51 protein-coding genes (1 of these 51 only partly in view) are annotated in these 57,671 nt (G+C 56.4%); 15 read left to right on the top strand and 36 right to left on the bottom strand.

All coding sequences use genetic code 11. The features are described from left to right. The first annotated feature begins 6 nt into the window (after nt 1-6). The 3 genes from ACU6HM_RS04205 (at nt 7) to ACU6HM_RS04195 (ending at nt 2,516) form a co-directional block, all read left to right on the top strand. Nucleotides 7-705, top strand: coding sequence for a glutathione binding-like protein (locus ACU6HM_RS04205; protein WP_009454096.1), 699 nt, complete (start codon nt 7-9; stop codon nt 703-705). Between the two features lie 12 nt (nt 706-717). Next, the gene (locus ACU6HM_RS04200) at nt 718-1,509 is read left to right on the top strand and encodes an RsiV family protein (protein ID WP_009454108.1); all 792 of its coding nucleotides are present in this window, start codon (nt 718-720) and stop codon (nt 1,507-1,509) included. A 167-nt stretch (nt 1,510-1,676) separates the two neighbouring features. Then, nucleotides 1,677-2,516 carry a DUF2789 family protein gene (locus ACU6HM_RS04195; protein WP_446763368.1) on the top strand — a complete coding sequence of 280 codons (840 nt, stop codon included), beginning with the start codon at nt 1,677-1,679 and terminating at the stop codon, nt 2,514-2,516. 163 nt (nt 2,517-2,679) lie between these two features. Here the strand turns inward: ACU6HM_RS04195 and ACU6HM_RS04190 are convergent, their stop codons facing one another. The 3 genes from ACU6HM_RS04190 to holB form a co-directional block, all read right to left on the bottom strand. Further along, nucleotides 2,680-3,576, bottom strand: coding sequence for an ankyrin repeat domain-containing protein (locus tag ACU6HM_RS04190; protein WP_446763367.1), 897 nt, complete (start codon nt 3,574-3,576; stop codon nt 2,680-2,682). A gap of 349 nt (nt 3,577-3,925) precedes the next feature. After that, nucleotides 3,926-4,696, bottom strand: coding sequence for a TatD family hydrolase (locus tag ACU6HM_RS04185; protein ID WP_446763366.1), 771 nt, complete (start codon nt 4,694-4,696; stop codon nt 3,926-3,928). 17 nt (nt 4,697-4,713) lie between these two features. Further along, nucleotides 4,714-5,763 carry a DNA polymerase III subunit delta' gene (gene holB, locus ACU6HM_RS04180; RefSeq protein WP_446763365.1) on the bottom strand — a complete coding sequence of 350 codons (1,050 nt, stop codon included), beginning with the start codon at nt 5,761-5,763 and terminating at the stop codon, nt 4,714-4,716. A gap of 136 nt (nt 5,764-5,899) precedes the next feature. On the opposite strand from holB, the gene ACU6HM_RS04175 reads away from it, so the two are divergent. Then, nucleotides 5,900-6,709 (top strand): deoxynucleotide monophosphate kinase family protein, encoded by an 810-nt coding sequence (locus tag ACU6HM_RS04175; protein WP_446763364.1) that lies wholly within the window; start codon nt 5,900-5,902, stop codon nt 6,707-6,709. Between the two features lie 88 nt (nt 6,710-6,797). On the opposite strand, the gene mltG is transcribed toward ACU6HM_RS04175, so the two are convergent. After that, the gene (gene mltG, locus ACU6HM_RS04170) at nt 6,798-7,805 is read right to left on the bottom strand and encodes an endolytic transglycosylase MltG (protein ID WP_446763363.1); all 1,008 of its coding nucleotides are present in this window, start codon (nt 7,803-7,805) and stop codon (nt 6,798-6,800) included. 269 nt (nt 7,806-8,074) lie between these two features. Here mltG and ygfZ point away from each other — a divergent pair, with 269 nt between their 5' ends. After that, nucleotides 8,075-8,926 (top strand): CAF17-like 4Fe-4S cluster assembly/insertion protein YgfZ, encoded by an 852-nt coding sequence (ygfZ, locus tag ACU6HM_RS04165; protein WP_446763362.1) that lies wholly within the window; start codon nt 8,075-8,077, stop codon nt 8,924-8,926. On the opposite strand, the gene mmsB is transcribed toward ygfZ, so the two are convergent. From mmsB to ACU6HM_RS04140, 5 genes are all read right to left on the bottom strand, one after another. After that, nucleotides 8,901-9,797, bottom strand: a complete 897-nt coding sequence (gene mmsB, locus ACU6HM_RS04160) for a 3-hydroxyisobutyrate dehydrogenase (protein ID WP_035271705.1) — start codon at nt 9,795-9,797, stop codon at nt 8,901-8,903. The genes ygfZ and mmsB overlap by 26 nt on opposite strands. Before the next feature lie 58 nt (nt 9,798-9,855). Beyond that, the gene (locus ACU6HM_RS04155) at nt 9,856-10,983 is read right to left on the bottom strand and encodes an enoyl-CoA hydratase/isomerase family protein (protein WP_035271706.1); all 1,128 of its coding nucleotides are present in this window, start codon (nt 10,981-10,983) and stop codon (nt 9,856-9,858) included. Beyond that, a complete protein-coding gene (locus ACU6HM_RS04150; RefSeq protein WP_021446562.1) occupies nt 10,980-12,128 on the bottom strand; it encodes an acyl-CoA dehydrogenase family protein in 1,149 nt (382 codons plus the stop codon). The genes ACU6HM_RS04155 and ACU6HM_RS04150 overlap by 4 nt, the downstream gene beginning before the upstream one ends. A gap of 149 nt (nt 12,129-12,277) precedes the next feature. Further along, nucleotides 12,278-12,631 carry an RnfH family protein gene (locus ACU6HM_RS04145; protein ID WP_088450071.1) on the bottom strand — a complete coding sequence of 118 codons (354 nt, stop codon included), beginning with the start codon at nt 12,629-12,631 and terminating at the stop codon, nt 12,278-12,280. After that, nucleotides 12,624-13,058: a type II toxin-antitoxin system RatA family toxin gene (locus ACU6HM_RS04140; protein WP_009454121.1), complete on the bottom strand. Its 435-nt coding sequence runs from the start codon at nt 13,056-13,058 to the stop codon at nt 12,624-12,626. Before ACU6HM_RS04140 ends, ACU6HM_RS04145 begins: the two co-directional genes overlap by 8 nt. Nucleotides 13,059-13,117: 59 nt before the next feature. Between ACU6HM_RS04140 and smpB the strand changes: the two genes are divergently transcribed. After that, nucleotides 13,118-13,582 (top strand): SsrA-binding protein SmpB, encoded by a 465-nt coding sequence (gene smpB / locus ACU6HM_RS04135; RefSeq protein ID WP_003799781.1) that lies wholly within the window; start codon nt 13,118-13,120, stop codon nt 13,580-13,582. 32 nt (nt 13,583-13,614) lie between these two features. On the opposite strand, the gene ACU6HM_RS04130 is transcribed toward smpB, so the two are convergent. Continuing rightward, nucleotides 13,615-14,925, bottom strand: a complete 1,311-nt coding sequence (locus tag ACU6HM_RS04130) for an NAD(P)/FAD-dependent oxidoreductase (RefSeq protein ID WP_009454122.1) — start codon at nt 14,923-14,925, stop codon at nt 13,615-13,617. 341 nt (nt 14,926-15,266) lie between these two features. Here ACU6HM_RS04130 and ACU6HM_RS04125 point away from each other — a divergent pair, with 341 nt between their 5' ends. Continuing rightward, the gene (locus ACU6HM_RS04125) at nt 15,267-15,908 is read left to right on the top strand and encodes a TetR/AcrR family transcriptional regulator (protein WP_235484220.1); all 642 of its coding nucleotides are present in this window, start codon (nt 15,267-15,269) and stop codon (nt 15,906-15,908) included. 490 nt (nt 15,909-16,398) lie between these two features. Here the strand turns inward: ACU6HM_RS04125 and ppsA are convergent, their stop codons facing one another. Continuing rightward, the gene (gene ppsA / locus ACU6HM_RS04120; RefSeq protein ID WP_021446560.1) at nt 16,399-18,765 is read right to left on the bottom strand and encodes a phosphoenolpyruvate synthase; all 2,367 of its coding nucleotides are present in this window, start codon (nt 18,763-18,765) and stop codon (nt 16,399-16,401) included. Nucleotides 18,766-18,934: 169 nt separating this feature from the next. On the opposite strand from ppsA, the gene ppsR reads away from it, so the two are divergent. Continuing rightward, the gene (gene ppsR, locus ACU6HM_RS04115) at nt 18,935-19,768 is read left to right on the top strand and encodes a posphoenolpyruvate synthetase regulatory kinase/phosphorylase PpsR (RefSeq protein ID WP_009454124.1); all 834 of its coding nucleotides are present in this window, start codon (nt 18,935-18,937) and stop codon (nt 19,766-19,768) included. Nucleotides 19,769-19,968: 200 nt separating this feature from the next. Here ppsR and ACU6HM_RS04110 read toward each other — a convergent pair whose 3' ends face one another. The 17 genes from ACU6HM_RS04110 to rpsB all read right to left on the bottom strand — a co-directional run bounded on the left by ACU6HM_RS04110 (nt 19,969) and on the right by rpsB (nt 37,105). Further along, the gene (locus tag ACU6HM_RS04110; RefSeq protein ID WP_021446559.1) at nt 19,969-21,417 is read right to left on the bottom strand and encodes an amidase; all 1,449 of its coding nucleotides are present in this window, start codon (nt 21,415-21,417) and stop codon (nt 19,969-19,971) included. A 258-nt stretch (nt 21,418-21,675) separates the two neighbouring features. Beyond that, nucleotides 21,676-22,458 (bottom strand): TrmH family RNA methyltransferase, encoded by a 783-nt coding sequence (locus ACU6HM_RS04105; protein WP_009454126.1) that lies wholly within the window; start codon nt 22,456-22,458, stop codon nt 21,676-21,678. A gap of 10 nt (nt 22,459-22,468) precedes the next feature. Beyond that, entirely contained in the window at nt 22,469-23,074 is a 606-nt protein-coding gene (gene rnhB, locus ACU6HM_RS04100; protein ID WP_009454127.1) for a ribonuclease HII, read from the bottom strand. After that, nucleotides 23,071-24,252, bottom strand: coding sequence for a lipid-A-disaccharide synthase (gene lpxB / locus ACU6HM_RS04095; protein ID WP_250757231.1), 1,182 nt, complete (start codon nt 24,250-24,252; stop codon nt 23,071-23,073). Before lpxB ends, rnhB begins: the two co-directional genes overlap by 4 nt. A 77-nt stretch (nt 24,253-24,329) precedes the next feature. Next, on the bottom strand, nt 24,330-25,118 hold the full coding sequence (gene lpxA / locus ACU6HM_RS04090; protein ID WP_250755730.1) for an acyl-ACP--UDP-N-acetylglucosamine O-acyltransferase: 789 nt from the start codon (nt 25,116-25,118) through the stop codon (nt 24,330-24,332). Between the two features lie 3 nt (nt 25,119-25,121). Further along, on the bottom strand, nt 25,122-25,577 hold the full coding sequence (fabZ, locus tag ACU6HM_RS04085; RefSeq protein WP_003799758.1) for a 3-hydroxyacyl-ACP dehydratase FabZ: 456 nt from the start codon (nt 25,575-25,577) through the stop codon (nt 25,122-25,124). Between the two features lie 12 nt (nt 25,578-25,589). Next, the gene (gene lpxD, locus ACU6HM_RS04080; protein ID WP_250755732.1) at nt 25,590-26,723 is read right to left on the bottom strand and encodes a UDP-3-O-(3-hydroxymyristoyl)glucosamine N-acyltransferase; all 1,134 of its coding nucleotides are present in this window, start codon (nt 26,721-26,723) and stop codon (nt 25,590-25,592) included. Nucleotides 26,724-26,729: 6 nt separating this feature from the next. Next, on the bottom strand, nt 26,730-27,284 hold the full coding sequence (locus ACU6HM_RS04075) for an OmpH family outer membrane protein (RefSeq protein ID WP_003799754.1): 555 nt from the start codon (nt 27,282-27,284) through the stop codon (nt 26,730-26,732). A 61-nt stretch (nt 27,285-27,345) separates the two neighbouring features. Continuing rightward, the gene (bamA, locus tag ACU6HM_RS04070; protein WP_009457011.1) at nt 27,346-29,688 is read right to left on the bottom strand and encodes an outer membrane protein assembly factor BamA; all 2,343 of its coding nucleotides are present in this window, start codon (nt 29,686-29,688) and stop codon (nt 27,346-27,348) included. Between the two features lie 52 nt (nt 29,689-29,740). Further along, nucleotides 29,741-31,063, bottom strand: a complete 1,323-nt coding sequence (rseP, locus tag ACU6HM_RS04065; protein ID WP_446763361.1) for an RIP metalloprotease RseP — start codon at nt 31,061-31,063, stop codon at nt 29,741-29,743. A gap of 11 nt (nt 31,064-31,074) precedes the next feature. Then, nucleotides 31,075-32,277, bottom strand: a complete 1,203-nt coding sequence (locus tag ACU6HM_RS04060) for a 1-deoxy-D-xylulose-5-phosphate reductoisomerase (protein ID WP_250755736.1) — start codon at nt 32,275-32,277, stop codon at nt 31,075-31,077. Nucleotides 32,278-32,317: 40 nt separating this feature from the next. After that, nucleotides 32,318-33,172, bottom strand: a complete 855-nt coding sequence (locus tag ACU6HM_RS04055) for a phosphatidate cytidylyltransferase (protein ID WP_009457013.1) — start codon at nt 33,170-33,172, stop codon at nt 32,318-32,320. Nucleotides 33,173-33,185: 13 nt separating this feature from the next. Beyond that, nucleotides 33,186-33,950: a polyprenyl diphosphate synthase gene (gene uppS, locus ACU6HM_RS04050; protein WP_035271876.1), complete on the bottom strand. Its 765-nt coding sequence runs from the start codon at nt 33,948-33,950 to the stop codon at nt 33,186-33,188. Nucleotides 33,951-33,975: 25 nt separating this feature from the next. After that, entirely contained in the window at nt 33,976-34,536 is a 561-nt protein-coding gene (frr, locus tag ACU6HM_RS04045; RefSeq protein WP_009457015.1) for a ribosome recycling factor, read from the bottom strand. 19 nt (nt 34,537-34,555) lie between these two features. Then, entirely contained in the window at nt 34,556-35,272 is a 717-nt protein-coding gene (gene pyrH, locus ACU6HM_RS04040) for a UMP kinase (protein WP_003799741.1), read from the bottom strand. A gap of 93 nt (nt 35,273-35,365) precedes the next feature. Next, nucleotides 35,366-36,244 carry a translation elongation factor Ts gene (gene tsf / locus ACU6HM_RS04035; RefSeq protein ID WP_009457016.1) on the bottom strand — a complete coding sequence of 293 codons (879 nt, stop codon included), beginning with the start codon at nt 36,242-36,244 and terminating at the stop codon, nt 35,366-35,368. Between the two features lie 111 nt (nt 36,245-36,355). After that, nucleotides 36,356-37,105, bottom strand: coding sequence for a 30S ribosomal protein S2 (rpsB, locus tag ACU6HM_RS04030; RefSeq protein ID WP_021446553.1), 750 nt, complete (start codon nt 37,103-37,105; stop codon nt 36,356-36,358). A 609-nt stretch (nt 37,106-37,714) separates the two neighbouring features. Between rpsB and map the strand changes: the two genes are divergently transcribed. The 4 genes from map to ACU6HM_RS04010 are packed head-to-tail and all read left to right on the top strand — an operon-like array spanning nt 37,715 to nt 42,319. After that, entirely contained in the window at nt 37,715-38,518 is an 804-nt protein-coding gene (map, locus tag ACU6HM_RS04025) for a type I methionyl aminopeptidase (protein ID WP_009457018.1), read from the top strand. 3 nt (nt 38,519-38,521) lie between these two features. Continuing rightward, complete coding sequence (locus tag ACU6HM_RS04020) at nt 38,522-41,101, top strand: [protein-PII] uridylyltransferase (RefSeq protein WP_021446551.1); 2,580 nt, start codon at nt 38,522-38,524, stop codon at nt 41,099-41,101. Beyond that, the gene (locus tag ACU6HM_RS04015) at nt 41,101-41,814 is read left to right on the top strand and encodes a MarC family protein (protein WP_009457020.1); all 714 of its coding nucleotides are present in this window, start codon (nt 41,101-41,103) and stop codon (nt 41,812-41,814) included. The genes ACU6HM_RS04020 and ACU6HM_RS04015 overlap by 1 nt, the downstream gene beginning before the upstream one ends. Nucleotides 41,815-41,818: 4 nt before the next feature. Then, complete coding sequence (locus ACU6HM_RS04010) at nt 41,819-42,319, top strand: disulfide bond formation protein B (RefSeq protein WP_250755738.1); 501 nt, start codon at nt 41,819-41,821, stop codon at nt 42,317-42,319. Nucleotides 42,320-42,385: 66 nt separating this feature from the next. On the opposite strand, the gene ACU6HM_RS04005 is transcribed toward ACU6HM_RS04010, so the two are convergent. The 8 genes from ACU6HM_RS04005 to aceE all read right to left on the bottom strand — a co-directional run bounded on the left by ACU6HM_RS04005 (nt 42,386) and on the right by aceE (nt 54,430). Continuing rightward, nucleotides 42,386-43,603: a serine hydrolase domain-containing protein gene (locus tag ACU6HM_RS04005; protein WP_254499180.1), complete on the bottom strand. Its 1,218-nt coding sequence runs from the start codon at nt 43,601-43,603 to the stop codon at nt 42,386-42,388. 260 nt (nt 43,604-43,863) lie between these two features. Next, nucleotides 43,864-45,348 carry an amidophosphoribosyltransferase gene (gene purF, locus ACU6HM_RS04000; RefSeq protein WP_009457026.1) on the bottom strand — a complete coding sequence of 495 codons (1,485 nt, stop codon included), beginning with the start codon at nt 45,346-45,348 and terminating at the stop codon, nt 43,864-43,866. Nucleotides 45,349-45,371: 23 nt separating this feature from the next. Next, entirely contained in the window at nt 45,372-45,860 is a 489-nt protein-coding gene (locus ACU6HM_RS03995) for a CvpA family protein (RefSeq protein ID WP_009457028.1), read from the bottom strand. Beyond that, complete coding sequence (locus tag ACU6HM_RS03990) at nt 45,857-46,699, bottom strand: SPOR domain-containing protein (RefSeq protein ID WP_250755741.1); 843 nt, start codon at nt 46,697-46,699, stop codon at nt 45,857-45,859. The genes ACU6HM_RS03995 and ACU6HM_RS03990 overlap by 4 nt, the downstream gene beginning before the upstream one ends. Before the next feature lie 38 nt (nt 46,700-46,737). Further along, nucleotides 46,738-48,129 carry a bifunctional tetrahydrofolate synthase/dihydrofolate synthase gene (folC, locus tag ACU6HM_RS03985; RefSeq protein WP_446763360.1) on the bottom strand — a complete coding sequence of 464 codons (1,392 nt, stop codon included), beginning with the start codon at nt 48,127-48,129 and terminating at the stop codon, nt 46,738-46,740. A gap of 92 nt (nt 48,130-48,221) precedes the next feature. Beyond that, nucleotides 48,222-50,000 (bottom strand): dihydrolipoyl dehydrogenase, encoded by a 1,779-nt coding sequence (gene lpdA / locus ACU6HM_RS03980; protein WP_009457034.1) that lies wholly within the window; start codon nt 49,998-50,000, stop codon nt 48,222-48,224. A 9-nt stretch (nt 50,001-50,009) separates the two neighbouring features. After that, nucleotides 50,010-51,710 (bottom strand): dihydrolipoyllysine-residue acetyltransferase, encoded by a 1,701-nt coding sequence (aceF, locus tag ACU6HM_RS03975; protein ID WP_021446548.1) that lies wholly within the window; start codon nt 51,708-51,710, stop codon nt 50,010-50,012. 11 nt (nt 51,711-51,721) lie between these two features. Continuing rightward, nucleotides 51,722-54,430: a pyruvate dehydrogenase (acetyl-transferring), homodimeric type gene (gene aceE / locus ACU6HM_RS03970; protein ID WP_060185117.1), complete on the bottom strand. Its 2,709-nt coding sequence runs from the start codon at nt 54,428-54,430 to the stop codon at nt 51,722-51,724. 267 nt (nt 54,431-54,697) lie between these two features. On the opposite strand from aceE, the gene ACU6HM_RS03965 reads away from it, so the two are divergent. The 3 genes in view from ACU6HM_RS03965 to folD are tightly spaced (each overlapping or abutting the next) and all read left to right on the top strand, a layout consistent with a single transcriptional unit that may run on beyond the window. Continuing rightward, nucleotides 54,698-56,455, top strand: a complete 1,758-nt coding sequence (locus ACU6HM_RS03965) for a PAS domain-containing sensor histidine kinase (protein ID WP_009457049.1) — start codon at nt 54,698-54,700, stop codon at nt 56,453-56,455. Next, the gene (locus ACU6HM_RS03960) at nt 56,452-57,075 is read left to right on the top strand and encodes a response regulator transcription factor (RefSeq protein WP_009457051.1); all 624 of its coding nucleotides are present in this window, start codon (nt 56,452-56,454) and stop codon (nt 57,073-57,075) included. The genes ACU6HM_RS03965 and ACU6HM_RS03960 overlap by 4 nt, the downstream gene beginning before the upstream one ends. Then, nucleotides 57,076-57,671 carry the 5' portion of a bifunctional methylenetetrahydrofolate dehydrogenase/methenyltetrahydrofolate cyclohydrolase FolD gene (gene folD, locus ACU6HM_RS03955; RefSeq protein WP_026483301.1) on the top strand. 268 nt of this gene lie beyond the right edge of the window, so 596 of the gene's 864 nt are visible here — the first part of the coding sequence; its start codon is at nt 57,076-57,078; the stop codon falls past the right edge of the window.

The following is a 57,671-nucleotide window of genomic DNA, read 5'->3' as shown; positions in this document are numbered from 1 at the left end:
GAACACATGATCGACCTGTATTACTGGACCACTCCCAACGGACATAAAATCACGATGTTTCTGGAAGAGTCCGGTCTGCCATACACCATCCATCCCATCAATATTGGCCAAGGCGATCAATTCAAACCTGAATTCCTGCGTATCGCCCCCAATAACCGCATTCCCGCCATTGTTGACCAGGCTCCGCAAGACGGTGGCGAACCTATCTCCCTGTTCGAGTCCGGCGCCATCCTGCAATATCTGGCAGAAAAAACCGGCCAGTTCCTGTCGACCGATTTGCGAGTGCGTACCGAAACCTTGCAGTGGCTGTACTGGCAAATGGGTGGCCTGGGCCCCATGGCAGGCCAGAACCACCATTTCAATGTCTATGCACCCGTCAAAATCGAGTACGCGATCGACCGCTATGTGCGTGAGACTGGCCGTCTCTATGGCGTGCTGAACAAACATCTGGAGCAGCGCGACTTTATTGCTGGGGACTACTCCATTGCCGATATGGCCAGCTACCCCTGGATTGTCTCCCACCAGCGTCAAAACCAGAATCTGGACGACTTCCCACATCTGAAGCGTTGGTTTGAGCGTATTGGCGCGCGTCCCGCAACTGAGCGTGCCTATGCCTTGGTCGAACAGATCAACCCCGGCTCGCCCGTCCATGACGACAAGGCCCGTCAAATCCTCTTTGGCCAAGATTCTAAAACCATCCGATAGGACTACGATCCCATGACCTTACAGCGCCCCTATCAGCTGCTGCTTATTGGCCTGACAGCCATGGCTCTGTCTGCGTGTTCCAGCACGCCCAGCAATATCTCCCTGATTCCAACGCAAACCCAGGATCAGACTGAAAAAGATGGCGTTTTTACCCAGCCCTTGGACTACAAGCACGTCAAACCAGGCTGTACCGGTGAATGCCCGCGCCTGGAAGTGAAATCTCTGATTTTCCCCGGCAATGCCGAGCTGACCAAACTGGTCGATGAAAGCCTGGCTCATATGACGGTTATCTCTGACCGCCATCCTGGCTATCGCGGTTTGAAGGAATTCGAGAACTACTACTGGGCTACCGCCAATAATCGTGACGAAGTACATTTATCCGCCCGTACGCGCTACCGTAACCGGGATCTGACGGTCGTCGAGCTAAGTTCGGGCATCTACATGACGGGTGCGGCCCACGGCATTACAGCAACCCAGTTCATCAACTGGGACAATCGCCTGAAGACCGCTTTACCTCTGGACCGCATTATTGCCCCCGGCAAGATCAAGCCTTTCCAGGAACTGGTACGCCATGCGCACAACAACTGGGTTTCCAGCCTGAGTGAAGCGCGTGAAGACCGAGCCGGTTGGGACAGAATGTGGCCCTTCCAGCCCGCCCAGAACATTGCTCTGACCGATCAGGGCTTGCTGGTGAAGTACAACCCGTACGAGGTCGCCCCGTATTCCTTCGGTCAGCCAGAGCTACTGCTGCCCTACTCGGAACTGCGTGGCATTCTGCGTCCTGACTACCTGCCCGCCAATTAAGCGTTTGGGTCACCGTAAATAGACAGGCAGCGTATATCAGGCTGCCTGTTAATAAAAACAGTGTTTTTTTGTGCGCTACTCAAAGCCCGGAGCCTTTAGCCATACATGCTGGAGCCACGCCCGTCCTTAGCGTCCGATCATCCCCTCTTCCAAGCTCCCCTACCACCATGTCTGATAACTTGTTCCGCTTTCACGACCTGTTTGCTCAACTGGGTCTGCCCAACACCCCCGAGGCGATTGCCAGCTTTCTGGAAAAACACCGCCCTTTGCCTAATGACGTGCTGCTGGCTGACGCTCCCTTCTGGAACGAGTCTCAAGCCGAATTCATTCGGGAAAAACGACTCCAAGATTCCCCGGAATGGATCCAGATCATTGACCAGTTAAGCGAGGCCCTGCGTCAAACGACTGGCGTGGTGAACCTGTCCGGCCCTTGCCGCGTTCTGGCTTTATCAGGCAGCCTGCGCCAAAGCTCCTTCAACACCGCTTTGGCACACGCCGCTCAAGCCCTGGCTCCCCAAGGCATGGCGATTGAAGTCGCCACCCTACACGGCATCCCCCTGTATGACGGCGATGTTGAGAGCAAGGAAGGCATTCCAGAAGCCGTACTGGCCTTGAAAGAAAAGATCCTGAACGCCGATGCTCTCTTGCTGGTTACCCCGGAATACAACAATGGCGTACCCGGCGTATTCAAGAACGGGATCGACTGGCTGTCCCGCACGGACATGAAGGCCATCTTCTCGGGCCGTATTACCGGGCTGATTGGCGCTTCCATGGGGGGATTTGGCACGGTCTCCTCCCAGGCAGCCTGGTTACCTACGCTGAAAATGCTGGGCGTGTCCCTGTACAGCGGCGGCTCGTTGCTGGTGTCTCGTGCGCAGAATTCCTTTGATGCGGAAGGCAAACTGCAAGATGAGAATATCCAGAAAATGCTCAGCAACTACCTGCAAGGTTTCCAGACCTTTGTGCATGCCTCCCATATGGCCAAGGCGCAAGAAAAGGGCAATTAAGGGGCAATAGATAAAAAGGGTTTTGGTTTCCTGCCTGTAGAAATACTGAGTCACCACAGCTGCGAACGCAGTGCAGGACGTCAGTATCACTACAACCATTCCCGATTATTGCCGTAACAAAAAAGGAGCCCTCAAGGCTCCTTTTTACATCCTGCCCCCAGACTTAAGGCTGTACAGGCTTGTCGAAACGATCCAGGTCAAAATAGCGACTGGTACTGCTGGACGAAGCAGGTTTCGAACTGGAGCTGTCTTCTGCAGGAGCTGGCTCGGGCTCTACCGTCACCGTTTGCACCCGATTCAGATCAGGCTGCTCTACCCGCTCTGGCACACCATAAGTCTGTACCGCTCCACCGGAGTAAGTCCCCGCTGCGGCTGGTGCAGCGGCCGCTTTACGAGCGACAGCTTGATCCAGATAACTGGCCAATTGTTCATGATTGGCTGAACGCGCCCAGTCTGCCGGACTCAAACCTTGGGCATTTTGCATACTCGGATCCGCTCCGGCAGCCAATAGCACATCCACCACCGCCCGTTTGCCCGACAAAGCCGCCATCATCAAGGGGCTGGTTCCGTCTGGTGCAGGTGCATTCACAATCGCTTTCTGAGACAGCAGATAGCGCACCGTCTCTTCATGTCCTTTGGAAGCGGCATAGTGCAAAGGTGACCAGCCCACCCGATTCACCTGCCCCCCTCGTGCTTGCAGATCACGCAAACGAGCGGTCTCCCCCATCAGAGCCAGATACATCATGGGAGTTTCGCGGGCCTCGTTCTCGATGTTCACATTGGTTTGACGGTTAGCCAGTAAAGTGTCCACCACTTTCCACGACTTGTTGCGTATCGCCAGCATCAAGGAAGGATTGCCCTTGGAGTCCACGGCGTTGGGGTTCGCCCCCTTGATGAACTCCTGCTCGATGATGTTGGGTCGGTCATTTTCCAGCGCCAAATACCAATTTCGGCTTTCAAGCTCTGGTTCCTGCGCCGACACAGGGGCTGACAGCAGAAAGGCCAAAGGAAGCACCATGGAAAGGATGGTTTTATTGGGTATTTTTCTTTTAAAAATCATGCTATTAAATCCTTTTCATAAAGTGCTTTATCAGGTTATGAAAGTACAGATAGATGCCGCTGCAAGCGTTGCTCCTCTCTATCCAAGCGGGAAGCTTTTAACTACAAGCAGGTTTGAGAATGTTCAATAACCCACTGATTATTAACAAAAAATGAAAATTCTAACTGAATCTAAACCAAGCCTAAAAGGCAGGAAAAATCCAGTAAATTTCTATTTTTACTCTTGAAATCAAATAGTTAAATAATATTCTTAAAGTTTTAAATCACCTTTAAGCCGCCCTTGTGCAAGATCCTGAGTCTTGGCCCAAACAGTCACAAAAGCCTCATCAAAACCTCTAAACCAGATTAACTTAAATCTGTACCTTACTGAATAATTTGAAAAAATTCTCTGTACTAGCCTCTTCCACTTCCTTCACCGAGATCCCACGAAGCTCCGCAATCTTCTCGGCCACATGAATGACCAGGGAAGGATCATTGGTTTTGCCTCGATATGGCACAGGAGCCAAAAATGGCGAGTCCGTTTCGATCAACAAACGATCCAGCGGCACGCGTTGCGCCACATCCTGCAGTTGGGTAGCGTTCTTGAAGGTCACAATCCCGGAGAAGGAAATGTAGAAATTCAGATCCAAGGCCGCTTGTGCCACTTCCCAGGTTTCAGTGAAACAGTGCATCACGCCCCCGGCAATCTGCGCCTGCTCTTCGCGCATGATGGCAATGGTGTCTTCACTGGCCGAGCGAGTATGGATGATCAAGGGCAGGCCCGACTCGCGACTGGCACGGATGTGGGTGCGGAAACGCTCACGCTGCCAATCCAGGGGCTCTTGCAAGCGGTAATAGTCCAGACCCGTTTCGCCAATAGCCACCACTTTGGGATCTTGAGCATGTTTGATCAGCTCCTGGACGGTAGGCTCGGTGACTTTCTCATAATCCGGATGTACGCCAACCGAGGCAAACAAATGGCCGTGGGGACGCACCAGCTCCATCAAACCGGGCCAGTCGTCCATATCCACGCTGACCACCAGCGCACAGCCCACCTGGTTCTGGCGCATCTTGTCCAGGATGTCGTCCAGATTTTCAGCAAGTTCAGGGAAATTAAGATGGCAATGCGAATCAACAAACATGATTAGACGGTACTTTTTTAGACACGACGACATGCCTGGTGCAAACGGTCCAGGGCATGATGAATAAACAATTTAGCATTGAGAGGATGATTCCCCAGCCTCTTTTGCTGCACCAGCCACTTCAGGGCTTCCGTCACCGCTGTGGTGTTGGATTGGGCTGCCAAGGCATCAATACGCTTTTGCAGGGAAGGATAGTAACGCGCCGGTTGAGCAAAGCCACCCAGCTGAATATCGACAAACAAGCGTTGCCAATGATCAATCCACTCTTGGGCGGGCAGTTTTTCCAGCGTATCGGCCAAGGACAAATCCGCCTCACGACCTGCTTTCAATACCCCATCCATCCAAACGCTTAACCAATCTGGGCACGGTGCATTCATATCCTGGCTGGCGCTTAACGCTTTTAGTGGAGCACCACCCCAGGCAGCCAACCAGTCCGAGGCTTGATCCACCCCTTGTTGCTCCAGCCATTGCACCGATTGCAGAGCATCAGGTGCGGGCAAAGGCAAACGGCGGCAACGCGATACCAGTGTAGGCAACAGCCGATCTGGCGCATCGGCTACCAGCAGAAAAACTGTGCGGTCCGCAGGTTCTTCCAGCACCTTCAGCAAGGCATTGGCCGATACCAGATTCAGAGCCTGAGCCGGATAAAGCACCGCCACTCGCCACCCGCCTCTATGAGTGGCCGTATTGAACCAGTGCTGCAACTGGCGTAATTGCTCCACCCGGATTTCCCGGGAAGGATTTTTACGGGCAGCCGAGTCTTTGGCCAAGTCCCCTTCCTGGGTGTCTGGCCCCTGCTCTTCCAGCGCAACCGCATCCGGGCGCAGCAGGCGCAAGTCCGGGTGATTTCCCCCCCGCACCCACTGACAGGCCTGACAGTGGCCACAAGCCAGACCCTGCACCGGCTGGTCGCACAATAAACTGGCGGCGGCCGCACGGGCGAATCGCGTCTTGCCGATGCCCGGCAGACCGTGGATCAGCCAGGCATGGGCAAAACGCTCCTGATTGCCCAGCCAATTTTGGGCGGTCGCGATTTGCCAAGGTAGAAAAGTCAAACTATCAGACACCGTATTGCCTCAAGGTTGCACATCAAAAGGCCTGATTCACGCAGGAAAGACCAGGCAATCGCCCCCGCTTGAACAGCTCAGCGCACATTGTAATATGAACCGGTAAAATGCCTGCTCCACTACCAAGGATGATGAAGTGAGCTTATTGATCGGGCTGGCCGCCAAAGCGCGTTCAGGCAAAGATACCGTCGCCAATCTACTACTGGCACAAAACCCTTTATTGGCCGCTTATGCCCTGGCCGACCCCGTGAAAATGGGCTGTGAAGTGCTGTTTGGCCTAAGTCCAGCCCAAGCCTGGACAGACGACAGCCTGAAAGAAGTGCCTATTGCCCTTTGGCAGCGCTCCCCCAGACAGTGTTTCCAGCTACTGGGAACGGACTGGATGCGCCAGCGCGATCCCGATCATTGGCTACGCCGCGCCCAACATGTGCTGGAGTTTGGACCGGGCTCCCCCCTTGCCAGAAGCATTCAGAACTACTCGGTCTGGGCGCTGGCTCTGGCCGCGATTTACGGCATGGTGCCTGAGCACCTGGATGATGAGCGGGCGGATAATGTGGATGCCTTTTGGGGTTTGAGTCCGCGTCAGGCGGCCGAACATCTACGCAATCAGGTTCTGGCCAAATACCCGGATTACGAGCACCGTCGCCAAACCTTGCCCCTGTTCCTGCCCAGCCACCAGCTTCCTGATATGAGTCAGGCCCGTTGTCTGCTGATTAAAGACATTCGTTACGAAAACGAGGCCAATTTCATCCGTGAACATGGTGGGGAAATCTGGCATATCGAACGCCCTGGCAATCCAGTGATCAGCCAGCACTCTTCCGAATGGGGTGTAGAACGCGCCCCCCAGGACTATCTGATTCGCAATGACGCAGGCCTGGAAGAACTGGCCAGCAAGGTCCATGATTTGTGGACGGGCTTCACGCAACGGCACGGCTTGAAGCTTTGACTCCCTGGCCTTGGATAGCGCTCAGCCGTCCAAGTGTCACCAAACCGCCCCCAAAAACCATTCAGGCCCCTGATAGGGCCTGAATGGTTTAGCGTTTCAGAATATATTTGGCGACGGCCCGGTTATGTGCAGACAGATTCGTCGAGAACTCGCTGGTTCCATCGCCACGCGATACAAAATAATAGAAATCATGCTTTTCGGGATGCAAAGTCGCCATCAAGGAAGCCTTGCCAGGACTGGCTATCGGCGTGGGAGGCAATCCATTGCGCGTGTACGTGTTCCAGGGGGTATCCGTCGTCAAATCGCGCTTGCGAATACGGCCGTCATAGGCTGAACCCATGCCGTAAATAACAGTCGGGTCTGTCTGCAATGGCATGCCTACGCGCAAACGGTTCATGAACACCCCGGCTACACGCGCTCGATCCTGACTGTGGCCTGTCTCACGCTCCACGATGGAAGCCATGATCAAGGCCTCGTATGGCGTCTTCAAGGGCAAATCCGCATCCCGGTCCGCCCATAGCTGTTCCAGCAGTTCCTGCTGAGCCTGAAACCCGCGCCGCAGGATATCCACATCTGCCGTACCCGGTACAAAAACATAGGTATCGGGATAGAACAGACCTTCAGGATGTACAGCGTCCAAGCCAAAACGCTGCAGCAAGTCTGTATCACTGACATCACTCAAGGTTTGGCGAACCTGGGGATTGCTCGCCAACGTCTCGCGAATGCGTTGATAGGTCCAGCCTTCAGGAATGGTCAGGCGGGTTTGCAGCATATTGCCGCTGGACATGCGCTCCATCACCATCCATGGCGTATCACCACGCACGGCCTCGTAGGCCCCCGCTTGCAAGGAGGTATCCAGGCCAGAGAGACGCGCCATCCAGACAAAAGCATCTTCCTGGATATCGATCCCGGCCTGCTGCATGCTGCGTGCAATCGCACGGGGGCCAGAGCCTGCAGGCACCACATAGTCGATGCGTTCAGCACTCATCGTCACGGGCTGCTTCTTGGCCCAATACCAGGCGCCACCCGCTATCACACAGGCGACGACCACCAGAAGGCCCAACAGGGCAGAGAAGATCTTGACAGTTTTTTTCATGCGAGCGCTATTGTAATCAGAATAAGGCGGCATATTCCTGAATATGTGTCACAGTCAAACACAGAAACCGGGGCAGGCCCGCGCTACCGGATTGCGCTATCCAGCTCATGCCCTGATCCCAGCGGGGATATGCCCCTGAAACCGGCCTCACACACGGTATCATTGATGTTTAAATTTATTTTTTTCGCTCAGCCATGACCGGAATGCCAGCCCCCTCCTCTTTCGCCCTGCCTGATTTGTGCGTCCTCCAGTTTCAGGGAGCCGATGCCGTGTCCTTTCTCCATGCTCAAGTCAGCAATGACTTGGAGCATCTGGCAGCCGACCGCGCCTGCATCGCGGCCTATTGCACCGCCAAAGGTCGCAGTTTGGCGACCATGGTCTTGTGGCGTGAACAGGACGAGACCGTCTATGCCCTGGTGCGCCGTGACCTGAGCGAGGCCCTGATCAAGCGCCTGCGCATGTTCGTGCTGCGCAGCAAAGTGACGATCAGTCTGGCCGAGTTGCAGGTTTACGGTGTAGCGGATCAATCCGCTGCCCAAGCGGTCTGGAATTTGCAGCGCGATGGTGACGACACCTTCATCCAAGCCCCCGGCGAGCTGGGCGGCTTGAATCGCTACTGGCGGATTTCTCCCCAGCAGGATACGAACGCTCAGGCTTCTGAGGGTCGTTGGGAAACGGCGGATATTTTGGCGGGCTTGCCCTGGATCAGCGCCGACACGCAAGATCTGTTCATTCCCCAGACTCTGAACCTGGACCTGATCGACGGCATCAATTTCAAGAAAGGCTGCTATCCCGGCCAGGAAGTGGTGGCACGCAGCCACTATCGAGGCACGATCAAGCGCCGCATGATGGCCGCCCGCAGCGCCATTCTGGACACGGCACCAGCGGTGCAAGAAGCCGCCGATGTGTTCCTGGTCTCTCAAGGTGCAGAGCCGGTTGCGGCTGCGCGCATTATCAACCGCGCCTGGCAAGCCGAGCAGCAGCGTCTGTATGTCTTGATGGAAGTGGTACTGGCGGACCTGGGACAAGGCCAGTTTCAACTGGAGCAAGGACAGGCGCTGGAATTGCAGCCCCTGCCCTACGCTCTGCCAGAACTTAGCTCTTCTGACGGTACAAATTAAGAATGCTGGAGAAATCCAGCCCGGCATTCTGACCCTGTGCGGCATGCAAGGCGAACAGGTTACGTGCCAGTTCGCCTAAGGGTGTCGCACTGTTTTGGCTCACGGCCGCATCGGCCGCCAAACCCAGATCTTTCAGCATCAAACCTGTTGCAAACCCACCCTGATAATCACGCGAAGCCGGTACATCCGGCATCACGCCAGGCCAGGGGTTGTACAGTTCGGTCGCCCAGTTACGGCCAGAGCTGCGCGCCATGATGGACGATAGCACTGCCGGGTCCAGACCGTGAGCAACGCCCAGAGCCAGGGCCTCGGCGGTACCCGCCATCAAAATCCCCAAGAGCATATTGTTGCAAATCTTGGCAACCTGGCCCGCACCGGCTTTACCAGCATGAAAAATGTTCTTGCCCATGGCATCCAGGTAAGGACGCGCCTTTTCCAGCGCCGGATCCTCGCCCCCGACCATAAAGGTCAAGGTGCCGGCCATTGCGCCACCAGTACCACCGGAAACAGGCGCATCCAGCATCAACAGACCCAGCTTGGCCGCCTTGGCCGCCAGATCCTGGCTGGTTTGCGCATCAATCGTGCTGCAATCGACCAGCACTGTGCCGGGGGCCACGGCCTGCAACAAGCCGTTCTCGCCCTCGTAAACCTGACGAACGTGGCGGCCAGCAGGCAGCATGGTAAAGACCATCTGCGCGTCTTTGGCGATCTGCACCGCCGACTCGCCCACTTGCGCCCCCGCTGCCTGCAGCTCCTTCATGGCCTCTGCATTCAGGTCAAAGACCTTCAGGCTATGGCCGGCTTTGAGCAGATTCAGCGCCATGGGTTTGCCCATATGGCCCAGCCCGATAAATGCAATCGTGTTACTCATTTTGTCTCCTCGTCATTATGAAAACGGCGCCGTCAGGCGCCGCAGCGGTCTGCCTGGATCACAGGTCAGCCAAGGGATGAGTCGTTTCTGCAGGCCAGGCGGGAACAAAAAAGCGTTCCACCCAGCGGGCATCAGCCTGTTCCAGCGAGGCCGGATTCCAGCGTGGCTGTTTGTCTTTATCAATCAGCAGTGCACGTATGCCTTCCTGGAAGTCACCCTGTACGCCACACTGCAGCGACACAATGTATTCCAGGCGGAAGACATCAGCCAAAGACAGGTGGTGGACACGCTCCAGCAGTTCAAAGGACAAACGAGCCGAACCTGGAGCACCTTTGGCGAAGGTCTGTGCGGCACGGGACAGCCAGGGGTCGGCACTGTCCTGCCACTGCTGCAAAGCCTGTGTAATGCGTTCAAACTCGCGACTGGCGCAGACATCACGCAGCATGGCGTAATTTTGCTCCAACGGGCCGGTATCGGGGCGAGCGCCCTCTGCCAGACCACGCAGGACCTGATGCACGCTGCTATCACGAGCGTCACGTTCATCAGACCAGTTCGTGGCTTGCAAGGCCTTGAGCAAGGCATCGAAATGCACCCGTGGCAAGTAGGCATCGGCCAAGCCCAGGAACAAGCAATCCGAGGCGTTGATTTGCGCGCCGCTCAGTGCCAGGAAATGGCCGATACCCGCAGGCAGATGTGACAACATCCAGGTGCCACCCACATCGGGGAACAGGCCAATGGAGATCTCGGGCATGGCAAAACGCGTGGTATCGGTCACCACACGATGGCTAGCACCGTTGAACAAGCCCACGCCCCCACCCATTACAATCCCGTCACCCCAGCACAGGATAGGTTTTGGGAAGGTGTGGATCAGATAATCCAGGCGGTATTCCACATCGAAGAATTCGCGGGCGTACTCGTTATCCCAGGCCGAACCACCCTGGTTCTTTTGCATGGAGGCATACAGCGAATGCAGATCGCCCCCGGCACACAGGGCCTTTTCGCCGGCACCATGCAACACGATCATGGCAATACTGGAATCCTGCGCCCATTCCTGAAACTGCTTGAACAGCAGCTGGCACATCTCCAAATTCAGCCCATTCAGGGCTTGCGGGCGGTTCAGCGTAGCAACACCAATCGCCTTTCCGTTCTGGCCGGGCAGGCGATCAAACAAAACAGAATCCGTCATCGAATATCAGCTCCAAGATCTATGATTTGTCGTGCAATGATGACACGCATGATCTCGTTTGTGCCTTCCAGAATCTGGTGCACCCGAGTATCGCGCACCAGTCGCTCAACAGGATAATCCTTCAGGTAACCATAACCGCCAAAGAGCTGTTGTGCATCCACGCAGGCCTGAAAACCCAGATCCGTGGCCATACGCTTTGCCATGGCGCAGTAGGTGCTGGCCTGACTGCTACCGGCGTCCAGGTGCGAAGCGGCCAGGCGCACCATTTGGCGGGCGGCAACCACGCTGGTCAGAATATCGGACAACTTGAATTGCAGAGCCTGGAACTGGTCCAGATGCTTGCCGAACTGGCGGCGCTCCTGCATATATTGACGGGCAGCATCATAAGCACCCTGGGCGGCTCCTACCGAGCAGCAGGCAATATTGATGCGCCCACCGTCCAGGCCCTTCATGGCCAGTTTGAAGCCCTCGCCCTCCTGGCCCAGCATGGCCGAGGCAGGAACGCGTACGCGCTCAAAGGTAATGCCCCGTGTGGACTGACTATTCCAGCCCATCTTCAATTCTTTACGACCGTAAGTGATACCGGCGGCATCGGCAGGTACGGCAAAAGCGGAAATCCCCTTTGCGCCATCCCCTCCGGTACGAGCCATAACCACCAACAAGTCCGTGTCTCCGGCACCGGAAATAAAGGCTTTGCTACCGCTGATCAGATAGTCGTCGCCATCACGCTCGGCACGTGTCCGCAGCGAGGCGGCATCCGAGCCTGCGCCCGGTTCGGTCAAACAGTAAGAGCCTAGTTTCTGGCCACTGCTCAGCAGCTCGCCCCATTGGGATTTGACTTCGTCCGTACCCCAGGTGCCGACCATCCAGGTAACCATATTGTGGATAGTCAGAAATGCGGTGGTCGAGGGATCAACTGCCGCCATTTCTTCGAACACCAGGCTGGACTCCAGACGCCCCAGGCCCAGGCCGCCGATGGATTCCGGGGCATACAAGCCGCAAAAACCCAACTCGCCGGCTTTACGGAACGCCTCGATCGGGAAAATCTGTTCCTCATCCCAACGTGCCGCATGCGGTGCCAGTTCCCCTTGTGCAAACTCGCGAGCCGCTTGCGCAAAAGCGTTCTGATCGTCTGTCAGTATCATGTCTGTCTCCTTATTTTTACCCACCATAATGCGAGCCGCCCCCTTTAGTTGTCGTGCTGATGACAATCAGCCGTTTCATAGGGGGCAGTGCAAGGCAGGAGGCGACAGTCTAGCTGAAAGTAGCGGCCTGATGATCAGGCGCAGAAGAACTAGGCGCGGGCGGGTTTGCGGCGGGGTCTGGCGGCAGCGCGGGCGGCCAGCTTGTGCGCATAACGGCGACGGCGGGAATCCATGGGGTCAAAGACCAGCTCGCGATAGACTTCTACCCGGTCCTGATCCTGCAAGAGTTGGTCCAGCTGGCAGCGCTGGCCGTAGACACCGACGTGCAGCGCGTCCAGGCCCTGTTCATCGTCCAGCGGCGGCAAGCCGCATTCACGCAGGCCTTCGGCAATGCCAGCTTTTAACAGGGCATCACGCACACAACTGCCCGCAGGCAAACGCAGGGCGGCTTTCCAGACCTGCGCCTGAGTAGCCACAATCACGCTGACGGATAATTCAGTCACCGTAGACCTCTTGGGCACGGCGGGTGAAGGAGTCGATAAAGCTGTTGGCAACGCGGTTAAAGATGGGACCGACCACCATTTCCAGCGCGCGGCTGGAGAACTCGTACTCCATGGTGAACACGATCTTGCAACCGTCTTCGCCCAAAGGAGTAAACTGCCAATCCCCCGTCAAGGCCGAGAAGGGCCCTTTGACCAGGCGCAAGACAATACGATTGGGATAATCGTGTTCGTTACGTGTGGTGAAGGTTTGACGAATACCCGCAATGCTGATGGTAACCGAGGCTTCCATCCCCTTTTCGTCACGCTGGTTGACACTGGCGCCACCACACCACGGCATGAATTCAGGGTATTTTTCCACCTCTGCAACCAGGTCAAACATCTGTTCGCAGCTATAAGGAAGGAGGACGGAGCGTTTTACTGTATGCATCAGGTCTGGTTAATAGATAGAATGTTCTGATTTTACAATCTATGGTTGGCAATTAATTCATGAGTATTGTTGATAATCGCAAGGCTACCCACGAATATTTTATCGAAGAGCGCTTTGAGGCCGGTCTGGTCTTGGAGGGTTGGGAGGTCAAGGCGATCCGAGCTGGGCATGTTCAGCTCAAAGAAAGCTATGTCATCGTACGCGAGGGCGAGCTGTTTATTTTAGGGATGCACGTCAGCGCTTTGCCGACAGCGTCCACTCATATCCGGCCCGATGCCACTCGTACACGTAAACTGCTGCTCAAAGCCGAAGAAATCAGCAAGCTGATCGGCAAGGTTGAACAACGTGGTTACGCCCTGGTTCCCCTGAACCTCCACTACAAGAAAGGTCGTATCAAGCTGGACTTCGGTCTGGGACGCGGTAAAAAACTGCACGATAAACGTGATGTTTCCCGCGACAAAGACTGGAAGCGCGAACAAGAACGCTTGATGAAACACGACACCCGCCGTAAGACGAATGAATAAAACGGGCTAAAAAGCCCGTTTTGTTCCAAATCTCAATGTAATTTAACACGAGGGGCGGCCCGTTTGCTGAGCAAGCGGCCCAAAGCCAAGGTTGCCGTTCGCGCAACCCCTAAAATCGCCATGTGGTGCATCAGGTGCAGACTCATGTACATGATGCGAGCCAGCAAACCTTCCACAAACCAGCTCTTGCCGGACAAGACCCCCATCAGGCTCCCTACCCCACGGCTGTGGCCCACGGAAACCAGCGAGCCGTAATCCTTATAGACAAAGGGTGCTTCATCCACAGGCTTGCCCTGGATGCGAGCGGCCAGACGTTTGCGCAAGTAACTGGCTTGCTGGTGCGCGACCTGGGCACGTGCAGGCAAGAACTGACCTTCCTTGTCCCAGGGCACTTGTGCGCAGTCGCCCAAGGCCCAGATATAGGGATCGGGTGTGGACAGACAGGAATCCAGCACCAGCTGATTGATGCGGTTGACGGGCAAACCCAACTGGCCCAAAAAGGCAGGGGCTTCAATCCCCGCCGCCCAAACGCACAAATCGTTGGGATATTGACCACCGTTCGCATCCTCGATGTGGTCCGCCGCCAGACGGCTGACCCGCACCGAGGTCCGTACCGCTACGCCACGCTGCTCCAGCAGACTTTGAGCGGTAGCGGACAGCTTGGGCGGCAGAGCAGACAGAATGCGATCGGCGCCTTCCAGCAAGGTAATGCGCACTTCGCGGTCCGAACTGCTGCCCGGAATGCTGTAAATGCTTAAATCAGCACGGGCTTCCAGCAACTCGGCAGCCAGTTCCACCCCCGTTGCCCCGCCCCCGACAATATTGATGTACAGCGGTGCCCCCGGTTCACGCTGCGCGCGGCGTGTCACACTGATCAGTTCATTGAGCAATTTCAAACGGAAACGCTCTGCCTGATGGGTCGAGTCCAAGGCCAGCGCGTGTTCATGGGTGCCAGGCGTATTGAAAAAATTGGATTTGCTACCCACGGCCATCACCAGGGTGCCATAGGACAGGCTGCGTTCCGGGAACACTTCTTCATGATCGGGCCCCAGGACAGGAGCCAGCGTAATACTGCGCTGCTCGCGGTCTATACCGGTCATTTCACCTTGAATAAAAGTGAAACCACAGTCTCGTGCCAGCATGAAATACGATAGCCCTTCGCGGTGAATATCCAAGGTGCCGGCGGCAACCTCGTGCAAGGACGGTTTCCAGATATGGTCACTGTCTTTGTCGACCAGAAAGATATGCTGACGCCCGAACTGACGTCCTAATTTGGCAGCCAGCTCCAGGCCACCTGCCCCGCCCCCCACGATCACCACTTGATACGACTGCGTAGTAGACATCCAGAACTCCTTGGGACTTGTCTTGAGCAAAGAGAGTATCAGAACCGCCGCCTTATACTTTAAATCAAAACAGATAAGGACTATAGCGATCTGTAGACGCCGCCAGGCGCGCCCAGAAGCGCCGGCCTGCGCTACCACCCGAATATGTGGCTCTTTTGCGCTTTAATAGGCCTTAGATCAAAGACTGGCGCAAACAAATAGGTCCAGCAGCAGTGCATGTCGTAAAATCAAGGGGTTTGGTCTTGCTTGCCCTTAACGATCGAAATAGAGCAACAGCACAGCAGCTATTGATACGGTATGATGCTGACTTTGTCCTATTCACTTATTTTTTGCCTGCCATTATGCACGACGATGTTCCCCGAAAATCCCAACGCGCGACTCGAAAAGGGCGCGAACGCCGCGACAAAATCCTGGAAGTGGCTTCCGAGGTTTTTCGCGAGAATGGTTTTGAGGCCACATCCATGTCCCAAATCGCTGCATTGGCAGGCGGCTCCAAGGGCACACTCTACAACTACTTCCCGTCCAAAGAAGACCTCTTGCTGGCTGTCTTGCTGACAGGCGCCCAGGACTTTACCGAACAGGTCTTGACCAAGCTGGACTGCGAAGGCGATATTCGCGAAGAGCTGAAGCGCTTTTTGCTGCCCATGCTGCGCAATCTTTACTCCAAGCAAACCGCCCAATTGTTACGTATCGTCGTCTCTGTAGGTGGCCACAGTGACATCGGCAAGCGCTTCATGGAAATGCTGGATGATCAGATCTGGGACGGCGTGCAGTGCTTTTTTGCCCACCACATCGAGCGCGGCACCTTGCGCAAGCTGGACCCGGCATTGATGGTGGAACACTTCCGCTGCCTGAGCGAAGGCGAAATCGTTCTCCTGCTGATGGGCGCCATGGAGCCCTGGAGCGAAGAACACATTCAAAGCGAAACCGAACATATTCTGGATATGTTCTTGCACGTTTATCAAAACGACACAGCAAACTAAGGCTGTATCAATCGACTGCAACCGCTGATTGCCATCTCCTTACGGTTCCCGGCTTTATGCTCTACAGCTGACAGCGAACCCTTCAAGACAATCTGAATCCATGCCGCCCGATCCAGGGCGGTGACGGCGACTCCTTTTTCCCCATCACTACCTTTCACCAGCTCCCTGCCCCTGATCGGTGCCGGTTGTCAGGATTGAACCTGTGCTTCTCACTGCCCTACACCACGAGCACTCGGCGATACCTGTACGAGCTCGCACACCGACTCCAGCCTGCCAATACGCCAACATAGACGCACTATCAGGCTAAAAGAACCACAAAACGAAATCGCCTGAGCACGCGCAGGAGCAAGAACAGAAGCGCTGGCAAAAGATGCGCCCCAAAAACGACAACACCCCGACATGGAAGCTCCATGTCGGGGTGTTGAATCTTGACTGGCTTGACCAGCTTACTGCCAGAGACGTTTCCCTGGCAGTGGATTAGGTCTTGGTCTTAGGCCTTGGCCAGACGCTGCCAGGTGTCCACAACCGTGTCAGGGTTCAGCGACAGCGAAATAATGCCTTCTTCGCTCAGCCACTTGGCCAGATCGGGGTGATCGCTAGGGCCTTGGCCACAAATACCGACGTATTTGTTTTGTGCCAGACATGCCTTGATGGCACGGCTCAACATGAACTTCACGGCTTCGTCGCGCTCGTCGAAGTCAGCAGCCAACAGTTCCATACCGGAGTCACGATCCAGACCCAGGGTCAGCTGAGTCATGTCGTTGGAGCCGATGGAGAAGCCGTCAAAGTACTGCAGGAACTTCTCGGCCAAAATAGCGTTGGAAGGCACTTCACACATCATGATCAGGCGCAGGCCGTTTTCGCCACGAGCCAGACCGTGGGAAGCCAGCAGCTCAACCACACGCTCTGCCTGACCCAGGGTACGCACGAATGGCACCATGATTTCGACGTTGGTCAGACCCATTTCGTCGCGCACTTTCTTCAGGGCTTCGCATTCCATCTTGAAGCATTCTGCGAAGTCTTCGGACAGGTAGCGAGCCACACCGCGAAAGCCCAGCATTGGGTTCTCTTCCTCGGGCTCGTAGCGCGAACCACCCACCAGTTTGCGGTATTCGTTGGACTTGAAGTCCGACAAACGCACAATGACGGGCTTGGGGTAGAAGGAAGCGGCCAGAGTCGCAATACCTTCAGCCAGTTTTTCCACGAAGAAAGCACGTGGGCTGGCGTAGCCACGAGCCGCCGATTCCACCGCCTTTTTCAGGTCGCTATCCACATTGGGATAGTCCAGAACGGCTTTGGGGTGAATCGCGATGTTGTTGTTGATGATGAATTCCAGACGGGCCAGACCCACACCATCGTTCGGGATTTGCGAGAAGTCGAAAGCCAGTTGTGGGTTACCCACGTTCATCATAACTTTCAGGCCGATCTCGGGCATTTGGCCCCAGCTGACTTCTTCGATCTCGGTTTCCAGCAAACCGTCGTAAATACGGCCTTCGTCGCCTTCAGCACACGATACCGTCACTTCCTGGCCTTCTTTCAGCACGTCTGTGGCGTTGTTGCAACCGACCACGGCAGGGATGCCCAGTTCGCGAGCAATAATCGCCGCGTGGCAGGTACGGCCGCCACGGTTGGTGACAATAGCCGAAGCCAGCTTCATGATGGGTTCCCAGTTAGGGTCCGTCATGTCGGTCACCAGCACGTCGCCGGGTTTGACCAGATCCATCTCGGAAGCATCCGCCACAATACGGACTTTGCCCGAACCGATCTTCTGGCCAATGGCGCGGCCTGTGACCAGCACGTCGCCGGTGGCTTTCAGGCGGTAACGCTCTTGCACATCGTTGCTGCCTTGCTGGGACTTAACCGTCTCAGGACGGGCTTGCAGAATGTAGATCTTGCCGTCGATACCATCACGACCCCACTCAATGTCCATGGGACGCTGGTAGTGTTTTTCAATAATGGTGGCGTAGCGAGCCAGTTCGATCACTTCTTCGTCGCTCAGGGAGTAACGATTGCGCTCGGACACAGGCACGTCCACGGTACGTACAGCGTGATCGGTGGTACGACCTTCGTCAAATTCCATCTTGATCAGCTTGGAGCCGATACGGCGGCTGATGATGGGGTAGTGACCGGAAGCCAGCGTTGGCTTGTAAACGTAGAACTCGTCCGGATTGACCGAACCTTGCACCACGGTTTCGCCCAAGCCGTAGGAGGAGGTCAGGAAAACCACGTCCTTGAAGCCCGATTCGGTGTCCAGGGTGAACATCACGCCGGCGCTGCCCTTATCGGAGCGCACCATACGCTGGATACCAGCGGACAGAGCCACTTCAGCGTGGGCGTAGCCCTTGTGCACGCGATAGGAAATAGCGCGGTCGTTGTACAGGGAAGCAAACACATGGTGAATCTTGCTCAGCACCTCGTCAATGCCCACCACGTTCAGGTAGGTTTCTTGCTGACCGGCAAAGGAAGCGTCAGGCAAGTCTTCGGCGGTTGCGGAAGAACGCACGGCAAAGGAACCTTTGCCATCGGCGTCCAGCTCAGCAAACGCGTCACGTACGGCTTGTTCAAACTCGGCTGGGAACGGAGTGTCGATGATCCACTGACGGATTTCGGCACCGGCAGCAGCCAGTTCACGCACGTCGTCGGCGTCCAGCGCGTCCAGACGCTGCTGAATGCGCTTGTCCAGATCCTTGTTTTTCAGGAAAACGCGGAATGCTTCGGCTGTTGTGGCAAAACCACCTGGCACGCGCACACCAGCATCAGCCAACTGGCTGATCATTTCACCCAGCGAAGCGTTTTTACCGCCCACTGTGTCGACGTCCGTCATGCGGAGCTTGTCGAAACCAATTACGTAAGACATAAGTCACCTTGAATAGAAAAAAAAGCGTGTTTGCTTAAGGCAGTGATCCCAGCAGCGCTGTCCGTGTGATCTGTCCTAAGCAAACCTGCCTTTCCATCCCCCGATTCGAGCGGTAAATGGTAATCTTGCAAATTGTACCGTTTCCCGAGCATTGTGCACGACTTATTCCATGTCTTCTTCTCCTATTGAGCGTACCGTCTTTGTCGTTTCCGACAGCACGGGCATTACCGCCGAAACTTTCAGCAACTCCGTCCTGTCGCAATTCGCTCAATTCGAATTTCAGGCCATCCGGATCCCCTTCATCGATACCATCGAGAAAGCCCAGTCTGTTGCTGATCGCATCAACCAATGCGCGCAGGAACAGGGCCAGCAGCCTCTGGTCTTCAGCACCCTGGTTGACCCCAAGATGGCGCACATCATTGGCGCGGCCAATTGCACCTTCCTGGACTTGTTTGGTGCCTTTGTACGACACATCGAACGCGCCCTGGGGGTGAAATCCAGCCGTTCCGTGGGTCGTTCGCACTCCGGTGGCATGTCCAAGCGCTACAACAACCGTATCGAGGCCATCAACTTCAGCCTGGCGCACGACGATGGTCAATACGTGAATGGTCTGGAACAAGCCGACGTGATTCTGGTGGGTGTGTCACGCTGCGGAAAAACGCCTACCAGCTTGTACTTGGCAATGCAGTATGCCGTCAAGGCCGCCAACTACCCCATCATTCCCGAGGATTTCCAGCGCGGTACCCTGCCCGCGACGCTGGCTCCTTACCGGAAAAAGATTTTTGGCCTGTCCATTCATCCAGACCGCCTGTCCGAAGTGCGTAATGAACGCCGTCCGGGTAGCAAATACGCCACCATCGAACAGTGCCGCATGGAAGTGGCCGAAGCCGAGCGCCTGATGCGTATGGAAGGTATCCCTTGGCTGTCCACCACCACCAAATCCATCGAGGAAATCTCCACCAAGATTCTGGATGATGTCGGTTTGGACCGCCGCTCCTACTAAGGATTGAACTCCTGGTCCAAGCGCCCCCCCTTCGGGCGTATTCGGACAGCCTCAACATCAAGGCCTGAACCCGGTGTGATACCTGGCTCAGGCCTTTTTGTTTGCTGCGGGTACGGTAACAGGTCTGCTGTGCATCCACTTGCGCCTCTACGGGTGTCGGTTTGCCTATACCGGCTTGCATCCCCTATTGTTGCCCCCTCTTAGACCAGCTTGCCCACCCAAACCTGCGGGTGCTGATCGGCCCAAGGCAAGGCTTGCTCCAATTGGCCAGCCAGCCCGAACAAAAGGCATTCCTGGCCATAGCCGGCTGTAAACATCATGCCTATGGGTAAAGAGGTGGCCACATCCTGCCCAGCAGGCACGGACATGGAGGGCGAACCGCTGATGTTGGCCAAAGCAGCAAAAGGCGCTTGCCGGAAGACGTGGGCAATCCAGCCCAGGCCATCCACCTGATCCTGTACCTTGTTGTACTCGCCCACCTTCATGGGCAGCGTAGGCACGGTGGGTGTCATCAGCACATCGTACTTCTGGAAATACGCCCCCAAATTCCGTGAAACTGTATTACGCACGGCAATCGCCCCCAGAATATCAATCCCGCTAATCTTCTTGCCGTAGGCGTAGGCCGCCAGCGTGGCCTGTTCCAGATACTCCTCGTTCACCGGGCGTCCTGTCGCCGCTGCAATGCTGTCTATCCATGCAGCCGTATTCACGTTCCAGAACTGAGCATTGGCGTGCACAAAAGCCTCCCAACTGACGCCGGAGTCAAACACCAGGGGCTCCACCTGATGGCCCAAGGACTCCAACACCGAGGCCATATCAATCGCCTTGGCCGCTATGGCAGATTGGGTTTTATCGCCGCTGGGCGGGTCCATCATCAAGCCGATACGCAAGGAACCCGGATTCTTCTTGACGGCCGATAAAAAGCTCTGCGGGGGCGCTGCGGTGTAATAGGGCTCGCCGATACCGGGACGACTAATCGCATCCAGCAAGGCCGCACTGTCTCGCACACTGCGGCTGACACCCAGATGGGCCAGCAGACCACTCCACACTTCATCTTGCTGAGGGCCGCTGGAGACACGCCCCCGAGTGGGCTTCAAACCAAACAGGCCGTTCACTGCTGCAGGGACACGGATAGAGCCACCGCCGTCAGTTGCATGCGCCACTGGCACCATCCCTGCCGCCACTGCAGCGGCCGAACCTCCTGTAGAGCCGCCAGCATTAAAAGCCGGGTTCCAAGGGTTCAGCGTAGGGCCTACGCAGCGCGCTTCCGTCGTGGTACTGATGGCGAACTCCGAGGTGGTCGTGCGCCCCAGCGTGACCAGTCCCGCCTCCTTGTAGAGGCTCATCAAGGTGCTGTCTGCATCCATCACCATATCTTGCGCCAGCTTGCTGCCCAGCTCGTAGCGCTTGCCCTTCATGGTGATCGCCAAATCTTTAATCAAAAACGGGACGCCGTAGAGTACGGAGTCCCGGTCAGCATGAGGGTCAATCTCCCCGTCCCAGCTCTCTACAACCGCATTGATTTTACTGTTCAAGGTGTCGACGGCTTTTTTGCCAACTTGGCTTAATTCTTGAACACTGATTTGTTTCTTGGCGACCAGCTCAGCAAGAGCCAGGGCATCATAGGTCGCGTATTCGCTAAGTTTCATTGTTGACCTCATCTGAAAAAGATTAGGAATCCAGCCGGATACAACGATGCAGCGATAAAGGGAGGGAAAGACGGCTCTGCACGAGCCGCTAGCAGACAAGCGTCTACTGCGCCAGGCACTCAGTACTAGCGTACCGATAAGCAGGCGCCTTACTAGATGATTTACTTGATTTTACAAGTGGAGACAAGTGCCAGATCAAGACAGAATTAGCGCTTACAGGCTAACTCTGCTTGATGCTGTGAAATAAAGCCGCTGGAACTAGCGGCTGTGCTGACGACGTTGCTCGTACAGGCACAGTGCGGTGGCAATGGCCACGTTCAAGGACTCAACACCGGGCGCCTGGGGGATAAACAGGCGTTGATTTGCCTTAGCCAGCAAGGCCGGGCTGACACCTTGGCCCTCATTACCAAAAACCCAAATCCCTTGGTCTGGCAGGCTGGACTCGTACAGGTCCTGGGTATCCGGGCCCAGAGAAGTCACCAGCACCGGCAAGGCCGCTTGTTCAAGCAATGCTACGCCATCGACCTGCTCATGGATTTGAATGGAGAAATGAGCGCCCTGCGCACTACGCAGCACTTTCTGCGACCAGACGCTAGCACAGCCCGGTGTCAGATACACCGCTTCCAGGCCCACCGCTACGGCAGTGCGCAGTACCGTGCCTACATTGCCCGGATCTTGCACCTGATCCAGCAAGATGGCGCGTTTCGTGGGAGCCGTCCAAGTCTGTCCACGAGGCACGCGGACAATAAAGCCTATGCCCTGCCCCTGACCTACTTGGGACACCGCATTCATCAACGTGGCATTGAACGTCACGCTGCTATGGCCTGGCAAGAAACGCGCCAGTTCCAGCAACTCGTCGGAGTGACGGTCCATCTCGAAAACAGCCAGTTCCGGCAAACCACGGCGTTCCAGCCACATTTGGCACAGATGAATGCCTTCCAACCAAATCAGCTGATCCCCCCCGTCCAGCTCGCGTTTATCGTGAGCCAAGCGCTGTACTCGTTTGAACAGCGCATTATCTTTGGATTCAATCAGCCTCATTGTCTTCAACTTACCTAACTAAAGATGCGCGTACCGGCGCGAAACTTCGACGATGCTCGGGACAAGGTCCGTGCTGGGACAAACGATCCAAATGCAAGGCCGTCCCGTAGCCTTTATGCTGGTCGAAACCGTATTCAGGATAGTCTCGGTGCAATTCCAGGCAGACCGCATCCCGCGCTGTTTTGGCCAAAATCGATGCGGCCGCAATGGCGGCATGGCTGGCGTCGCCTTTAATGATGGCCTCTGCCGGACAACAAAGGCCGCCTGGAATGCGATTGCCATCCACCAAGGCTTGTTCCGGTTTGACGCTCAGGCCATTACAGGCCCGCTGCATCGCCAGCATGGCGGCGTGCAAGATATTGATGTCATCAATTTCTGCCACAGTAGCACTGGCAATTTCCCAGGCTAAGGCTCTTTCCTTGATCAACACAGCCAGGGCTTCACGTCGCTTGGCGGTCAGCTTCTTGGAGTCGTTTAGGCCTTCAATGGGATTGTTCGGGTCCAGAATAACGGCAGCGGCAAAAACGGGACCGGCCAAGGGACCACGTCCTGCTTCATCCAGCCCCGCCACCAAACCTGCCGAGACATCACTGACTAATAAATCCAGCTGCTTCATGCACGCGCCATATTCAAAATGACCTCAGCCGCCAAGGCGGGGGTGTCCCGACGCAAGGTCAAATGCATCTCGGTAAAGACCTGCTCGATATGAGCTACATACTCCTGATCGCTCAAGGCTTTCCAGCACTCTTGCGCCAGCTTCTGGGGTTCGGCATCTTCTTGCAGTAGTTCAGGCACGACAAAATCGCGAGCCAGCACATTAGGCAAGCCCACCCAAGGCACATACGGTCTGTCCTGGCCGGACTTCCAACGTATGATGCGCTCCATCATGGGGCTGAGCACATACGAAATAACCATAGGACGCTTGTACAAGGCCGTTTCCAGGCTGGCGGTACCGCTGGCCACCAGCACCGCGTCACTGGCCTCCATCACCGTCCAGGCGGGTGGACGGACCACTCCTTCCGAATCCGGCTGACGAATACCCGCTGTGTTGGCATCAATAATGTGCAAGTTACGGATAGGATGCTGAACCAGAGCCTCTTCAAATTCCTGACGGCGCTTGGGATTGACCATGGGCACCAGAATCATCAGATCCGGGTCCTGGTCCTGCAAAATCTGTACGGCCTGCAAGAAGCGCGGCGACAGCATCTTGACCTCGGAGGAGCGGCTGCCAGGCAACACGCCCAGAATACGACCCGTCTCGGGCAAACCCAGGCGACGACGAGCGTCGGCCTTGTCCGGCTGCAAAGGGATATTCGCTGCCAAGGGATGGCCCACATAGGTCACCGGAATGCCTTCCTTTTCGTAGATCTCGGTCTCGAAAGGAAACAGCACCAGCATATGGGAAACCGCTTCGCGGATTTTGTGGATACGCTCGTAGCGCCAGGCCCAGATCGAGGGCCCCACAAAGTGCACCGTAGGCACACCAGCCTGACGCAAACGATGCTCCAGGCGCAAATTGAAGTCCGGGGCATCAATACCCACAAACACATCGGGACGCTGCCGCAACCATTGATTGCGCATGCCCAAATAGGTGGAGACCAGACCCGGAATACGTTTGAGCGCCTCGACGTAACCAAATACCGTCAAGGCGTCCATAGGATAGTATTGGTGAAATTGCTGGGCGGCCATCTCGGGGCCGCCTATGCCTTCTACCTGCACGCCAGGACTGCCTTGGCGCAGCCCTTGAATGATGCGAGCCGCCAGCAAGTCGCCAGACGGCTCCCCGGCCACCATTCCTATACGCAGATCCCGCTTGGCCCCTGTTTGCCCCGACCCGTCTGAACGTGCCGCTAATAGGCTGGAGGCGCTGCTCATGGCCGGCAAATACCCCGGCTGGAGTCATTCAAGAAGTCGATCATGACCTGAACCGCGGCACGGCAGTCAGGCTGCGTTTCCTGCAAGGCTTGCATTTGCTCTACCGCCTGCTCCACCGTCAGCTTGCGACGATACAGCAGCTTGTAGCTTTCCTTCACCGCCGAAATCGCTTCAGCCGAAAAGTTGCGACGGCCCAAGCCTTCACTGTTGACACCGACAGGACGGAAAGGATCGCCTGCACCGATGACGTAAGGAGGGATATCCTGACGCACCGAGCTGGTACCACCAATCATGCTGTGCGCACCGATACGACCGAACTGGTGCACGGCAGTCAAACCGCCCAGAATGGCCCAATCGCCAATATGTACGTGACCGCCCAGCTGGACGCTATTGGCAATAATCGTGTGATTGCCAATCTGGCAATCGTGAGCAATGTGGGTGTAAGCCATGATCCAGTTGTCATTGCCAACACGGGTCACGCCTACATCCTGCACCGTGCCGGTATTGATGGTGACGTATTCACGAACCATATTGCCATCGCCGATTTCCAGGCGAGTCGGTTCTCCAGCGTACTTCTTGTCCTGCGGCATGCCCCCGATGGAGCAGAAACGGTAGAAATGGTTGTTGCGACCAATCGTGGTCACGCCATCTATCACGCAGTGAGGGCCCACTTTGGTGCCCGCCCCCATCGTGACATTGGGCCCGATAATGCTGTAAGGCCCGACCTCGACATCATCTGCAAGCTGAGCGCCTGCTTCGATGATGGCCGTTTCATGAATACGCATAAACTATTCTTCCAATTGACGGATAGCACACATAATTTTGGCTTCGGCAACCACTTGGCCATCGACCAGGGCGCGGCCTGTGTACTTGCACAAAGCGCGGCTGATGCGGTCAGCCGTCACTTCCAGACGCAACTGATCGCCTGGCATCACGGGCTTGCGGAAACGCGCGCCATCCACACCGACCAGGTAATAGGCCAGTTTGTTGTCCACTTTGGCGTACGGATCCTCGGGATCGGTAAAAGAGAACAGTGCGGCTGCCTGAGCCATGGCTTCAATGATCAAGACCCCAGGCATAACCGGCATATGCGGAAAGTGACCTGTAAAAAAGGGTTCATTCATCGACACGTTTTTAATGGCGACGATGCTCTTGCCGGGCACCAGTTCCAAGACGCGATCGACCAACAGCATCGGGTAACGATGAGGGAGGCGATCCATAATTTGTCGAATGTCGAGTTCCATGTCCTGTCCTGCTTATTTTTGTTTATTGATATGTTCAGATGATTCATTTGCCCCATCCGCCTGCTGACGTTCCAAAGAACGCAGGCGACGGCGCAAACCGCTCAATTGTCCCAACACGGCAGCATTTTTCTGCCAGTCCTGGTGTCCTGCAAAGGGATAAACCCCGGTATAACGTCCGGGCTGGCTGATGCTGGAAGTGACAGCCGTACCACCAGAGACGTGCACGTCATCCCCCAGAACCAGGTGTCCCGAGAGCATCGCTGCCCCGGCAATCGTACAACGTGCCCCGATCTGGGTAGAGCCGGCCACCCCCACACACGCCGCCATGGCGGTATGCTCACCGACCTGCACGTTATGACCGATCATGATCTGGTTATCAAGCTTGACGCCGTTGGCCAGCACCGTGTCGTCCAGTGCGCCGCGATCCACCGTGGTATTGGCACCGATTTCAACATCGTCACCAATACGTACATGACCGATCTGCGCGATCTTGGCCCACGCCCCCTTCCCTTTCACGGGATCCGGTGCGAAACCAAAACCGTCCGCGCCCAGCACCACACCCGAATGCAGAATGGCGCGTGCGCCAATATGCACCTGATGGTAAAGAGTGACACGTGCGTGCAGCAAGCAGTCCTGACCCAAGGTGGAGCCTGCGCCAATTACGCAATGCGCGCCCAAACGGGTGCCCCGTCCGATCTTGACACCGGCCTCGATCACACAGAATGGCCCGACCGACACGCCTTCGCCCAAGTCAGCGCTGGGATCAATCACCGCACTGGGATGAATGCCCTGAGGCAAATCCGCCATGCGTACCTGATCAAAACGTTGCGCCAGCAGCGCGTACATCAGATAAGGTTGCGAGCACAAAACCGGGATAAAAGACGGTGCAAAGCCCAGACCTTCATAGACTTGTGGCGTCAGAATCACCACCGCAGCAGAGGTCTGCTCCAGCAGATCCTGCATCTTGGGATTGGACAGAAAGCTGATTTCCTCCGGGCCCGCAGAAAGCAAAGAGCCTAGGCCCCGAATCCGGGGCATAGGCTCTTTAATGCCTTCTGGCAGCTTGCAATCCAGTCCGGTCTTGTTGATGGCGTCTATAAGTTCAGACAGCTGTACAGCCTGATCAACGTTCAGCAATACCGGCATAGTGCATCAACCGCCCAGTGCTTTCAGAACTTCCTCGGTGATGTCCACACGTGGGCTAACCGTAACGGCGTCCTGAATGATCAGGTCGTAGCCTTGGGAGTCAGCAATACGCTTGATGGCGGCATCAGCCTGCTCAACAATGGCCGAGAACTCTTCGTTGCGGCGACGGTTGAAGTCTTCCTGGAATTCGCGACGCTTGCGCTGCAAATCGGAATCCAGATCAGCCAGCTGACGCTGACGCTTCACACGGTCAGACTCGGACAGAACAGGAGCGTCCTTGTCGAACTTCTGAGCTTGCGAACGCAGGTTGTTGGCCATGCGCTCCAGTTCTTCGTCGCGACGCTTGAATTCTGCTTCGATTTTGGTCTGGGCAGCTTTGGCGGGCTTGGAATCACGCAAGATACGCTCTGTGCTGACAAAACCGATTTTGGTCTGTGCCTGAACAACAGGTGCAGCGGTCATGGCGCCGACACCCAGCGCGGCAGCCAGAACGAGCGCTTTATTGCCACGCGACAAGCTGCGGGCGATGTTTGTAAGTTTTAATGCGATGTTTGACTTCATGAAAAATCTACCTTGCTAATTAGGCTGCAGAATAGTGCAATTGTGCCACTAAACACGAACATCAGAAAGCGGTACCAATCTGGAACTGGAAGGCTTGTTTGTCGTCACCTTCCTTGGCGCGCAAGGCGCGACCGTAGGACAGCTGCAAAGGACCGAGCGGGGATTCCCACGACAAGCCCAGACCTGCAGCGTACTTCCAACCGCATGGGTCTTCCGACAAACGATCAGGGCGACCCATTGCACAACCACCGCTAGTGTTGTCGACCTTACCGGCATCGGCAAAGACGAACCAACGTAACGTGCGGTCACGTGACGCGCCCGGGAAAGGCAGGTACAGCTGGGCGTTGGCGATCATGCGACGCGAACCACCCAGGTAGTCACCGGTCAAGGTGTCTCGACCACCCAAGGATGCGCCTTCATAGCCACGTACCGAACCGATACCACCGGCGTATACGTTCTTGATGACCGGGAAGGTCTTGCCACCAATGCTGCGACCATAGTCAATGGCACCATTCAGAGCCAATGTATACGCACGACCCAATGGAATGTAGTGCTGGTGGCTGGCGCGCAGCATGTAGTAGCGCAGGTCCACGGTACCCATATCCGCCGACAAGCTGGTCAGGCTACCCTTGTTGGGAGCAATCGCGCTGTCACGGGTATCTTTGGACCAACCCAGATTAAAAATAAACGTATTGGTGCGCTCACCGTACTCGTTCACATAATCCTGATAGGCACGTGGCGTGTACTGGGGGCTCAGGCGTGAGAGCTTGTTCTGCTCAAAGTTCACACCCATGAAAATACGGTCGTACTCGGAAATAGGCACGCCAAAGTTCAAGCCCGCACCAATGGCGGTGTTCTGGTAATCACCCCAACCATCATTGGACTGGTAAGGCGTGGTACGACGGTAGTAAATCGAGGTGGTTTTGCTGATGCCGTCACCCGTCCAGAAAGGATTGGTGTGGCTGATCACCGCCGCACGGTTCACCTTACTGGTATTGACCTGCAAGGACAGACTATTACCGCTACCGAAGATGTTGTCCTGGCTGATACCTGCCGACAACATCAACTTGTCAGTGGAGCCGTAACCAATACCCAGGTTAACCAAGCCGGTGGGCTTTTCTTTCACGTCCACGTTTACGTCGACCTGGTCAGGCGAACCAGGCACAGGCTTGGTGTTCACGTCCACTTCATTGAAGTAGCCCAGACGGTCAATACGGTCACGCGAGAACTTGATGGCGTCCGAGTCATACCAGGCCGCTTCTTGCTGACGCATTTCACGACGTACCACTTCATCACGGGTACGGACGTTTCCGCCCACCTCGATACGACGCACATACACGCGACGACCGGGATCGACGTAGAAGGTCAAGTCAGCCGTGTGATTTTCGCGATCCAGAACCGGATTCGGGTTGGCATTGGCAAACGCATAACCCAAGCCACCCAGGTATTCGGTAATCGATTTCACAGTGGCGCTGGTTTTGTCCGAGGAGAAGACCTCGCCTTCTTTCTGCTGCACCAGAGGCTGGATCTTGTCCTCCAGACCCAGCAGATCACCCGCCAGCTTGACACTGCTCAGTTTGTAGGGCTGGCCTTCGTGGATGGTCAAGGTGATGAAAATATCTTTGCGATCCGGGGAAATCGAAACCTGAGGAGCCTCGGCGGAGTACTCCAGAAAGCCGCGATTCAGGTAGTAGGAGCGGATGCGCTCCATATCGCCTTCCAGCTTCTCGCGGGAGTACTTATCGGTACCGGTGTACCAGGTCATCATGCCCGAAGTCGTCAGTTCCATCTGATCGAGCAAGTCACCTTGCGAGACGGCTTCCGTACCGACGATGCGGATTTCCTTGATCTTGGCCAGACCGCCTTCAAAGATGTCAAAGCTGACACCGACGCGGTTACGTGGCAAGGGCGTGATGATGGGCGTGATTTCCACACCGTACTTGCCCTTGGACAGGTATTGTTGTTTCAGCTCGAATTCGGCACGTTCCAGCATGGAACGGTCAAAAACCCGGCCTTCTCCAAAGCCTACCTGAGCCAGGGAGTTGGTAATATTCTTCGCATCGAACTCGCGCATGCCATTAAAGGACACCGACGCGATGGTTGGGCGCTCTTTGACGTTGACGATCAGCACATTGGTGCTGGTGTCAATTTGCACGTCGCTGAAAAAGCCTGTGGCGTACAAACGCTGAATCGCGTCTGCGGCCTGCTCTTCCGAGAAGGACTCACCGACCTTGACAGGCAAGGACGAGAACACGGCGCCGGGGTCGACCCGCTGGATGCCGTTGACTTGAATATCGCGCACGACAAACGGTGCAAATGCATTCGCCAAGGCGGGAGCAAGCAGACTTGCCACCAATACGGGCAGAACACGCAACGCAAAAGTAGGTTTCCGGCTAAACGACATCCTGGACAATCCTTGGTCGGTCAAATGGTTGGAAATTGTATGCCACCCGCCCTCAACTGAAAAGGCGGGTGATGTCATTAAAAAAAGCAATACTCATCAGCAGGGCCAACAAGGCCAGGCCCAGGCGCTGACCGACAAGCATCATACGCTCCGAAGCGGGCTTGCCGCGCACAGCTTCGATGGCATAGTACAGTAGATGTCCCCCGTCCAACATAGGTACGGGCAACAAATTCAGTAAACCGATGCTAATACTGATCAAGGCCAGGAAATTCAGGTAGGCGATCAAGCCAATACGTGCTGTCTGGCCCGCATAATCCGCAATAGTAACCGGCCCGCTGACATTACGTACAGAGACTTCCCCCGTAATCATGCGCCCGATCATCTTCAAAGAGAACCAGAAGGTCTGCCCGGTACGGGTAAATCCGCGTTCCACGCTCTCGATCGGCCCATAACGCACCAGTGTCATGGGCATATCCATAGCCACTTTTGCACCGATACGCCCCTGCGCATTGGCATCACCTTCAGGAGCGAGGAGCAGGCGTTGAATTTCGCCGTCCCGCAGCACGTCAAGCTCCAGTGTCTTGCCTGCGGATTGTTGCACCTTTTGAACGAAAGCCGTGATCCCGGGCTCGATCAAATCATCCAGCCGGATAATAAGGTCACCCTCCCGCAGGCCTGCCTGTTCGGCTGCCGTATCTTTAAATACCTCTTGGACGATGGATCGCGCCGGACGCAGCATCAATCCTGCCTGGGCCATCAAGTCCTGCCCGTCTGGCAAAATCTCGCCCGCCGGTAATCTCAAGTAACGATTTTTTTCCTGTCCAAACGGGTCCTTGACGCCCACTTCCAGCTCGCCACCCGAGGACAAGGCATCCATAAAGGCCCAACGCGCCTGCAACCAGGAGTCCACCGGCTTGCCATCGACAGAGATCAGGCGATCTCCAGCCTCGAACCCAGCTTGTGCGGCGGGTGTCCCTTCTGGAACAGGGCCAATTTGCGCAATAGGCTCTTGAGTACCCAGCAAGCCCACAAAGGCATAGATCACCACGGCCAGAATCAGGTTGGCCATCGGGCCGGCCAGCACAATCGCGGCGCGTTGTCGCAGGGGTTTGTGGTTGAAAGATTCGTCGATCTGCGCCTGCGTGGCATGAGCAGGCGGATCATTTTGCATGGCGACGTAGCCGCCCAAGGGCAAGGCCGAGACGGCCCATTCGGTGCCATTCTTGTCAGAACGGCGGTACAACACCTTGCCAAAACCAATCGAAAACCGCTCTACCCGTACCCCGCAACGACGGGCCACCCAGTAGTGGCCCAGCTCGTGAAAGGTCACCAGCACGCCCAACGCCACCAAGAAAGCCAGCACGGTAAAGAGCATGTTAAGTCCTGTTAAATACGCGCAGAGCTTCGACAGTAATCCAGCGCCAGCGAACGGGTTTCGCTATCGAGCTCCAAGACCCCGTCCAGAGCATCCAAGGCCTGGCTGGCACGGCCATTGAGCTTGTCCAGACAATGCTCGATCACAGCCGGAATCTGAGTATAGCCAATCTGCCGCTCCAGGAAGCGGTCTACGGCGATTTCATTGGCGGCGTTCAAGGTTACGCAGGCGGCCTGACTGCTGCGCAAGGCATCATAGGCCAGTCGCAAACAGGGGAAACGCAGAAAATCGGGCTGCTCAAAATCCAGACGTCCCATTGTGGCCAGATCCAGCAAGCCTACGCCGCTATACAAACGCTCCGGAAAGCCCAGACCGTAGGCAATCGCCGTACGCATGTCAGGCTGACCCAATTGCGCCATGACGGAACCGTCTATGTACTCGACCATGGAGTGAATCACACTTTGCGGATGCACCACCACATCAATCTGGTCAACAGGCACTGAAAACAGCCAATGCGCCTCGATTACTTCCAGACCTTTATTCAGCATGGTGGCCGAGTCCACCGAAATTTTGCGGCCCATGCTCCAGTTAGGATGCGCGCAGGCCTGCTCGGGGGTCACTCCCTCCAGCTCGGACAGATTGCGCGAGCGGAAAGGTCCACCGGAAGCGGTTACCAGAAGACGGCGCAGAGCCGCAACTGGCTGACCGGGTTCTGGCGGCAGCTCACCCGCCAGGCATTGGTAGATGGCGCTGTGCTCAGAGTCAATGGGCATCAACTGCGCCCCACCCTCTTGCACGGCTTGCATGAAGATACGACCTGCGGCAACCAGCGCCTCTTTATTAGCCAGCAGCACACGCTTGCCAGCACGTGCAGCGGCCAGGGCCGAGGGCAAACCTGCGGCGCCGATAATCGCGGCCATGACAGTAGTGACTTGCGGATCGGCAGCCGTGTCGGCCAGCGCCTGAGCACCTACCCGAATCTCTGGCAAGGCACCGCCCTGCCACGCGGCCAGAAAGCGGCTACGCGCAGCTTCATCCGGCACGAGGACAACACGGGCTGCGCTGTTACGAGCTTGCTCGGCCAACAGCTCCATGCGAGTGTGGCCGCTCACGGCATAAACCGCCATCCGATCGGGATGACGAGCAATCACATCCAGTGTGCTGATACCAATAGAGCCAGTGGCCCCTAACACACATACATGCTGGAAACTCATGAGTTCTTCCTTGACGCAAACACTTTGAATCCACGCAGGACTAAAAGAGCCACGCCCCACTTAGCAGCAAGGCCACGGGAGCAACCGGCAGCAAGGCGTCGATACGGTCGTACACCCCACCATGACCGGGCAATAATTGACTGGAATCTTTAACAGCGGCACGACGCTTGAGCAGGGACTCGAACAAGTCACCCACGATAGACAGAGCCGCCAGCGCAAGGCCCAAAGCAGCCGTGGCGACCCAGCCCCAGCGCTGCTGCACATCGGCACCGAAACTGCCGGCCCAATTTGCGCTGATCAACATCCATGCAGCAGCGGCAACCATACCACCGAGCGCTCCAGCCCAGGTCTTGCCAGGGCTAACACGCGGGGCCAGCTTGGCTTTACCGAAGGCACGTCCAGCGAAATAAGCAGCGATGTCTGCCACCCAGATCAGGACCAGCAAGGAGAGCACATAGACAATGCCCTGCGTATGCAGGAACAGATACAGGCTGGCCCAGGCAACCAAAGGAGCCAGTACACCCATCACGCTGAGCAAGACCCCTTGCGCACGCTGTGTGGCCTGAGCTTGCAGCACCAGCCCGGTAGCGCCGACGACCCACAAGACCGCCATCAGGGGCACCAGACCACGGTAGACCAAATCGGCCGCCTGCCCTTGCGGGCCGGTGTGATACCAGTGCACGCTTAGCCACAGCATCAAGGCACCGTTGAGCATGGCCAGGGGCCAGGCCCAACGCTGCTGCTCCTGGGTCAAACTCAGGCGCTCCCATTCCCAGCAAGCCAGCGTACTCATCAGGACAAAAATAGCCAGCAATGGCCAGCGCACGGGGGCAAGCATGGCCGCGCCCAGAATGACCAGCAGGATCAGGGCGGTGATGACTCGTTGTTTCAACATAGATAAGGCTCCGTCAAGGCGCGGGGCTACCCTGCACCTGGGCACTGGTGCGCCCAAAGCGCCGCTCGCGCCCACGATACCACTCGAAGGCCTGCTCCAGCTGCGCCCGGTCAAAATCCGGCCAGTACGCGTCTGTAAAGTACAGTTCGGTATAGGCCATCTGCCAGATCAAAAAATTGGAAATGCGGCGCTCTCCGCCCGTGCGGATGAACAGATCCGGTTCGGGGGCGTAAGACATCGCCAAATAGGGACTGAACATGGCCTCATCCAGTTGTTCAGGATGATCGACCAAATGGGGATTGGCAGCCAAGGCCTTTCGGGTCGCCTGCAAAATATCCCAACGACCACCGTAATTGGCGGCAATCGTCAAATGCAAGGTGTCGTTATCACGCGTTTGTTCTTCTGCATCGGCAATCAGCCCGCGCAATTCTTCGCTAAATGCGGATAGCTCACCAATAATATGAAGTCGGACGCCGTTTTTTTTCAGTGTTGCCACTTCTTTTTGCAGCATCTTGACGAACAGCCCCATCAACAGAGACACCTCTTCAGGAGGGCGTCGCCAGTTCTCGGAGCTGAAAGCAAACAGGGTCAAATAACGCACGCCGAGCTCGCCACAGGCCTCGACAATACGCCGGACGGTTTGCACACCACGCAAGTGCCCTGCCGTGCGTGGCAAAAGACGACGGGTTGCCCATCGTCCATTGCCGTCCATGACAATCGCCAGGTGGCCAGGAACCTGACCGTGTTCCGGAATAGTTTGGGTAGAACTGAAAGAAATCACCTAGCCACCTGTGCAAAAGCCGTTAGACCGTCATGATCTCGGCTTCTTTCTGGGCGATCAGCTTGTCGACTTCAGCCACATACTTGTCGGTCAGCTTCTGGATTTCGTCCTGGGCGCGACGCTCGTCGTCCTCGGAGATTTCCTTGTCCTTGACTTGCTTTTTAAGCGTGTCATTGGCGTCACGACGCAGGTTGCGAATGGCGACCTTGGCATCTTCGCCTTCGCCACGCACCACTTTGGCCAGATCGCGACGGCGCTCTTCGGTCAGCGCAGGCATGGGCACACGAATGCTCTCGCCCATCGAGATGGGGTTCAGACCCAACTCGTTGTCACGAATGGCTTTTTCAATCGGGCCAGCCATATGCTTTTCCCACACTTGCACGTTCAGCGTGCGAGCATCCACCACCGTGATGTTGCCCACCTGGCTGACCGGCACCATGGAGCCGTAGTACTCAACCTGAATGTGATCGAGCAAGCCTGCAGTAGCACGGCCAGTGCGAATTTTGGCCAGGCCTGTCTTGAGAGACTCGAGGGACTTACCCATCCGGCTGTCGGTCGATGCTTTAATCTCGGAAAGACTCATGGACTAAATTCCTATAACTTTAAACGTGAACCAGGGTGCCTTCATCTTCACCAGAGACCGCGCGCGTCAGGGCGCCGGGCTTGTTGATGGAGAACACTTTGATCGGCAGTTTCTGATCGCGACACAAGGCAAAGGCGGTCGCGTCCATCACTTCCAGACGGCGTACGATAGCCTCATCAAAGCTGATACGCGAGTAACGCGTCGCACCTGGGTCTTTATTGGGATCGGCACTGTAGATGCCGTCGACTTTGGTCGCTTTCAGTACGATTTCCGCACCCACTTCGGCGCCGCGCAAGGCTGCTGCCGTATCGGTGGTAAAGAACGGGTTGCCCGTACCGGCTGCAAAAATAACAACTTTGTTTTCTTCCAGGTAACGCAGTGCCTTGGGACGAATGTAAGGCTCTACGACCTGCTCAATATTCAGGGCAGATTGCACACGGGCATCCAGGCCACGGTGCTTCAAGGCATCTTGCAAGGCCAGCGCATTCATGACGGTAGCCATCATGCCCATGTAGTCGGCTGTCGCACGATCCATGCCCTGGGCACCTGGAGCGATGCCGCGAAAGATATTGCCCCCGCCAATCACGATAGCCAGCTGTACCCCCAACTGGGCAACCTGGGCGATCTCCTCCGTCATGCGAATGATTGTGCTGCGATTAATACCGAACGAGTCCTCGCCCATCAGCGCTTCGCCGGAGAGCTTCAACAGAACACGTTTGTAATGAGGGGTAGTCATGGGTGGGATTCCAAGTGACGAAGACAGAAGAGAGTGTAAAGCAGCAGGGCAGGCACCGCCACTACGGTGCCTGCCCTGAAAAAACAAGCTAGATTAGGCTTGACCGGCAGCGGCAGCTACCTCAGCGGCGAAATCTTCAACACGCTTCTCAATGCCTTCACCCACAACGTACAGGGTAAAGCCAGCGATCGATGCTTTTTTCTCGTCCAGCATTTGCTGCACGCTTTGCTTGTCGTTCTTGACGAAAGGCTGGCTCAACAGAGTCACTTCTTTCAGGAACTTGGCAACAGCGCCGTCAACCATTTTGGTGACGATGTCAGCAGGCTTGCCCGATTCAGCGGCTTTCTGAGCAGCCACGGAGCGCTCGGCTTCGATCTCGGCAGCGTCAACACCCGAAGCGTCCATGGCTTTAGGACGAGTCGCGGCGATGTGCATGGCCAGGTCTTTACCCACTTCTTCGTCACCACCGGCGAAATCAACCAATACGCCGATCTTGCCACCGTGAACGTAGCTGGCCAGTTGGCCGGCTGTTTCGTAGCGCTGGAAGCGACGGATAGAGATGTTTTCACCAATTTTGCCAACCAGAGCAGCGCGCACGGTCTCGACATTGCTGTCGGCCAGTGGCAGTTCAGCCAAAGCGGCCAGATCTGCCGGGTTGTTCTTGGCGACCAGTTGGGCGACGTCGTTGATAAAGCCGATGAAGTCATCGTTCTTGGCAACAAAGTCGGTTTCGCAGTTAACTTCAACTACGGAGCCGGTCTTGGCATCGTCAGCGATGTAAACAGAAACCAGACCTTCAGCGGTAACGCGGGTAGCTGCTTTGCTAGCCTTGCTGCCCAGCTTCACGCGCAAGATTTCTTCAGCACGTGCCATATCGCCGTCGGCTTCGGTCAGTGCTTTTTTGCATTCCATCATGGGCGCGTCGGTTTTCTCGCGCAATTCTTTAACCATCGATGCGGTGATTTGAGCCACGGTTTTCTCCAATTCTGTAGAACATGCCCCGGCAAGCCGGGGCGATACGAAGGATCACTGTAGCTGTCTGCCATGACAACTGATGGTGTCTGGCAGACAGCGGTGAGCCTGTTACTCCTGGGTGTCAGCCTGAACTTCGACGAACTCTTCGTCAGCGGCGATTTCTTCAACCAGACCGTTCAGGTTCTGTTCGCGGCCAGCCAGCACGGCGTCAGCCATGCCACGGGCGTACAGAGCGATAGCCTTGGCCGAGTCATCGTTACCAGGGATCACGTAATCCAGACCTTCTGGCGAGTGGTTGGTGTCAACCACGGCCACCACAGGGATACCCAGAGTGCGGGCTTCAGCCACGGCAATCTTGTGGTAGCCAACGTCGATCACGAACAGGGCGTCAGGCAGGTTGTTCATGTCCTTGATACCGCCGATGGCCTTGTTCAGCTTTTCCAGTTCGCGTTCGAACATCAAGGCTTCTTTCTTGCTCATGGTTTCCAGACGACCTTCAGCCATCTGAGCTTCCATTTCTTTCAGACGCTTGATGGAAGTCTTGACCGTTTTGAAGTTGGTCATCATGCCACCCAACCAGCGGCTGTCGACGTAAGGCATGCCGCAACGTTCAGCCTCAGCAGCCACCAGTTCGCGAGCAGCGCGCTTGGTGCCTACAAACAGCACGTTGCCACCACGGGCAGCCAGTTGACGCACGAATTTGGTTGCTTCTTCGTACTGAACAACCGTTTTTTCCAGGTTGATGATGTGGATGTTGTTACGCTGGCCGAAGATGAACGGAGCCATCTTGGGGTTCCAGTAACGGGTTTGGTGGCCAAAGTGCACACCAGCTTCCAGCATTTCACGCATTAAAGACATAAAGTTCTCCAAGGGTTTGGTCTTGTAACTGCCCGGTATCCGGTAAGGGCCGCAGCCTGTGCTGCATTCCAGACACCCCGAGACGGACAGTCACGCGATTTACAACTTAAAACATAAAAACGTTGCCCAGCATGAGCGAACGCCTGCACTGCAACGGACTCACGCCTGCAGGCAGACAAGATATCTGCCATCCGGGCCCGAGCCTGAAACTTTTCTGGCTACCGCCTGCATACAGGGTACTGTTCGCAGGTGTATCCTAGAGGATTGCTTGGTCAGCATCACTTGAACAAGAACCGGGCTGCTGCCCTGTTGCTTTCGCAACGCTTGTCATCGTGTTGACCCTGTATGTGTTGTGAATTCTGCGTGTTTTTGCTGACGGGCCATGGCCCGAGGCTTCTTCCAATCTTGGGGCACGATTTCCTGATGCCTGGCTTGGCTCATCCAGCCTGAAAATTCAGGCGGCCCAAGAAAAACTGGTCAAACCAGGAAAGCCCAGATTTGGCGCGGTGTTCCGCGACACATGATCCCCCCAAACGGGACGGAGCGTAACTGCAAAATTCACAAAAGCCTATAATTCTACTATTTTTCAATAGACCTGTTCAAGTTGCTATGAGTATTCTCGTCACAGACCCCACTGATCTCGAAAAAATGCGCGCTGCTTGCCAGACCGCGGCATCCATCCTTGATTACCTGACTCCCTTTGTCAAAGCAGGTGTCACGACCGGCGAACTGGATCGCCTGTGCATGGAGCGCATCAATGAACTGGGGGTCAAATCTGCCACCGTAGGCTACGCGCCTCCTGGCTACCCACCCTTTCCAGGCTCTATTTGCACCTCCGTCAACCACGTCATCTGTCACGGCATCCCCGGCGATAAAGTGTTGAAAAATGGCGACATTCTGAATATGGACGTCACCATTATTCAAGACGGCTGGTTTGGCGACACCAGCCGTATGTACTACGTGGGCGAGCCCAGCATCCTGGCCCGCCGCCTGACTGAAACCACCTACGAATGCATGTGGCTGGGTATTGATCAAGTCAAACCCGGCGCCACCCTGGGTGATGTCGGCCACGCCATTCAGCAACACGCTGAAAAACAAGGTTTTTCCGTTGTGCGCGAATACTGCGGCCATGGTGTGGGCCAGAAGTTTCACCAGGATCCGCAAGTGCTGCACTACGGCAAACCCGGCACCGGCGTAAAACTGGAACCCGGCATGATTTTCACCATCGAGCCCATGATCAACGCCGGTCGTCGCGAACTGCGCACGCTGGCTGACCAATGGACCGTGGTGACACGCGACCACAGCCTGTCGGCCCAATGGGAGCACGCGGTGCTGGTAACCGATACCGGCTACGAAGTGCTGACCGTCTCGCCCGGCATGCCTGCCCCTCCAGCCATCATCAACAAGGCCTGAACCATGTCTTTCCTGGCCCAGCTTCGCGACAGAATTGCTTGCCGCCGGGCCAGGGCCTACGAGCGCTTCAGACAAGACCTGCATTGCGATCGCCTGCTCAAAAGCCTGTGCCAGATTTGCGACCAAGGTCTGCGTGAACTTCTGGTCCGTTACCCCCTGCCCCGCCAAGCCAGCCTGGCGGCCTTGGGGGGGTATGGTCGCGGGGAGCTGTATCCGCATTCGGATGTGGACTTGCTGATCCTGTTGCAGCGCGAGCCCAATGCAGAGGATATAGACCGAATTCAGGCTCTGGTCGCCGCCTTGTGGGATATAGGTCTGGCTCCCAGCCATAATGTGGCCACGCCCGCCCAATGCCTGGAACAAGCCAGCCAGGACATCACCACCGAAACCGCCTTGCTGGAAAGCCGTTGGCTGGCGGGTTCCCGATTGCTGCTACGCCATGCCCAACAGCAACTGCAAAGCCAGCTGGACCCGCAGGCTTTCTTCCTGGCCAAACAGGCCGAACAGCAGCAGCGTCATGCGCATCTGCAAGACACCCCCTACTCCCTGGAACCCAATTGCAAAGAGTCTCCTGGCGCCTTGCGCGACCTGCAGGTGCTGCTCTGGATGGCACGGGCAGCCGGTTTGGGACGCAGCTGGGTGGATGTCGCGCAATCCGAACTACTGACGCAATCCGAGCTGAAAGCTCTGCAACGCGTGGAAGAAGCCTTCAAGCGTCTGCGCATTGAGCTTCATCTACTGACTGGCCGCGCCGAAGACAGACTGCTGTTTGACCTGCAACCACGTCTGGCTGACATTTACGGTTTTCAACCCACGGCCACCCGACGCGCCAGCGAACTGCTGATGCAGCGTTACTACTGGGCCGCCAAGATTGTCAGCCAGCTCAATCTGATCCTGATGCGCAGCATCGAGGAACACCTGTTCCCGCAAACCGATCAGGAACCGCTGATTCTGGACAGCCACTTCCAGATTCATCATGGACAGCTGGAACTGCGTCAGCCTGATGGCTTCGAGCAAGATCCCTCTTTGATTTTTGTAGCCATGCTGCATTTGCAGCAACAGCCCAATCTGCGTGGCCTGAAAGCCGACACCTTGCGAGCCCTCTGGCACGCCCGCCGCCTGATCGATGCCAAGTTCCGGGCCGAGCCCCGGAATCGACGTCTGTTTCTGGAAATCCTGCAGCAGAACAAAGGCATCGTGCATACCTTGCGGCTGATGAATCTGCTGAACCTGCTGCCACGCTATTTGCCGGTATTTCGACGCGTCGTCGGACAAATGCAGCACGACCTGTTTCACGCTTACACCGTAGACGAGCACACGCTAAAGGTCATACGCAATCTACGCCGCTTCACCATGGCCGAGCACAGCGAAGAGCTATCCATGGCCAATCAGCTGATGAGCGGTTTTGATCGCCACTGGCTACTGTATATTGCCGCCCTCTTTCACGACATTGCCAAGGGACGCGGCGGCAACCACTCCGAGCTGGGTGCGCAGGACGCCTTGGCATTTTGCCAGGATCACGGCTTGATGCCGGTAGACGCAGAACTGGTGGTGTTTTTGGTGCGCGAGCACCTGACCATGTCGCAAGTGGCTCAGAAACGCGATTTGAGCGACCCGAATGTCATTTTCCAGTTTCTGCAGACCGTAGGTACGGAACGCCGCCTGACTGCCCTGTACCTGCTGACTGTCGCCGACATTCGGGCCACCAGCCCAACGGTATGGAACTCCTGGAAAGGCAAGCTGCTGGAAGACCTGTACAAGCTGTCACTGGCAGCTTTGGGACGGCAGGCCAAGGATGGCGTGTCCGTACTGGATCAACGCAAGCGTGACGCCGCTGGCGAAATTCGCCTGGCCGGTCTGCTGGACGAAGCTCGCGAGGACTTCTGGCAATGGTTGGACAAGCCCTATTTCCTGCGCCACGACGCCAGCGAAATCGCCTGGCATACCATCCAGCTCTACCACCAGTCTCACAGCCCGACACCGGTGGTGCGCATACGTCCCGCCGGACAAACCGATGCGCTGCAAGTGCTGGTCTACACCAAGGACGCCAGCCGCCTGTTCTTGCGCATCTGTCGCTACTTTGACAGCCAGGCCGTCAGCATCCAGGACGCACGCATTTACACGACTCGCCACGGCTGGGCACTGGACAGCTTTGTCGTGATGCTGCCCACCTACGATCACGCCCTGCGACGCGATCCCTTGCTGATCGAAACCGAGCTGTGCCAGGCACTCCAGCAGGATTGGCTCCCCAACGAGCACCCCCACGACCACTACCGCGACATACGCTCCCGCCGGGCCCGCGTCTTCCCCATTCAACCCACCGTGGACCTGCGCCAGGATGAACAGGGTCAGGACTGGATTTTGACGCTAAGTGCCACAGACCGGCGCGGTTTGTTGTACAGTCTCGCCCAAGTATTCGAGCACCACGACGTGCAGCTACGCTCCGCCAAAGTCATGACCTTGGGCGACCGCGTGGAAGACGTCTTTATCCTGAGTGGTGCCGCACTGGAACAAAACCGTAATCAATTGCGCCTGGAGCGCGATGTACGTTTAGCCCTCTCTCAACAAGCCACCCCGTCTTAATGGAAATCTCCTCCGTATTTGCTGATGTCAGCCGCAGCTTCCTGTTTGCATTGGCGACGCTATTGCCCATGCTGAACCCGCCTGCGGCTGCCCCCATCTTTCTGACCCTGACCGAAGGCGCCAGCGTGCCTGACCGTGCCCGCCTTGCCAAGAAAGTCGCCATCAATATTTTCATCATGCTGGCCATTGCCATGGTGGCGGGCAATATCGTGCTGAATTTCTTTGGCATTTCCCTGCCCATCATTCGTATTGGCGGGGGCTTGCTGGTCATAGGCACGGCCTGGCGATTGATCAACGCCTCGGACTTTGATGCGGCGCACGCCCAGAACATGGCCGAGTCCTACTCCTGGGAACAGATTCGCTCCAAAGCCTTCTACCCCCTGACCTTCCCCATGCTCTGCGGCCCCGGCTCCTTGTCTGCAGCACTGACGGTAGGGGCGACCTTGCATGACAACTCGGTCACCGGCACCATGAGCAAGCTGGCTGGCGCGCTGCCAGCTATTGCTGCGGCCAGTTTTATCGTGTTTCTGGCCTTACGTTTTGCATCGCAATTCCTGTACAAACTGGGTAAAAATGGCACGGCTGTCGTGATGCGCCTGTCCGCCTTTATTCTCTTATGCCTGGGCGTGCAGATTACCTGGGCCGGTTTCCATGAACTTTTCCTGGGTTTGCTGCACGAAGCATCTACCTTTCATTCTTTAAGTTCCTCTTGATACCATGGCCGCATCCTCCCGCCAGTCCGCTGCACCCTACTACCTGATCACCCTGCTCGCCTTTTCCGGCGTAGGCATTGCACTGCTTTCCCAGCATGTATTCAGCATCCCACCTTGCGCCTGGTGCGTCCTGCAACGCCTGATTTTCATTGTGTTGGGCGTATTCAGCCTGGTTGCTGGTGTGTTGCGTCAACTGGGGCATCAGCGCAGCTCTACCGTCGCCAGCTTGCTGGGTCTGGCTACCTCAGTAGGTGGCATTCTGGCTGCCTGGTACCAGGTATCGGTCGCGCAGCACCTGTTCAGCTGCGACCAGACCTTTGCCGATCGCTTCATCACCCAGTCCGGCCTGGAAAGCGGCTTGCCTTGGCTATTTGGTATTTATGCCTCCTGCATGGATGCACGCCAACCTTTGCTGGGGATTGAATACGCTTACTGGAGCTTGGCGCTATTTGTGATCCTGGGCCTGGGTTTGTTGCTGACGCTGTTCAAGCGACGAGGGGCCTGAGCGCCTGGGCAGCCACTACAGCCGTGAAGCCCTGCCTTCCAGCAGGGCTTTTTTGTTCCATCCCGCTCAATCAGGCATCAAACCCAAATCGGTATAAACAGCATCACGAACCTGATCCGGAAATGCACCAAACAGGCCCTCTGGAGCGGTATTGGTCATGCTGACAATGATGAGATCCTGCTGTCGATCAAACATCCACTTCTGCCCGAATGCACCGACCCACTGCAAGCTTCCAGCAGACATCGGCATGGTCCGCTCAGGCGGCTGTCGTGAAATGGCGGCCCCGTAGGTATAGCCCCAATTTGGCCACATGCATTTGGCAGAATATGGCACATGATCGGTAAACAGCGCTTCGCAATACGGTTTGGAAAGCAAACTCCCATTTCGCAAAGCCAGAAGTATGCGCATCAAATCTGCCCCGGACCCAAGCATGGATGCCCCCGCATAGATCGGCCTGGAGCGCTGTGACAGGCTCTGCTCATCAAACCGCAGCACGCCGATACCCAGATCCAACGCACCATCCACCCGCGTCAAGCAAGTCTCATGATTTTGATACGACATGGCCATCTGAAAATCATCGTGCTTGTAAAAGGAACAATGTCTCAAGCCCAAGGGACGACTAATGCTGTCCTCCAGTAACTCCGACAAGCCCCGTCCCGAAGCAATTTGCAAAGCCTGCCCCACCACATCCACTCCCAAGGAGTAACGCCAGCCCGTACCCGGTGCAAAACGTAGTGGTACGGAGCAAATACGTCGAAAATTCTCTTGCCAGCTCAGCTCTGGATCATCCAGCCCATCACTTACCTGGGCGTGAGCGTAGGCACTCTGCTCACCATCAATAAAACGATAACTAAGCCCCGATGTGTGAGTCAGCAATTGATGAATGGAAATAGGTGGGCAAATAGAATTGAAACTGGGGCCGAAATGGGGAAGATAGCGCGTGATCCTATCTTTCAAAGAAAGCAGTCCCCGCTCAATCAAACGCAAGGCCAGCCAGGAACTGATTGTCTTGCTCAAGGACCCCAAACTGAAGACCGTATCTTCATGCATGGCTTGGGCCAGCTCCTTATTCGCCCAACCACCACTAAAACGAAATATCAGTTCACCTTGGTAAGCCACCAGCACCACGGCACCCATCACCCGGTTTTGCTCCAGGGCCTGCTCCAGCAAATGATGCAAGGCAGGAAATTCGATACCAGATTGAATACTGACTGGAATCTGCTCAGTGGGATCAGGATCTGTTAATGCCTGATCAGACTCGCTATCTTTACTTGGATTTTTCATCTTTGATTCCAGATAGAATGCGCACCAAGGCGCATGATTTATCGAAAGAAGCAAAGAAAATATAAGCCGATTATTAAATGATATGAAATTAATTCGTAGATTATAAAATCATCAAAAATAAAAAAATAATAGGTTTAATTTATATAAGAGGCTGATAATTAAAGCCTGAAAATAAAATATCCAAAACCACCCCGCAATCATAAATTCAAAAAAACCCGCCATAAAAGCGGGTTTTTCCAATCAGGCACAAGATCAAGCTATCAGTCCGTTACATCAGGCACTTCACGACCATTTTTGCGGCCTTCTGCCAACAGATTCAGATACGCCTCGTCCACATCCCCCGTAACGTACTCGCCGCTAAAGCAGGAGGACTCAAAGCCGGCAAAGCGTGGGTTCAAGTCACGCAGGGATTGCTCCAGATCGTGCAGGTCCTGATAAACCAGGCCATCCACACCAATTTCCTTGGCAACCTGATCCACATCACGACCTGTGGCGATCAGCTCGGAAACCGTAGGCATGTCGATGCCGTACACGTTCGGAAAGCGGACCGGTGGCGCTGCCGAAGCAAAGAACACCTTGTTCGCACCCGCGGCACGGGCCATATCCACAATCTGGCGGCTCGTTGTGCCACGCACGATGGAGTCATCCACCAGCAGCACGTTCTTGCCGCGGAATTCCATGGGAATAGCACTCAGTTTCTGACGCACCGACTTCTTGCGCACTTCCTGACCGGGCATGATAAAGGTGCGGCCCACGTAGCGGTTCTTGATGAAGCCTTCGCGGTAGTTCAGGTTCAAATGTGCTGCCAACTGCATGGCCGAAGGACGCGCCGAGTCAGGGATAGGCATGACCACATCGATATCGGCCAGACGCAGGTTCTTGGCGACGTTCTCGGCCAAGTACTCCCCCATTAGCAAACGGGCGTCGTAAACCGACACACCATCAACGGTGGAATCGGGGCGGGCGAAGTACACATACTCAAAGACACAGGGATTCAGGCGCGGGTTCTCGGCGCACTGGCGGCTGCTGAGATTACCGTCCAGATCCACAATGATGGCCTCGCCGGGCTCAACGTCGCGGACCAGCTCGAAGCCGCAACCGGTCAAGGCAACGGACTCGGAAGCAATCATCCATTCTTCACCCTTGGGCGTCACATTACGACCCAGGCACAAAGGACGAATCCCGTTCGGATCACGGAAAGCCACCAGACCGAAATTGGCGATTTGCGAGACTACCGCATAAGCCCCACGCGCACGGCGGTGCACAGCAGCGACGGCTTCAAACACTTCGTCCTGAGTCAGCTCAGGACCCGTGGCAGCGCGTTGCAGCTCGTGGGCATACACATTCAACAGAACCTCGGAATCCGAGTTGGTATTGATGTGGCGACGATCAATGGTGAACAGTTCTTCACGCAGCTCACGCCAATTGGTCAGATTGCCGTTGTGCACAAAGCTCAGACCAAATGGGGCGTTGACGTAAAACGGCTGTGCCTCCTCCACGCTCTGGCTGGAGCCTGCCGTGGGGTAACGCACATGGCCAATACCGCTATTGCCCGGCAAGGAGCGCATGTTGCGGGTACGGAATACGTCCCGCACCAGGCCAAATGCCTTGTGCATGCTGAAGAACTGGTCGTGCCAGGTCGCCAGCCCCGCTGCATCCTGCCCGCGGTGCTGCAGCAAGAGCAAACTGTCATAGATCAACTGATTTACAGGGCTGCGCGCAACAACCCCTACAACTCCACACATGATTGGTTCCCGTTAGTGTGTTCTCAATAAGGCAGCCATTCTGCCAGAGACGGCGGCAGCATGGCCTTAATCGACTGCACCGCGCGGATCGCAGGCTCGGCCAGCTTGGCCTGCTCCCACCACGGTTCCTTAGGTAAATCGGTATGCCCGGCCAGGATGACCAGAATCAGCACCAGCAGCACCCCGCGAGCCAGTCCGAACAGGCCGCCCAAGCCATGATCGGCGGGCGTCAAACCCGTTTGCTCGATCAAGCTGGCCAACAGCATGTTCAACAGGCCCACCAGCAGCAAGACCATAAAAAAAACGGCTCCGTAGGCCAAAGCCGTACGTAATAAGCCGTTTTCTACCCAGACTTGTATCCAGCCTGATGTGCGTGGCCCCCACCAGATTGCGGCCATGAAGGCCAGCAAATAGGCGCTGAGCGAAAGAACTTCCTTGATCAATCCGCGTATCAGGCCCAGAAGGCCTGATACACCCACAATTCCAAGGACGATATAGTCGAAGCTGCTCACTTAGCCGAGATAAAACTGTTCTCGTAACCGAGCGAGCGCAAGCGGGCCTGGGCTGCCTGAGCCGCTTCACGGGTGGGGAATGGCCCCACACGCAAACGATAGGTTGGCTTGCCACCACTTTGTGCCGTCTCTACATAGGCATTGGTCACACCGGCCGATACCAGCTGATCACGACGCGACTGGGCATCGTTCTGGTTGGAATAGGCGACAATCTGCAAAATGAAGTTGCCTTGTTGCGTAGCCGGTTTAGCAGCAGCAGGGGCTGGTTTACTCGGTACACGGCCTTCCAGCAGGGCCAGCGCGTAGGAGCCGTCATCGGTACGGCCATTTTGTGCAGGCGCTGGGCTTGGCTTGGGTTTTTCGACAGGCTTGGGCTTCTCAACCGGCTTGGGCGGCTCTGGACGTGTGGTCACGGGCGGCGGCGCAGCGGGAGTGCTAGGTGTCGTGACAGGAGCAGGATCAGTTTCCAGACCGGGATTGACCACGGCCAGACCACCGTCGGTACTGGTGGAAGGATCAGTGACCAGCGGCTCGTCAGGTTGTTCGATGACAGGAGCAGGCGTGCCTTCTTGCACCACCAGCTCGCCAGGACGAGTCTGCACCGTGCCCTGCCCCGTTGTCTGACCGATGGGCCCCAGGGCCAAAGACTGCTCGGGCTCAGGTGGGGTCTTGTCGGCGGTCAGCATGGGCACCAGCACGACGACGGCCAGAACCAGAGCCAGCGCACCGATCAGACGGCGGCGAGCCCGTCCACGCAGTTCCGATAATTGTGAATCGCTGGAAGCACTGCCGCGGCGACCCGACGATGAGGAAGTATCGTTACGTGAAAATAAACCCATGAGCCCTAGACCTATGAAATAAGCAGTCTTACTGATATTCAGGAAGATGAACGGTCGTTTGCGGCTTCAAGTATTGGTCCTACTGTCGCAAACGAGCCAAACACGACAATTCTATCATTGTCACTGGCCTCTTTTAACGCCGCCTCGTAAGCGAGCTGAGGACTGTTGTAACTGGATACGACCGCTGACGCTTTACTGACCGAAGCGCGGGCAACCGGCCGAACACCTGGGCGATGCGAGCCGGATTCGGCCTCGGGTGCCAACACATCATCAGGCGTCTGACCACTGGCCAGAACAGCGCGTACATGATTGGCCAATTCTTCACCCGACATGCTGCGTGGGCCTTCCAGACTGGCACACATCCAGTGGTCGATACGGGTAGCCATGCGGGCGATCACGCCGTCCACATCCTTGTCCTTGTACATACCCACGACGGCAATCGTCTTGGGGTAAGGCGGCATATTGTCCAGGTTCTGCGCCAAGGCAGCCGCCGCATGGGGATTGTGGGCCACGTCAAAAATCACACAAGGCTGGCCAGGTTGAATCTGGAAGCGGCCAGGCATGTGAGCACGCAGCAAGCCGGCACGTACAGCTTGCGCAGGCACAGCCAAACGTGGGTGCAGCGACTCCAGCGCAGCTAATGCCGCAGAAGCATTCAGCAGCTGATTCGCTCCACGCAAGGCCGGGTAAGCCAGGGCAGCGCGGCGCTGATTGCGGCCACCGTAAGCCCATTGCTGACGGTCGCCGGAATAGTTGAAATCTTTGCCAAACAGCCACAATTGGGCACCAATTTCCTTGGCGTAATCCAGCATGGTCTGTGGTGGCACGGGGTCGGCACAAATCGCAGGACGATCGGCACGGAAAATATGGGCTTTCTCCCAGGCCACCTGTTCACGGGTATTGCCCAGGTACTCAGCATGGTCGATATCAATGCTGGTAATGATGGAACAGTCCGCATCAATGATGTTGACGGCATCGAGGCGACCACCCAGGCCCACTTCCAGCACCGCGACATCAACACGCTGCTCCTGGAACAGCAACAAGGCAGCCAGCGTGGAAAATTCAAAATAAGTCAGGGTCAGATCGCCACGAGCTTCGTTGATACGGGCAAATTGCGCCGTGATCTGCGCATCTTCGGCCATCTCGCCATTCAAGCGAATGCGTTCGTTATAGCGCACCAGATGCGGAGAGGCGTACACGCCTACCTTGTACGCGGCGGCCAGCAAAATCGCTTCCAGCATGGCGCAGGTCGAACCTTTGCCGTTGGTGCCCCCCACCGTAATGACGACAGAATCCAGTTTGATGTTCAGACGTTGAGCAACCTCGCGAATCCGGCCCAGGCCCAGATCAATGGCCGAGGGATGCAAAGTTTCCAGATAGGACAGCCAGTCACTCAGCGAGGAGTCGGCTTTCAGAACAGGATGAGTCATGGACAACACCAATTACAAAATAAAAACGGCAGGCGCTGATGATAGCACCTGCCGTGATCCAATACGCCTTAACTATCAGGCGAATACTGGTATTACTTGCGACGTGTGGGTGGCAAGTCCGTGCACGTCCCTTCTGCGACGGCAGCAGCCTTGCTGACCGACTCGCACAAGGTGGGGTGCGGGTGGATGGATTTGGCCAGATCGACCGGGTCCACACCCATTTCGATAGCCAGAACCAGCTCGCCAATCAGCTCGCCCGCATTGGTACCGACGATACCGCCACCCACGATACGGTGGGTTTCAGCATCGAACAGAACCTTGGTAAAGCCTTCGTCGCGGTTGTTGGCGATGGCACGACCAGAGGCAGCCCATGGGAACACGCCCTTCTCGACCTTGATGCCGTCTTTCTTGGCCTGATCTTCTGTCAGACCCACCCAGGCGATTTCCGGATCGGTGTAAGCCACCGAAGGAATCACGCGGGCATCAAAGAAGGATTTTTCACCGGCGATGACTTCAGCAGCCACGTGCGCTTCGTGCTCGGCCTTATGTGCCAGCATGGGCTGACCCACAATGTCGCCAATCGCATAGATGTGCGGCACGTTGGTGCGCTGTTGCTTGTCAACCGGGATGAAGCCACGATCTGTCACCTGCACACCGGCCTTCTCGGCACCGATCTTCTTGCCATTGGGCGAACGGCCCACGGCTTGCAGAACCAGGTCGTAACGCTGCGGCTCGGCCGGAGCATTCTTGCCCTCGAAGGTCACCCAAATACCATCTTCGCGCGCTTCGGCGGCCACGGTGCTGGTTTCCAGCATCATGTGATCAAAGCGATGCTTGTTCATCTTCTCCCACACCTTGACCACGTCGCGGTCTGCTCCTGGCATCAAGCCAGTTTGCATTTCCACCACGTCCAGGCGTGCACCCAGAGCCGAGTACACCGTACCCATTTCCAGACCGATGATGCCACCACCCACGATCAGCATGCGCTTGGGCACAGACTTCAGTTCCAGCGCGCCGGTGGAGTCCACCACGCGTGGATCGTCAGGCAGGAATGGCAGTTTTACCGACTGGCTACCGGCCGCAATAATGGCCGAGCCGAACTTGATCACTTTCTTGGTGCCGTCGTTGGCGGTCACTTCGATGTGGTTGGGGTCCAGGAATTGGCCGTTACCGACCACAACCTGTACCTTGCGGCCCTTGGCCATACCAGCCAGGCCACCGGTCAGCTTGCCGATCACCTTGTTCTTGTAATCGCGCAGCGCGTCGATATCGATTTGCGCTTCACCGAACTTGATACCGTGTGTTGCCAGGGACTTGGCTTCCTCGTAGACCGCTACGGTGTGCAGCAAGGCCTTGGAAGGAATACAACCCACATTCAAACACACGCCACCCAAGGTGCTGTAGCGCTCGACCAGAGCCACTTTCAGGCCCAGGTCAGCCGCTCGGAAGGCCGCGTTGTAACCGCCTGGGCCCGCGCCCAGAACGACCACATCCACGGAATCATCCGCGCCGCCCTGATGGCTGGCCGCCTGCGGAGCAGGTGCCGCAGCCGGAGCGGCAGCGGCCGGAGCCGCCGCTGCTTTAGGCGCTTCTTCTTGTTTAGCGGGTGCTGCAGCGGGAGCGGCTTGGCTCTCGGACGCTTCAATCTTGGCAATGGCCGAACCCTGGGAGACTTTGTCACCCACTTTGACCAGCAACTCCTTGATCACCCCTGCCTGAGCGGCAGGAATTTCCATGGAGGCCTTGTCGGACTCCACGGTGATCAGGCTTTGCTCGACCTCGACCGTATCGCCGACTTGCACCAGCACTTCGATGACATCTACCTCACCGGAGTCGCCGATATCCGGGACCGTCAGATCAATCAGACTCATGACAACTCCTTACAGTGCGATGCGACGGAAGTCGGCCAGCATCGTTGCCAGGAAGGCATTGAAACGGGCGGCAGCGGCACCATCGATAACGCGGTGGTCGTAGGACAGGGACAGAGGCAGCATCAGGCGTGGCTCGAATTCCTTGCCATTCCAGACTGGCTGCATGGAGGAACGCGACAGACCCAGAATGGCCACTTCCGGCGCATTGATAATGGGTGTGAAGTCCGTACCGCCAATACCGCCCAGCGAGGAAATGGTGAAGCAACCGCCTTGCATCTGGGCTGCGCTCAGCTTGCCATCACGGGCAGCGGCAGCCAGTTCGCCCGTTTCGCGAGCGATGTCCAGAATGCCTTTCTTGTCGGCATCACGGATAACCGGCACAACCAGACCGTTAGGCGTGTCAGCTGCAAAACCAATATGGTAGTACTGCTTGAGCACCAGATTGTCGCCGTCCAGCGAAGCGTTGAACTCGGGGAATTTCTTCAGGGCAGCTACGGCAGCCTTGATGACGAAAGCCAGCATGGTGACGCGAGCGCCGGACTTCTTGTATTCCTCGTTCAGCTCTTTACGCAGGGCTTCCAAAGAGGTGATGTCAGCCACATCGTTATTGGTGACATGAGGAATCATGACCCAGTTGCGATGCAGGTTGGCACCGGAAATCTTCTTGATGCGCGAGAGGGCCTGCGTTTCGACTGGGCCAAACTTGGCAAAATCGACCTTGGGCCAGGCCAGCACATCCAGACCACCGACTTGAGCAGCGGTACCGGCAGCAATAACCGGAGCAGCGCCGCCCGCCATGACCTGCTTCACAAAGCCACGCACGTCGTCAGCCGTAATACGGCCTTTATCGCCCGAGCCATGAACCTTGGTCAGATCCACACCCAGCTCGCGAGCGAACTTGCGTACGCTAGGCGAGGCATGCGGCAGATTGCGCAAGGAGCCTTCGGTTTCCGCAAAAGCGGCAGTGGGCGAAACACGCTCTGGAGCCGGCGCACCAGCACCGACCACCACCGAGGAGCTGGCAGCAGGAGCGGCCGCTGCTGCAGGAGCAGGTTCGGCTTTAGGGGCGGGAGCAGCCTCGGCCTTGGCTGGTGCCGGGGCTGCAGCAGCTCCTTGCACTGTCAGTTCCAGAATGTCGCTACCCTGGCTGACCTTGTCACCCAGTTTCACTTTGATGGCCGTCACCACACCTGCGTGGGAGGACGGCACTTCCATGGAAGCCTTGTCCGACTCCACGGTGATCAGGCTTTGATCCACTTCAATGGTGTCACCCACTTGCACCATGATTTCGATAACGTCCACATCGCGGGCGTCGCCAATGTCAGGCACTTGAACGGTAACTTGCTGTTCACCACCGGCCGGGGCTGCCGCGGCAGCGGCAGGAGCCGCTGCGGGCGCAGCTTCAGCTTCAGGAGCGGGAGCAGCTTCGGCCTTGGCAGGCTCAGCGGCAGGCGCGGCCTGCGCACCTTCGGCGGCTTCAAGTTCCAGAACCAGACTGCCTTCCTTAACCTTGTCGCCCAGCTTGACCTTGATCGACTTGACCACGCCAGCATCGGACGAGGGGATTTCCATGGAGGCCTTGTCGGACTCCACGGTAATCAGACTTTGCTCGACCTCAATGGTCTCGCCTTCCTTGACCAGGATTTCGATCACTTCGACAGCGTCGTCAGCACCGATATCCGGGATTTTGACTTGAATGATATTGCTCATGGTTCAGTCCCTTATGCGTGCTGCGGGTTGGCCTTGGAAGGATTGATGCCGTATTTGGCAATCGCCTCGGACGCTTTGCTGAACGGAATCTTGCCGTCTTCAGCCAGCGCGCGCAGAGCAGCCAGCACCACAAAGTGACGATCAACCTCAAAGTGCTCGCGCAGCTTGAAGCGGTAGTCGGAGCGGCCAAAACCATCGGTGCCCAACACTTTGAAGGTGCGATCCTTAGGCACGAACGGACGAATCTGGTCGCCAAAGGCCTTGACGTAGTCGGTGGAGACCACGATAGGACCGTCCGTTTTAGCCAGTTGAGTCGTCACGTAAGGCACGGGCAGATCCTTGCCTTCAGGATTCAACAGCGCTGCACGTTCGCAATCCAGACCATCACGACGCAGTTCGGTAAAGCTGGTCACGCTCCAAACGTCGGAGCCAATGCCCCAGTCTTTTTCCAGCAGTTCCTGTGCTGCGATCACTTCGCGCAAAATCGTGCCCGAACCCATCAGCTGAACGCGCAGCTTGCTGTCCTTGGCCACGGACTTGAACTTGTACATACCGCGCAGGATGCCGTCTTCGTCGCCTTCGACCAGACCGGGCTGAGCGTAGTTCTCGTTCATCAGGGTGACGTAGTAGTACACGTCTTCCTGGTCCTGAACCATGCGCTTCAAACCATGCTGCATGATGACAGCCACTTCGTGAGCGAAGGTGGGGTCGTAGGATACGCAGTTAGGAATCAGCGAGGACTGAATATGGCTATGGCCATCTTCGTGCTGCAAACCTTCACCGTTCAAGGTGGTGCGACCGGCAGTGCCGCCCAGCACGAAACCGCGTGCCTTCATGTCACCCGCTGCCCAGGCCAGATCGCCAAAGCGCTGGAAGCCGAACATGGAGTAGTAAATGAAGAACGGAATCATGATGCGGTTGCTGTTGGAGTACGACGTGGCCGCCGCAATCCAGGAGCTGAAAGCACCCTGTTCGTTAATACCTTCCTGCAACAACTGACCATTGGCCGTTTCGCGGTAGTACATGACCTGGTCTTTATCGACCGGGGTGTACTTCTGGCCTTCCGGTGCGTAAATACCGATCTGACGGAACAGACCTTCCATACCAAAGGTACGGGATTCGTCTGCCAGGATAGGTACGGCACGAGGACCCACTTGCTTGTCGCGCAGCAAGGTGTTGAAAAAGCGCACAAACGCTTGCGTCGTGGAAATCTCACGGCCTTCGGCAGTGGCTTCCAGCATGGGCTTGAATGCGTCCAGGGTCGGCACGGTCAGCTGTTCATCGGCCTTGGTGCGACGCTTGGGCAAGTAACCGCCCAATGCCTGACGGCGGGCGTGCAGGTACTGCATTTCTGGAGAGTCATCAGCGGGCTTGAAGTAAGGCAGCTCTTCCAGTTTGTCATCAGGAACCGGGATGTTGAAACGGTCGCGGAATTCGCGCACGGCGTCCAGATCCAGGCTCTTTTGTTGGTGCGATGGGTTCTTGGCCTGGCCCACGTGGCCCATGCCGTAGCCCTTGATGGTCTTGGCCAGAATAACGGTAGGCTGACCTTCGTGCTTGGTGGCAGCGTCAAACGCAGCGTACACCTTGTGAGGATCGTGACCGCCACGGTTCAGACGCCAGATGTCCTCGTCGCTCATGCGGCTGACCATTTCCAGCAGCTTGGGGTGCTTGCCAAAGAAGTGCTCGCGAACATAGGCACCGTCGTTGGCCTTGTAGGCCTGGTATTCGCCGTCCACGGTTTCTTCCATGACCTTGCGCAGGATGCCTTCCTTGTCACGGGCCAGCAATGGATCCCAGTAACCGCCCCAGATCAGTTTCAGCACGTTCCAGCCAGCACCACGGAAGGTACCTTCCAGCTCCTGGATGATCTTGCCGTTACCGCGTACAGGACCGTCCAGACGCTGCAAGTTACAGTTCACGATGAAAATCAGGTTGTCCAGTTTTTCACGTGCTGCCAGACCAATGGCGCCCAGGGATTCGGGTTCGTCCATCTCGCCGTCGCCCAGGAACACCCAGACTTTACGGCCGCTGGTATCAGCGATGCCACGGGCATGCAGGTACTTCAGGAAACGAGCCTGGTAGATCGCCATCAATGGGCCCAGACCCATGGATACGGTGGGGAACTGCCAGAATTCGGGCATCAACTTGGGATGCGGGTAGGATGGCAGGCCTTTACCATCAACTTCCTGACGGAAGTTATTCAGTTGATCTTCGGAGATACGGCCTTCCATGAAGGCGCGGGCGTAAATACCGGGCGAGGAATGGCCCTGGAAGAACACCATGTCGCCGCCGTGATCTTCGGTTTCAGCGTGCCAGAAGTGGTTCTGACCGCAGCCAATCATGGTGGCCAGCGAAGCAAAGGAGGCAATGTGACCGCCCAGACCACCGCCATCAGGAGGGGTTTCGCGGTTGGCGCGCACCACCATGGCCATGGCGTTCCAGCGAATGTAGGAACGGATACGCTCTTCGAGCATCAGATTGCCAGGGTGGGCAGGTTCCAGACCGGGAGGAATCGTGTTCTCGTAAGCCGTGTTGGGCGAGAACGGGATGTGAGCACCGGAGCGACGGGCCAGATCGATCAGCTTTTCGATCAGATCATGAGCACGGGCCGGGCCTTCACGGTCCACCACTGCTTCCAGGGCGTCAAGCCACTCTTTTGTTTCTAGGGCTTGGTCTTGACTGACCTGAGCCGAACTATTGTCTTGGGTTGAGGACATATAGTGTCTCCATATATGTGGTAGTAGTCCGGTCTTGCTCGACGCTGAGCCGCCCATCTAATAAGAAGTAAAGCGATCCTGACCGAAGCGGGTTTTGCGGACTGTGAGCGTTCAAGGCGGGGTACGCCTGCACCAAACCATTCTAGGAAAGAACACAGAAACGCTCAAGCAAAATTTCATTTTATGGTATGTGTTTTCATAATACGAAATATCACTAAAAAAAATAGCCCTACATTACAATCCAGCCATACTTCTTTTCTTGCTGTTATGGCTACTCATCCCAAAAAGTCTCTGATCCCTTCAACCTTCTATGATCAGGCCAAGCAGAATCGGCGTGGATTCTATTGGCTGACACCGGTTGTCGTGCTGTTTCTCTACCTCTGTGTCATGGGGGTATTCCTGTGGCTGCAGCGTTTGCAGAACGATAGCGTCATGTTTGTGACCATCGATCAGGAAACGCGCCAGCAACGCCTGATGATGGTGATTCTGGCCCTGTCCCTGGTGATTGTGGTCAGCTTGCTGGCCCTGTGGCGCTATACCCGCTTCCGTACCCACGCCGAGGCAGCACAAACCGCCGAGACGGGTTTCCGGCGTGCCATGGAAAACTCCATGTCCACGGGGATGCGCGTTTTTGACATGCAGGGCCGCATTGCTTATGTGAACCCGGCTTTTTGCAGAATGATCGGCTGGAACGAGGCCGATCTGGTCGGTCGCACCGCCCCCTTCCCTTACTGGCTACCCGGTCGTCACCAACAACACCAGGAAACCCTGGACCTTTTGCTGTCCGGCCGCACGCCCAGCAGTGGTCTGGAAGTGGAGGCTCAGCGCCGTGATGGCTCGCGCTTTACGGCCCGTATGTATGTCTCGCCCTTGCGTGCCCCTAATGGAGAGCAGATCGGCTGGATGACTTCCATGACGGACATTACCGAACCCAAGCGTATTCGCGAAGCCCTGACCGCCGCGCATGAACGCTTCATGACGGTGCTGGAAGGTCTGGATGATGCCATTTCCGTGGTGGCCGATACATCGGAAGGTCTGGAACTGCTGTTTGCCAACCGTACCTATCGTCGTTTCTTTGGCGCCCAATCCAATGGCCACGCTGAATTGCTGGGTGGCCGCCTGGGTCGTTTTACGGATGAAACCGTAGAGATCTACTCCGAATCGGCGGCTCGCTGGTTCGAAGTTCATCACCGTATGCTGGCCTGGACAGACGGCCGCCGTGTCCGTCTGCAAGTGGCGCGCGATATTACCGACCGCCGCAAGCACGAAGAAGCCTCGCGCATTCAGCAGGAAAAGGTGCAGCTGACCAGCCGCCTGACCACCATGGGCGAAATGGCCTCCTCGCTGGCGCACGAATTGAACCAGCCGCTGACGGCCATCAATAACTACAGCATGGGCGCAGTCGCCATGCTGAAATCCGGTCGCTACCAGCCTGAAACCTTGCTGGCCGCACTGGAAAAAGCGGCCCAGCAAGCCGAGCGCGCGGGCAAGATCATCAGCCGTATTCGTGAATTCGTGAAACGTAGCGAACCGCGTCGCGTCCGCGTCAAGGTCATGCGTATTGTGGAAAATGCCGTCGGCTTTGCCGAAATCGACGCCCGCAAGCGCCAAATTGAAATTGAATTGAGCATTCCGGACCCCGTTCCTGACGTCATTGCCGACCCCATTCTCATAGAACAGGTATTATTGAATCTGCTCAAAAATGGGATCGAAGCCATGGAACACAGCGAGCATCATGTGCTTCAATTGGTGATTACCCAACAAGAATCGCTTTTGGAGATGGCCGTCATCGATCGCGGTCATGGCTTGAAAGACCCCGAGCGCCTCTTTGAACCGTTTTACAGTACCAAGTCCGAAGGCCTTGGGATGGGCCTGAATATCTGTCGCACAATTATTGAATCGCATCACGGCCGCCTGTGGGCTGTCGGCAATCCAGAGGGTGGAACGATTTTCCGTTTCAGTCTACCTTGTGCGGCACCGGATGTAACGGACACCCTTGATAACAAACTGGAGATACCCGAATGACCAGCCCGCAAATGCCATGCACCATTTACGTAGTCGATGACGACGAAGCCGTACGGGACTCCTTGCGCTGGCTCCTGGAAGCCAACGGCTATCGGGTCCGCTGCTTTGCATCGGGCGAAGAGTTTCTGGGCGCCTACGACCCGGCCCAGGTGGCTGTCCTGATTGTGGACGTGCGCATGCCCGGCATGAGCGGCCTGGAGCTGCAGGAAGCCCTGATCGCTCGCAAATCGACTATCCCGATTGTGTTCATTACCGGCCACGGTGACGTACCCATGGCCGTGAGCACCATGAAGAAAGGCGCTATCGACTTTCTGGAAAAACCCTTTAACGAAGCCGATCTGCGCACCATCGTCAGCCGCATGATCGAACAGGCTACAGCTCGTGCCTCCCAAGCGCAGGCACAGAAAGATCAACAAGAAGTCCTGGGCCGCCTGACAGCGCGCGAGCAGCAAGTGCTGGAACGCATTGTTGCCGGTCGCCTGAACAAGCAGATTGCCGGGGACTTGAACATCAGCATTAAAACTGTCGAAGCGCATCGCGCCAATATCATGGAAAAACTGGAAGTCACTACGGTTGCCGACCTCATGAAAATCGCCCTCACCAAGTCCGAGGATGCGTAAATGAGTGCTCGCATTATTGATGGAAAAAAGCTGTCCACCGCCATCAAGGCGGACGTTGCAGAACGCGTTGCCAAGCTGAAACAAACCCACGGCATTCAAGCCGGTTTGACCGTGGTGCTGGTCGGTGAAGATCCGGCCTCCCAGGTCTATGTACGCAACAAGGGCCTGGCATGCGAAGCCGCTGGCCTGAAATCCGAAATCATCCGTCTGCCTGCCGACACCACCGAAACCAAGCTGCTTGCCCTGATCACTCGTTTGAATCAGGACAGCTCGGTGCACGGCATTCTGGTTCAGTTGCCCCTGCCCGCCCATCTGGACGAGCACAAGGTGATTGAAACCATTGCACCGCACAAGGACGTTGACGGTTTTCACGTCAGCAATGCTGGCATGCTCATGACGGGCAAGCCGCTATTTGCACCTTGCACGCCCTACGGTGTCATGAAAATGCTGGAATCCGAAAACGTGGCACTGCGCGGTGCAGAAGCCGTAGTCGTGGGCGCCAGCAATATCGTGGGCAAACCCATGGCCATGCTCTTGCTGGCTGCGGGCGCTACCGTCACCCTCTGTAACTCCAAAACGCGCGATCTGGCCGCCCA

The sequence above is a fragment of the Alcaligenes sp. RM2 genome (assembly GCF_052931795.1).
This window is presented reverse-complemented; position numbering and strand designations above follow the sequence as displayed.

Coding starts and splice junctions, on each gene's coding strand:
- ACU6HM_RS04205 (WP_009454096.1), top strand. CDS start 7: ATGATCGACCTGTATTACTGGACCACTCCCAACGGACATAAAATCACG.
- ACU6HM_RS04200 (WP_009454108.1), top strand. CDS start 718: ATGACCTTACAGCGCCCCTATCAGCTGCTGCTTATTGGCCTGACAGCC.
- ACU6HM_RS04195 (WP_446763368.1), top strand. CDS start 1,677: ATGTCTGATAACTTGTTCCGCTTTCACGACCTGTTTGCTCAACTGGGT.
- ACU6HM_RS04190 (WP_446763367.1), bottom strand. CDS start 3,576: ATGATTTTTAAAAGAAAAATACCCAATAAAACCATCCTTTCCATGGTG.
- ACU6HM_RS04185 (WP_446763366.1), bottom strand. CDS start 4,696: ATGTTTGTTGATTCGCATTGCCATCTTAATTTCCCTGAACTTGCTGAA.
- mltG (WP_446763363.1), bottom strand. CDS start 7,805: ATGAAAAAAACTGTCAAGATCTTCTCTGCCCTGTTGGGCCTTCTGGTG.
- mmsB (WP_035271705.1), bottom strand. CDS start 9,797: ATGAGTAACACGATTGCATTTATCGGGCTGGGCCATATGGGCAAACCC.
- ACU6HM_RS04155 (WP_035271706.1), bottom strand. CDS start 10,983: ATGACGGATTCTGTTTTGTTTGATCGCCTGCCCGGCCAGAACGGAAAG.
- ACU6HM_RS04150 (WP_021446562.1), bottom strand. CDS start 12,128: ATGATACTGACAGACGATCAGAACGCTTTTGCGCAAGCGGCTCGCGAG.
- ACU6HM_RS04140 (WP_009454121.1), bottom strand. CDS start 13,058: ATGCATACAGTAAAACGCTCCGTCCTCCTTCCTTATAGCTGCGAACAG.
- smpB (WP_003799781.1), top strand. CDS start 13,118: ATGAGTATTGTTGATAATCGCAAGGCTACCCACGAATATTTTATCGAA.
- ACU6HM_RS04130 (WP_009454122.1), bottom strand. CDS start 14,925: ATGTCTACTACGCAGTCGTATCAAGTGGTGATCGTGGGGGGCGGGGCA.
- ACU6HM_RS04125 (WP_235484220.1), top strand. CDS start 15,267: ATGCACGACGATGTTCCCCGAAAATCCCAACGCGCGACTCGAAAAGGG.
- ppsA (WP_021446560.1), bottom strand. CDS start 18,765: ATGTCTTACGTAATTGGTTTCGACAAGCTCCGCATGACGGACGTCGAC.
- ppsR (WP_009454124.1), top strand. CDS start 18,935: ATGTCTTCTTCTCCTATTGAGCGTACCGTCTTTGTCGTTTCCGACAGC.
- ACU6HM_RS04110 (WP_021446559.1), bottom strand. CDS start 21,417: ATGAAACTTAGCGAATACGCGACCTATGATGCCCTGGCTCTTGCTGAG.
- ACU6HM_RS04105 (WP_009454126.1), bottom strand. CDS start 22,458: ATGAGGCTGATTGAATCCAAAGATAATGCGCTGTTCAAACGAGTACAG.
- rnhB (WP_009454127.1), bottom strand. CDS start 23,074: ATGAAGCAGCTGGATTTATTAGTCAGTGATGTCTCGGCAGGTTTGGTG.
- lpxB (WP_250757231.1), bottom strand. CDS start 24,252: ATGGTGGCCGGGGAGCCGTCTGGCGACTTGCTGGCGGCTCGCATCATT.
- lpxA (WP_250755730.1), bottom strand. CDS start 25,118: ATGCGTATTCATGAAACGGCCATCATCGAAGCAGGCGCTCAGCTTGCA.
- fabZ (WP_003799758.1), bottom strand. CDS start 25,577: ATGGAACTCGACATTCGACAAATTATGGATCGCCTCCCTCATCGTTAC.
- lpxD (WP_250755732.1), bottom strand. CDS start 26,723: ATGCCGGTATTGCTGAACGTTGATCAGGCTGTACAGCTGTCTGAACTT.
- ACU6HM_RS04075 (WP_003799754.1), bottom strand. CDS start 27,284: ATGAAGTCAAACATCGCATTAAAACTTACAAACATCGCCCGCAGCTTG.
- bamA (WP_009457011.1), bottom strand. CDS start 29,688: ATGTCGTTTAGCCGGAAACCTACTTTTGCGTTGCGTGTTCTGCCCGTA.
- rseP (WP_446763361.1), bottom strand. CDS start 31,063: ATGCTCTTTACCGTGCTGGCTTTCTTGGTGGCGTTGGGCGTGCTGGTG.
- ACU6HM_RS04060 (WP_250755736.1), bottom strand. CDS start 32,277: ATGAGTTTCCAGCATGTATGTGTGTTAGGGGCCACTGGCTCTATTGGT.
- ACU6HM_RS04055 (WP_009457013.1), bottom strand. CDS start 33,172: ATGTTGAAACAACGAGTCATCACCGCCCTGATCCTGCTGGTCATTCTG.
- frr (WP_009457015.1), bottom strand. CDS start 34,536: ATGAGTCTTTCCGAGATTAAAGCATCGACCGACAGCCGGATGGGTAAG.
- pyrH (WP_003799741.1), bottom strand. CDS start 35,272: ATGACTACCCCTCATTACAAACGTGTTCTGTTGAAGCTCTCCGGCGAA.
- rpsB (WP_021446553.1), bottom strand. CDS start 37,105: ATGTCTTTAATGCGTGAAATGCTGGAAGCTGGTGTGCACTTTGGCCAC.
- map (WP_009457018.1), top strand. CDS start 37,715: ATGAGTATTCTCGTCACAGACCCCACTGATCTCGAAAAAATGCGCGCT.
- ACU6HM_RS04020 (WP_021446551.1), top strand. CDS start 38,522: ATGTCTTTCCTGGCCCAGCTTCGCGACAGAATTGCTTGCCGCCGGGCC.
- ACU6HM_RS04015 (WP_009457020.1), top strand. CDS start 41,101: ATGGAAATCTCCTCCGTATTTGCTGATGTCAGCCGCAGCTTCCTGTTT.
- ACU6HM_RS04010 (WP_250755738.1), top strand. CDS start 41,819: ATGGCCGCATCCTCCCGCCAGTCCGCTGCACCCTACTACCTGATCACC.
- ACU6HM_RS04005 (WP_254499180.1), bottom strand. CDS start 43,603: ATGAAAAATCCAAGTAAAGATAGCGAGTCTGATCAGGCATTAACAGAT.
- purF (WP_009457026.1), bottom strand. CDS start 45,348: ATGTGTGGAGTTGTAGGGGTTGTTGCGCGCAGCCCTGTAAATCAGTTG.
- ACU6HM_RS03990 (WP_250755741.1), bottom strand. CDS start 46,699: ATGGGTTTATTTTCACGTAACGATACTTCCTCATCGTCGGGTCGCCGC.
- folC (WP_446763360.1), bottom strand. CDS start 48,129: ATGACTCATCCTGTTCTGAAAGCCGACTCCTCGCTGAGTGACTGGCTG.
- lpdA (WP_009457034.1), bottom strand. CDS start 50,000: ATGAGTCTGATTGATCTGACGGTCCCGGATATCGGCGACTCCGGTGAG.
- aceF (WP_021446548.1), bottom strand. CDS start 51,710: ATGAGCAATATCATTCAAGTCAAAATCCCGGATATCGGTGCTGACGAC.
- aceE (WP_060185117.1), bottom strand. CDS start 54,430: ATGTCCTCAACCCAAGACAATAGTTCGGCTCAGGTCAGTCAAGACCAA.
- ACU6HM_RS03965 (WP_009457049.1), top strand. CDS start 54,698: ATGGCTACTCATCCCAAAAAGTCTCTGATCCCTTCAACCTTCTATGAT.
- ACU6HM_RS03960 (WP_009457051.1), top strand. CDS start 56,452: ATGACCAGCCCGCAAATGCCATGCACCATTTACGTAGTCGATGACGAC.